This is a genomic window from Paenibacillus vulneris (assembly GCF_039543185.1).
GTDB classification, from domain to species: Bacteria; Bacillota; Bacilli; order Paenibacillales; family NBRC-103111; genus Paenibacillus_S; species Paenibacillus_S vulneris.
Window position 1 is genome coordinate 57,672 of the sequence record NZ_BAABJG010000010.1, and the last position, 57,671, is coordinate 115,342.

General features: G+C 50.9%; 46 protein-coding genes and 1 riboswitch (2 of these 47 cut by a window edge). Of the genes, 9 read left to right on the forward strand and 37 right to left on the reverse strand.

What is annotated here, in order from left to right; all coding sequences use genetic code 11:
• From ABEA66_RS10470 to ABEA66_RS10480, 3 genes are all read right to left on the reverse strand, one after another.
• Positions 1-109, reverse strand: partial view of an aminoglycoside 3'-phosphotransferase gene (locus tag ABEA66_RS10470; RefSeq protein WP_345587509.1) — the 5' portion only. 623 nt of this gene lie to the left of the window's left edge; the window shows 109 of its 732 coding nt (coding positions 1-109); its start codon is at positions 107-109; the stop codon falls past the left edge of the window.
• 63 nt (positions 110-172) lie between these two features.
• A complete protein-coding gene (locus ABEA66_RS10475; protein ID WP_345587510.1) occupies positions 173-1,294 on the reverse strand; it encodes a nucleotidyltransferase domain-containing protein in 1,122 nt (373 codons plus the stop codon).
• A gap of 256 nt (positions 1,295-1,550) precedes the next feature.
• The gene (locus ABEA66_RS10480) at positions 1,551-1,910 is read right to left on the reverse strand and encodes a winged helix-turn-helix transcriptional regulator (RefSeq protein WP_079912338.1); all 360 of its coding nucleotides are present in this window, start codon (positions 1,908-1,910) and stop codon (positions 1,551-1,553) included.
• Between the two features lie 134 nt (positions 1,911-2,044).
• Between ABEA66_RS10480 and ABEA66_RS10485 the strand changes: the two genes are divergently transcribed.
• Complete coding sequence (locus tag ABEA66_RS10485; RefSeq protein WP_079912337.1) at positions 2,045-2,677, forward strand: NAD(P)H-dependent oxidoreductase; 633 nt, start codon at positions 2,045-2,047, stop codon at positions 2,675-2,677.
• A gap of 116 nt (positions 2,678-2,793) precedes the next feature.
• Here the strand turns inward: ABEA66_RS10485 and ABEA66_RS10490 are convergent, their stop codons facing one another.
• From ABEA66_RS10490 to ABEA66_RS10500, 3 genes are all read right to left on the reverse strand, one after another.
• Positions 2,794-3,120, reverse strand: a complete 327-nt coding sequence (locus ABEA66_RS10490) for an AzlD domain-containing protein (RefSeq protein WP_079912336.1) — start codon at positions 3,118-3,120, stop codon at positions 2,794-2,796.
• A complete protein-coding gene (locus ABEA66_RS10495; protein WP_345587511.1) occupies positions 3,111-3,845 on the reverse strand; it encodes an AzlC family ABC transporter permease in 735 nt (244 codons plus the stop codon). The genes ABEA66_RS10490 and ABEA66_RS10495 overlap by 10 nt, the downstream gene beginning before the upstream one ends.
• A gap of 113 nt (positions 3,846-3,958) precedes the next feature.
• On the reverse strand, positions 3,959-4,774 hold the full coding sequence (locus ABEA66_RS10500) for a TrmB family transcriptional regulator (protein ID WP_345587513.1): 816 nt from the start codon (positions 4,772-4,774) through the stop codon (positions 3,959-3,961).
• A 389-nt stretch (positions 4,775-5,163) separates the two neighbouring features.
• Between ABEA66_RS10500 and ABEA66_RS10505 the strand changes: the two genes are divergently transcribed.
• Positions 5,164-5,817, forward strand: coding sequence for a FusB/FusC family EF-G-binding protein (locus tag ABEA66_RS10505; RefSeq protein ID WP_345587515.1), 654 nt, complete (start codon positions 5,164-5,166; stop codon positions 5,815-5,817).
• Positions 5,818-5,980: 163 nt separating this feature from the next.
• Here ABEA66_RS10505 and ABEA66_RS10510 read toward each other — a convergent pair whose 3' ends face one another.
• The 11 genes from ABEA66_RS10510 to ABEA66_RS10560 all read right to left on the reverse strand — a co-directional run bounded on the left by ABEA66_RS10510 (position 5,981) and on the right by ABEA66_RS10560 (position 20,554).
• Positions 5,981-7,420: a 4-hydroxyphenylacetate 3-hydroxylase family protein gene (locus ABEA66_RS10510; protein ID WP_345587516.1), complete on the reverse strand. Its 1,440-nt coding sequence runs from the start codon at positions 7,418-7,420 to the stop codon at positions 5,981-5,983.
• 13 nt (positions 7,421-7,433) lie between these two features.
• Positions 7,434-8,015 (reverse strand): UbiX family flavin prenyltransferase, encoded by a 582-nt coding sequence (locus ABEA66_RS10515; protein WP_079912331.1) that lies wholly within the window; start codon positions 8,013-8,015, stop codon positions 7,434-7,436.
• 33 nt (positions 8,016-8,048) lie between these two features.
• Complete coding sequence (locus ABEA66_RS10520; protein WP_345587517.1) at positions 8,049-9,443, reverse strand: UbiD family decarboxylase; 1,395 nt, start codon at positions 9,441-9,443, stop codon at positions 8,049-8,051.
• A gap of 2 nt (positions 9,444-9,445) precedes the next feature.
• On the reverse strand, positions 9,446-11,329 hold the full coding sequence (locus ABEA66_RS10525) for a TRAP transporter permease (protein ID WP_345587518.1): 1,884 nt from the start codon (positions 11,327-11,329) through the stop codon (positions 9,446-9,448).
• A 25-nt stretch (positions 11,330-11,354) separates the two neighbouring features.
• On the reverse strand, positions 11,355-12,413 hold the full coding sequence (locus ABEA66_RS10530) for a TAXI family TRAP transporter solute-binding subunit (protein WP_192701944.1): 1,059 nt from the start codon (positions 12,411-12,413) through the stop codon (positions 11,355-11,357).
• 47 nt (positions 12,414-12,460) lie between these two features.
• Positions 12,461-12,805 carry a cupin domain-containing protein gene (locus ABEA66_RS10535; protein WP_079912327.1) on the reverse strand — a complete coding sequence of 115 codons (345 nt, stop codon included), beginning with the start codon at positions 12,803-12,805 and terminating at the stop codon, positions 12,461-12,463.
• A 162-nt stretch (positions 12,806-12,967) separates the two neighbouring features.
• Positions 12,968-13,618: a GntR family transcriptional regulator gene (locus tag ABEA66_RS10540; protein WP_345587519.1), complete on the reverse strand. Its 651-nt coding sequence runs from the start codon at positions 13,616-13,618 to the stop codon at positions 12,968-12,970.
• A 229-nt stretch (positions 13,619-13,847) separates the two neighbouring features.
• Positions 13,848-15,878 carry a methyl-accepting chemotaxis protein gene (locus ABEA66_RS10545; protein WP_345587520.1) on the reverse strand — a complete coding sequence of 677 codons (2,031 nt, stop codon included), beginning with the start codon at positions 15,876-15,878 and terminating at the stop codon, positions 13,848-13,850.
• 73 nt (positions 15,879-15,951) lie between these two features.
• Positions 15,952-16,050, reverse strand: a riboswitch (cyclic di-GMP riboswitch).
• A 409-nt stretch (positions 16,051-16,459) separates the two neighbouring features.
• Positions 16,460-16,966, reverse strand: a complete 507-nt coding sequence (locus tag ABEA66_RS10550) for an ADP-heptose synthase (RefSeq protein ID WP_345587521.1) — start codon at positions 16,964-16,966, stop codon at positions 16,460-16,462.
• Positions 16,967-17,167: 201 nt separating this feature from the next.
• Positions 17,168-19,207, reverse strand: a complete 2,040-nt coding sequence (locus ABEA66_RS10555; RefSeq protein ID WP_345587522.1) for a beta-galactosidase — start codon at positions 19,205-19,207, stop codon at positions 17,168-17,170.
• 441 nt (positions 19,208-19,648) lie between these two features.
• Positions 19,649-20,554: an AraC family transcriptional regulator gene (locus ABEA66_RS10560; protein WP_079912322.1), complete on the reverse strand. Its 906-nt coding sequence runs from the start codon at positions 20,552-20,554 to the stop codon at positions 19,649-19,651.
• A 211-nt stretch (positions 20,555-20,765) separates the two neighbouring features.
• Here ABEA66_RS10560 and ABEA66_RS10565 point away from each other — a divergent pair, with 211 nt between their 5' ends.
• On the forward strand, positions 20,766-22,085 hold the full coding sequence (locus ABEA66_RS10565; RefSeq protein WP_079912321.1) for an ABC transporter substrate-binding protein: 1,320 nt from the start codon (positions 20,766-20,768) through the stop codon (positions 22,083-22,085).
• 145 nt (positions 22,086-22,230) lie between these two features.
• Positions 22,231-22,686 carry a GNAT family N-acetyltransferase gene (locus tag ABEA66_RS10570; RefSeq protein ID WP_079912320.1) on the forward strand — a complete coding sequence of 152 codons (456 nt, stop codon included), beginning with the start codon at positions 22,231-22,233 and terminating at the stop codon, positions 22,684-22,686.
• A 127-nt stretch (positions 22,687-22,813) separates the two neighbouring features.
• Here the strand turns inward: ABEA66_RS10570 and ABEA66_RS10575 are convergent, their stop codons facing one another.
• The 7 genes from ABEA66_RS10575 to iolD form a co-directional block, all read right to left on the reverse strand.
• On the reverse strand, positions 22,814-24,283 hold the full coding sequence (locus ABEA66_RS10575) for a CoA-acylating methylmalonate-semialdehyde dehydrogenase (protein ID WP_345587523.1): 1,470 nt from the start codon (positions 24,281-24,283) through the stop codon (positions 22,814-22,816).
• 17 nt (positions 24,284-24,300) lie between these two features.
• On the reverse strand, positions 24,301-25,131 hold the full coding sequence (locus ABEA66_RS10580) for a class II fructose-bisphosphate aldolase (RefSeq protein ID WP_079912318.1): 831 nt from the start codon (positions 25,129-25,131) through the stop codon (positions 24,301-24,303).
• Positions 25,132-25,165: 34 nt separating this feature from the next.
• Complete coding sequence (iolC, locus tag ABEA66_RS10585) at positions 25,166-26,161, reverse strand: 5-dehydro-2-deoxygluconokinase (protein WP_345587524.1); 996 nt, start codon at positions 26,159-26,161, stop codon at positions 25,166-25,168.
• Positions 26,162-26,185: 24 nt separating this feature from the next.
• On the reverse strand, positions 26,186-27,007 hold the full coding sequence (iolB, locus tag ABEA66_RS10590) for a 5-deoxy-glucuronate isomerase (protein ID WP_345587525.1): 822 nt from the start codon (positions 27,005-27,007) through the stop codon (positions 26,186-26,188).
• Positions 27,008-27,023: 16 nt separating this feature from the next.
• On the reverse strand, positions 27,024-28,049 hold the full coding sequence (gene iolG, locus ABEA66_RS10595) for an inositol 2-dehydrogenase (RefSeq protein WP_345587526.1): 1,026 nt from the start codon (positions 28,047-28,049) through the stop codon (positions 27,024-27,026).
• A 124-nt stretch (positions 28,050-28,173) separates the two neighbouring features.
• A complete protein-coding gene (iolE, locus tag ABEA66_RS10600) occupies positions 28,174-29,055 on the reverse strand; it encodes a myo-inosose-2 dehydratase (RefSeq protein ID WP_345587527.1) in 882 nt (293 codons plus the stop codon).
• A 39-nt stretch (positions 29,056-29,094) separates the two neighbouring features.
• Positions 29,095-30,960 (reverse strand): 3D-(3,5/4)-trihydroxycyclohexane-1,2-dione acylhydrolase (decyclizing), encoded by a 1,866-nt coding sequence (iolD, locus tag ABEA66_RS10605; protein WP_345587528.1) that lies wholly within the window; start codon positions 30,958-30,960, stop codon positions 29,095-29,097.
• Between the two features lie 535 nt (positions 30,961-31,495).
• Here iolD and ABEA66_RS10610 point away from each other — a divergent pair.
• Positions 31,496-32,860, forward strand: coding sequence for a glycoside-pentoside-hexuronide (GPH):cation symporter (locus ABEA66_RS10610; protein WP_079912312.1), 1,365 nt, complete (start codon positions 31,496-31,498; stop codon positions 32,858-32,860).
• Positions 32,861-32,884: 24 nt separating this feature from the next.
• On the opposite strand, the gene ABEA66_RS10615 is transcribed toward ABEA66_RS10610, so the two are convergent.
• Complete coding sequence (locus ABEA66_RS10615; protein WP_179136117.1) at positions 32,885-34,102, reverse strand: helix-turn-helix domain-containing protein; 1,218 nt, start codon at positions 34,100-34,102, stop codon at positions 32,885-32,887.
• A gap of 125 nt (positions 34,103-34,227) precedes the next feature.
• Between ABEA66_RS10615 and ABEA66_RS10620 the strand changes: the two genes are divergently transcribed.
• Together ABEA66_RS10620 and ABEA66_RS10625 are read left to right on the forward strand one after the other, a co-directional pair.
• A complete protein-coding gene (locus tag ABEA66_RS10620; RefSeq protein WP_345587529.1) occupies positions 34,228-36,444 on the forward strand; it encodes a glycoside hydrolase family 3 C-terminal domain-containing protein in 2,217 nt (738 codons plus the stop codon).
• A gap of 29 nt (positions 36,445-36,473) precedes the next feature.
• Entirely contained in the window at positions 36,474-38,126 is a 1,653-nt protein-coding gene (locus tag ABEA66_RS10625; protein WP_345587530.1) for a sulfatase family protein, read from the forward strand.
• 69 nt (positions 38,127-38,195) lie between these two features.
• Here the strand turns inward: ABEA66_RS10625 and thrS are convergent, their stop codons facing one another.
• Both thrS and ABEA66_RS10635 read right to left on the reverse strand, forming a co-directional pair.
• Positions 38,196-40,118 carry a threonine--tRNA ligase gene (gene thrS / locus ABEA66_RS10630; protein WP_345587532.1) on the reverse strand — a complete coding sequence of 641 codons (1,923 nt, stop codon included), beginning with the start codon at positions 40,116-40,118 and terminating at the stop codon, positions 38,196-38,198.
• Positions 40,119-40,663: 545 nt separating this feature from the next.
• A complete protein-coding gene (locus ABEA66_RS10635) occupies positions 40,664-41,668 on the reverse strand; it encodes a LacI family DNA-binding transcriptional regulator (RefSeq protein ID WP_345587533.1) in 1,005 nt (334 codons plus the stop codon).
• A 296-nt stretch (positions 41,669-41,964) separates the two neighbouring features.
• Here ABEA66_RS10635 and ABEA66_RS10640 point away from each other — a divergent pair, with 296 nt between their 5' ends.
• The gene (locus ABEA66_RS10640; protein ID WP_345587534.1) at positions 41,965-43,440 is read left to right on the forward strand and encodes a protein adenylyltransferase SelO; all 1,476 of its coding nucleotides are present in this window, start codon (positions 41,965-41,967) and stop codon (positions 43,438-43,440) included.
• A gap of 64 nt (positions 43,441-43,504) precedes the next feature.
• Here the strand turns inward: ABEA66_RS10640 and ABEA66_RS10645 are convergent, their stop codons facing one another.
• The 7 genes from ABEA66_RS10645 to ABEA66_RS10675 all read right to left on the reverse strand — a co-directional run bounded on the left by ABEA66_RS10645 (position 43,505) and on the right by ABEA66_RS10675 (position 52,640).
• Complete coding sequence (locus ABEA66_RS10645; protein ID WP_345587535.1) at positions 43,505-44,815, reverse strand: CehA/McbA family metallohydrolase; 1,311 nt, start codon at positions 44,813-44,815, stop codon at positions 43,505-43,507.
• A gap of 25 nt (positions 44,816-44,840) precedes the next feature.
• Complete coding sequence (locus tag ABEA66_RS10650; protein WP_345587536.1) at positions 44,841-45,632, reverse strand: endonuclease/exonuclease/phosphatase family protein; 792 nt, start codon at positions 45,630-45,632, stop codon at positions 44,841-44,843.
• 350 nt (positions 45,633-45,982) lie between these two features.
• Positions 45,983-46,867, reverse strand: coding sequence for a carbohydrate ABC transporter permease (locus tag ABEA66_RS10655; protein ID WP_345587537.1), 885 nt, complete (start codon positions 46,865-46,867; stop codon positions 45,983-45,985).
• Between the two features lie 22 nt (positions 46,868-46,889).
• A complete protein-coding gene (locus ABEA66_RS10660) occupies positions 46,890-47,780 on the reverse strand; it encodes an ABC transporter permease (RefSeq protein ID WP_079912303.1) in 891 nt (296 codons plus the stop codon).
• A gap of 61 nt (positions 47,781-47,841) precedes the next feature.
• The gene (locus ABEA66_RS10665; protein ID WP_345587538.1) at positions 47,842-49,494 is read right to left on the reverse strand and encodes an extracellular solute-binding protein; all 1,653 of its coding nucleotides are present in this window, start codon (positions 49,492-49,494) and stop codon (positions 47,842-47,844) included.
• A gap of 531 nt (positions 49,495-50,025) precedes the next feature.
• Positions 50,026-50,829 carry a response regulator transcription factor gene (locus tag ABEA66_RS10670; RefSeq protein WP_345587539.1) on the reverse strand — a complete coding sequence of 268 codons (804 nt, stop codon included), beginning with the start codon at positions 50,827-50,829 and terminating at the stop codon, positions 50,026-50,028.
• 74 nt (positions 50,830-50,903) lie between these two features.
• Positions 50,904-52,640 (reverse strand): sensor histidine kinase, encoded by a 1,737-nt coding sequence (locus ABEA66_RS10675; protein ID WP_345587540.1) that lies wholly within the window; start codon positions 52,638-52,640, stop codon positions 50,904-50,906.
• 401 nt (positions 52,641-53,041) lie between these two features.
• On the opposite strand from ABEA66_RS10675, the gene ABEA66_RS10680 reads away from it, so the two are divergent.
• Positions 53,042-53,452 carry a VOC family protein gene (locus ABEA66_RS10680; RefSeq protein WP_345587541.1) on the forward strand — a complete coding sequence of 137 codons (411 nt, stop codon included), beginning with the start codon at positions 53,042-53,044 and terminating at the stop codon, positions 53,450-53,452.
• 72 nt (positions 53,453-53,524) lie between these two features.
• On the opposite strand, the gene ABEA66_RS10685 is transcribed toward ABEA66_RS10680, so the two are convergent.
• From ABEA66_RS10685 to cysK, 3 genes are all read right to left on the reverse strand, one after another.
• Positions 53,525-56,020: an O-antigen ligase family protein gene (locus tag ABEA66_RS10685; protein ID WP_345587542.1), complete on the reverse strand. Its 2,496-nt coding sequence runs from the start codon at positions 56,018-56,020 to the stop codon at positions 53,525-53,527.
• 194 nt (positions 56,021-56,214) lie between these two features.
• Positions 56,215-57,216 carry an ABC transporter substrate-binding protein gene (locus tag ABEA66_RS10690; protein ID WP_345587543.1) on the reverse strand — a complete coding sequence of 334 codons (1,002 nt, stop codon included), beginning with the start codon at positions 57,214-57,216 and terminating at the stop codon, positions 56,215-56,217.
• 378 nt (positions 57,217-57,594) lie between these two features.
• A protein-coding gene (gene cysK / locus ABEA66_RS10695) for a cysteine synthase A (RefSeq protein WP_345587544.1) crosses the window boundary here: on the reverse strand, positions 57,595-57,671 show its 3' portion. The gene runs 853 nt beyond the window's last position; only the last 77 of its 930 coding nucleotides appear in the window; its start codon lies beyond the right edge, outside the window; it ends in the stop codon at positions 57,595-57,597.

The window sequence follows — 57,671 nt, forward strand, 5'->3', positions numbered from 1 at the left end:
TTCTGGCTTCTTCCGAGCAGCTGCTGTCATAAATCACTGCCTTGTCTAATAAAGGTCTAACGGAGGCAGGCACGGTTTCCTTATCGAAGTCCGTTATGGTTTTTCTCATCAATCATCCACTCCATCCCTATTCATTCATAGGACCAAACACGCACACCGCATTAGAAACGGGTTATGGATGCAGCCCATTTAAATAACATTCGAAATCAGCAACCGAATGGAATTGGCGTATAGTCACCTCTTCCGAGCGAAGATGCCGCTCCAGCCGTTCGTCCATCTCCAATACAGCTGTACGCAGCGGCTCAAAATCGTCGGGGTCCAGGAGCGCTATCATGTCCGGGTAGTCGAACCTTTGGTAATAACGGCGATAGTCACCCAGGTCAAGGAGCGGAGGTTTCTGCCCCTCTTCCGCCTCATAGAGAATTTGCGCCAGGCTGTCTTGAACATGGATCGCGGTAAAATAGGCCGTTTCATAGTGACCCTGCTCGCAGGCGGTCAGCATTTTGTTCAGCAGGCCCTTCGTTTCTTCGTAGTATCCCTTCATGCGTTCTTGATAAGAGCGGCTTCTGCTCCCGCGCCTGTTCTTCCTTTTGTTGGCAAGGAGATGCATCATATCCCTGGTCATTTGTTCACAGGCCTGCATGATTTCTGTCGTTGAACGGCTGAACATCACCGTATCGAGGCAGCTGTCCAACGATTCCGGCTGAATCGGCAGGCTTCGTACCTGCTCGCGAAAATGGCCCCACATGCGCGTATAATACGTTTGGTTTACCAAAGCGAGGCTTTCAAAAAGAGACACGATGACTTCGTGAGCCAGCATCCGGCAATAAGATAAGTCCAGGCTGCCGCCGGCAAGGCGCATTTTCGTCAAGTACAGCAGTCCATTGTGCAGTACGGCTTCCGCTTTATCAAGCAGGCCGTCAGCCTGATCCGGCTCCTTCATTGAAGCGATTTTATCTCGGAGGCCCAAAAATCTGGCGTAATCCTCCTCCGACCGGACATACAGCAGCTCGCAGTCCACAATAATGGTGGTGCTCCAATTCTCGAAGGCCGCCATCTTCTCGGCACGTTCCCAGCGGATTGGCCAAAAATCGAAGCCGATTCCATCTATAATAAACTGAAGCTCTACTTCCTGCCCTCTGTCCGTGGCGGGGATGAAGAAAAAATCAAGATCCGACCGTTCAGTGGCCCTTCCCTGCAAATAAGAGCCGTAGTAACCGGCAATGGCTATATCCTGCGGATAATGCTTCCTGATCCGTTGGACCAATAGCTCCGCTACAGCAAAAACATCCACCGTGTTATCCCCCTATATCCCATCATACGAATCCGATATTGGATCCCGCTGGAATAACTATATAGGATTTTTTTCCAATAATGTAGTACTATAATCATTTTTTACCTGCCCATTGATGGCCCCACAAAGTGAAGCCTTAGCTTCGGAGCCTATTCAGGTACTTTGCGGGGAGCCCCGAAATATATAAGAAAACCCCACAAAGTGGACCCATGGCTGATTCGATGCAGAATGAAACGGACCAGCGTCGTGTCGAACGCTAGTCCGTTTCTGCTTGTTCATTTTTCGCTTTTTTGAGCTGCTTTCGCTCGACATGGGCCACTCCCCATTGATGTAAGGCTTCCAAAATGGGAGACAGGCTCATGCCGTATTCCGTGATGGAGTATTCCACTTTCGGCGGGACTTGCGGATAAATGACTCGTTTAATGATCTCTTCCTCCTCCAATTCGCGCAGATGGAGCGTAAGCATCCTTTGAGTGATATCAGGCAGCAATCTTCTTAGCTCATTGAACCGCAAAGGTTTACCTTGAAGCAAATGATAAAGGATAATCGGCTTCCATTTGCCGACGATCGAATCCAGCGCCACAACGAATTGGCATTGGGCAGAGTTCTTTTGCATACGTTGACCTCCGTTACAGTACCTTTTTTAATACTATACCACATTTTTGTGCGTACTTAACAAACAAATATATATATTATATGATCAGTCCAGAAACTGTATTTACTCTTATTACAGAAGGGAAGTTTTAATTCATGGCAACAGTACTGTACATCACCGCACATCCTCTTGATCTTCAGGAATCCTTTAGTCTTACGGTCGGCAACGCATTTATTGAAGCGTATCGAGAAGCAAACCCGACAGATGAAGTTGTTCATTTGGATCTGTACAAAGAGAATATTCCGCAATTTGATGCCGATGTTTTACGTGGTTGGGGAAAGCTGCGGTCGGGTTCATCCTTCGATCAACTGTCTGATACCGAGAAATCAAAAGTAGCTCGTCTTGAGGCGATTGTTGATCAATACGTGGCTGCTGATAAGTACGTGTATGTTTCCCCCATGTGGAATTTCTCGATCCCGCCGGTAATGAAAGCATACACGGATGCGACTTCCATTCCGGGCAAGACTTTCAAATATACCAAAAATGGTCCTGTAGGTCTGTTGCCCGGCAAGAAAGCCTTACACATTCAAGCCAGCGGTTCCGTTTATTCGGAAGGTCCCCTTGCTTCAATTGAAATGGGCTACAGCTATCTGAAAAAGATTTTACAGTTCTATGGGATTCCATCTATGGAGGCCATTTTTGTGGAAGGAACGGCATCATTAGAGCGAGCTCCAGCTATTAAGGAAAAAGCAATCGCTCATGCGAAGGAAGCTGCCCAACGTTTCTAACCAGGCGTTGGCATCGTTCTCGAGCCGAAATCCGCAAAGACAAAAAAGCCTGCTAAAGTTTTTCAACAGGCTGAGGAGCTTACAAAAAAGACACCTTGCCGGTGTCTTTTTCCGATCTAAAAAAAATGACGCAAAACCATCAGGACGACAACGCCCGATAATACAGTCCCCAAGATGCTGCGGGTCAAGATGGCTACCATAAAGCTCGGGATGGCCGCCCAAAGCTCCAGATTTCGGGAAATCGGAGGCACCGTTCCATCATGAACAAACAGCTCCTGACCTACTAACGCAGCCATGACTGCAACCGGCACGTAGTTGAGCCAGCGCATGGCCCACGCCGGGAGCTCAAAGCGGCTTAGCACCATCAACGGTACGACCCGGGGAATCAGCGTGACGACAGCGGCCGCGATAATGACTAACAAGACGTACCCTCTTACTTCCACTTTTCCATCCCCATTCCTACCGTAGCCGCAACAACAGTTGCAATGATGATGCCAAAGCTGCCGGAGACGATGAAGGTGCTGCCTATCCCGACCACAACCGCTACGATACCGACAACGAGATCGCGTCTCATATTTTTTCTGCCGGCAAGAGACAGCACCAGTAGGCCGATAAACATGCCCACCAAGGCAAAATCAAGCCCCCATTGCTCGGGATTCGTGATCCATTGTCCCAGGTAGGCGCCTGCCAAATTAGCCAGCCACCATCCTAGATAGGCGGTAATGTTCAGCCCATGCATCCATTTCTCGTTGATTTCCTTCGTCTTCACCGCCTTGTTCATGGCGACTCCGAAGGTCTCGTCTGACAGCAGGGTGCCGACCAGAAAATTCTTAAATGAAGAAAGATGCTTGAAATAGGGCGAAATGGACGCACTTAGCAAAATGTAACGGGCATTCACGAAAAAAGTCGTGATAGCAATAGCCGTAACAGAGCTGCTGGAAGCCATCATACCAACGGCAATGAACTGTGCCGAACCGGCGTAGAGCAGCAGGCAAAACAAAGTAATCTCGGAGATGCTCAAGCCCGCTGTCGTCATCACGACCCCCGCGGCAATCCCTATGCTTACGTATCCAAGCAGGGTCGGCAGGCAGTCTTTGACTCCTTGAAGAAAGCTTTCCTCATCCTTTTGCGACAATACGGTCTGTGCGTGAATTGGTTTTGTACTCATAGCAGTCCCTTCTTCATCGTTCATCTTGCGAATAACAGAGGTTATTCAGCTAACTACTACCAAAATTTCAAAGAAAATACGGTTCAACGAATTGAACCGCTTAGATAAACAAATCACTTAAATCGTTTCCCGGTTACTACCTGGTACAAATCCGGCCGATTCGTCCAAAAATCCTTGATTTTGTCCGGACCAAAATGAGTCGCAACCTCCGCAAACATGATGTCATGCCTTATGTATTCGATGGCAACTAACACGAGCGCAGGGTCCTCCGTTTTGACCGCCCAAGCCGTCGCGGCGGCACTCGGATTGAAGTTGGCGATCAGCACCTCTTCATGGTCTCTTGTAATCACCGTCAGATGCCCGTTCGCCCTCTGTTCGGGAACTTCGGGAGCCATGTAGTTATGATGGGTCGTGGTACCGAGCTTGATGTCCGGAGCCCCGAACACACAGGAGAACACATCCAGCCCATCCTTCACGCGGCGGTCGACAGCCTCCTTCACCGTTCCGACCTGAGGCTCCCAAATCGACAGCCACAGCTCCTTACCGGCCTTCTCTATCATTTCGATCATCTCTGCGTTCACGAGCTCATCGCTGCTGATACGCCGGATGACGTCGATTTCCTGCTCGCTTTCCAGCGCGGAGAGGCTTTTCTCCAGGTAATCGAACGATTGCTCGAAGGTGCTTCTCAGGCGGCTTATCAGCTCCTTGGCCGGCAATGGGGCATAGGTCACCGGCTCGGAAGGTACCGTATAGACAGCACCTTTATCCAACAGCTTGCCTAACACCTCATAAATCATGGAACGAGGAACTCCTGAACGCTTGCTGATCTCATAACCGGTAATCGGGGAGTTCTTCAACAAGCCTACGTAAGCTTTGCATTCATATTGGGAAAACCCTAATTTTTGCAGCTCTTTATAGATGTCGTCCATAAGACTCCTTATAGTAGTTAGTGTTATACTTACTATAAAAACAATCAATTTATTCGTCAATGAGGAAATTCGCCGTATTTCGTCCATCTGTCTGTGCTGCCAAGCCGTATTTTTTGCCCTATGCTGACGAAAAAATGACTAAAACAGAAGTTACCTGTTGAATGCGGAGTGCAAGCATTATATAATTTCTTATGGAGGTGATAACCAGTGGCAAAACACTTTGCCGGGGCTCGCTTCACTCATGCAAAGCCTAGTATTGGAGGCGATACTTTGCATGGGGCGGGACATCAGATAAACATTATATCGCCCATTTGAGCTTAATATCGTTTCTAATAATTGGTTTTGCGCCTTATAACTTTTCATTTTCAAACTATAAGGAGCTGAAACTCATGTCTCAACCTTTTATTAGAAACCACCAGTATAACCTTATTCTCAAACAAATGGACATTCTGCAGCATACGTACAGAACGGTGGCGGACCCCAAGATCATAGAATCCGTCCGGTTCAGCGCAGAGTCCAAAATCATAGAAGTCTTTGAATCACTCACGGAAGAACAGCGGCAATTGCTGTCCGCGATTTCCAGCTTGAAAACCGCCGAGGACTTTCATGCCTATGGACGTTCCTTGGAGCCGTACTTGATCGAATTTCCGCAAGTAACGGAGAAGCAGATCAAGAAGCTGTTTCATAAAAACAAAAAATTGGCGATGCCGGATTGGAGCTCCATCCGCAATGACCGCATCACCTATCTTGGCTGGCTGGATATCTCCACCAACAAGATGTTTATTGTGTATCAGCTGAATGGCCAAATTATCGGTCTGGAAGGAAAATTTACGCCGACCCATAAGAAAGGCGTCTGCTTCATATGCAACAGGCACGAAGAGGTCGCTCTATTCTCCGCCATATCCAAATCCCGGCCTGCAAATGCTTCTTCCGATTATTACAAAGCGGTCGGCAACTATATGTGCATCCATAGCGATGCATGCAACAAAAACATTACGGATCTGACTTCCTTAGAGAAGTTTATCCATCATGTCATAGGCTAACAAACTAGGGCGGCTGTCAGCCGCCCTTTTCACGTTCAAGAGGGGATAAATACGATCTGCGTATTATCCCCTCTTGATTTATTTTCCCGTCCATTTGAAGCTCAACCGGCCATGATGTACCAGAAAAAAGAGTACCCCAGTTCATAGCTTAGCTCATGAAGTATTAGGAGGACGGCAAGCCATAGCTGTCCAAAAAGGAATTGACCAGCGCAAGCGGCTCCTCATAGCCGTAATGGCGGAAGGAATATCCTTTGGCCACATACGGCGCTCCGTTGTAGAACATTTCGTACTGCTGGTGCCGCCCGCCGAATTCGGAGCCGATAATATCCCACGCCAGCTTGAACAGTTGGACCTTCTGCTCCGCCTTCACGCCGGTCGAGCGGATATAACGCTCCATATCTCCCCGGGTCTCCGGATTCACAAGCTCTCTATATGAAGACGGCACCTGAAGGACGCCGCCGCCTACCAGCTCGCGCAGAATGTTGATGACCGAAGAATAGATCTTATCCTGCATGCCGACAATCCCGTACAAGAACCGTCCGTGCGGCCTGGCTACCCCGTTGCCGTCGATGATGCATTCGTACTCGGAGGCCAGCAGCATCCCTTCTACCGAAGCAGCTAACGAAGCCAGTTCCCCGAGCCGTTCCTGCACCTGAGGAAATTTGTCCGTTCCGTTCATTTCCGTTATCTTCCTCGCCACTCCGATCAGGAACTTCATCTTCACGGCCAGACGGGTCTGTGCCTGGTTGTTGCCCAGCGCATGAGCTGGCGTCACCATAAACTGCGCGCGAGTCGCTTCAATATTTTTGTATACAAAAACATGCTTCCACGGAATGAACACATCATCAAAGACCACGAGTGAGTCACTTTCATCGAACTGGGTCGATAACGGATAATCATAAGTACTCGGCTTATCCGCGGCAAAGCTTTGCCGTGCGTACAGCTTCAGCCCCGGCGCATCCATCGGCACGACAAACGATATCGCATAATCCTCGTCCCCAGGACGCAGAGGGGTAATGCTGCTGCAAAACAAGTAATTGGACACAGCCGAGCTGGTCCCTAGCATTTGCGATCCTCGTACGATGATCCCGTCTTCTCGTTCCTCATACACTCCGACAGGGAGGAATTTCTCCTCCTGCTCATGTGCCGTTTTAGTACGGTCGATTTGCGGAGGGATGATGACATAAGTAACGAATTGATCATGATCCCTTGCGTATTGATAGAAATCGAGAACGTTTTGCGCCCTATCACCGAACACTTCCGGGTGGCTCGCAAAGCCTGACAAAAAACTGGCAACGTGATCAGGGCTCCTCCCGGCAAAACCGCAGGTCGCCTCTGCCCAACGGGTTATCGCTTGACGGCGGTTCGCCAAGTCTTCCCTGCTTCTCGGTATCATAAAGATTCGATTCGCAATGGTACCATCCACTGTGGTGTAGGTCATTCGGTTCGCCGGATCGGCGGCAATATCGTACAGCTTGGAGAATGATTCGACAATACCTGAGAAGGCGGGATGGGTCGTCACATCTTTAACGCGCTCGCCGTTAATATAGATGCAGCGATGATCCTTCAAAGATTCCTTGTACTGCTTGCCGTTCCTTACCATCCTTTTCTTCCTTTCACCTGGCTTCCGGCCCCCGCTCGATGGAGCCCCACCGTTTGACCCAATCCGGATCATAGCCAAACTGGTCGAGAACCCGGCCTACCGTATGATTTACGATATCATCAATCGTCTGCGGTTTATTGTAAAAAGCAGGCATCGGAGGAAAGACCATCGCACCCGCCAAAATGACTGTTTCCATATTCCGCACATGAATCAGGTTTAATGGGGATTCTCTTGTCAGCAAAATCAGCTTCTTGCCTTCCTTCAGCATGACGTCCGCTGCCCGGGTTACCAGATCGGAGGCTAATCCGGAGGCAACCCCTGCCAGCGTCTTCATGCTGCACGGAGCAATGACCATACCGTCGACGCGGAAAGAGCCGGAGGATACGCTTGCAGCCTGATTTTTCACGCTATGATAGACGGAAGCCATCTTCTTCACCTGATTGAGGGAATAGGACGTTTCCATCTGAATCGTCTTCTCTCCCCATTCGCTAATAATCAGATGGGTCTCAGCCCCCAGCTCATTCAAGGCTTCCAATAATCGCACGCCATAGATGGCACCTGAACCTCCGGTAATACCAACGATGATTCTTTTCATTCAGGAGTCCTCCGTCGTTTGTCGTTTCGTTACTTAGTTATTTCCAAAATAACGGTCGACGATCTGCTGCGGCAGCCGGTCCGTCACGACCGCGTTTTGCACGTATTCCGCAAAGTTCGGAATCCGGGTGACCTCATAGTCATTCGGGGCCGCGCTTAACGGCACCGTACAATCGAAGCCCATCTTGGAGCCGACCCCATTGTCCGTCGACGGATCAAGCTTCGAGCCTAACGCCCGATGAACGACGACCAAATCGTGCTCCGCCTGAAAACGCGTTGCTAAACACCAGTCGACCTGATCCATATCAAAAATATCGATTTCTTCATCCACGACAATCACTTTTTTCACATCGTAATGGCCGGCAAAGGCGGCCAGAATCACGTTTTTCGCTTCGCCCTCGTTCCGCTTCTTCATGGAAACAACCATGTGGAAGCGGCATTTGCCGCCTTTGGTCAGATGAACGTTGCGAACAGTCGGTACCGTATTTTTCAAGGATCTTAACAGCGACGCTTCGCGAGGAATTCCTCCCAGCAGCAGGTTCTCGTCCGAGCCGGCCAGGCACGTCTGATAAATCGGGTCCTTGCGGTGCGTAACGCAATGGATCTCTATGACTTCTTTATTGCTCTTGGCTCCGTAATAAGCCGGGAACTCTCCGAATGGACCTTCCGGTTCACGCACCTTCGGCAATATTTTGCCCTCCAATACGATCTCCGCATGTGCGGGAACATCGATATTGACGGTTTTGCAGCGGACTACCGGAATCGGGGCGTTCTTCAAGGCGCCTGCGATTTCCAGCTCATCCTGACCCAGCGGCGCAATGGCCTGCGAGGCCAGCATCAGAATCGGATCGACGCCGATGACGATGGCGATTTCCAATGGAAGCCCCTTCTCTTCCATCTTTTTATAAAAGTTAAACGTATGCCTCGGCAAAATCAGCGCCCCGAGACGATTGGGCCCCGAAACCTGAAGCCGGTGAATGGAGACGTTCTGATTGCCGGTTTCCGGGTCCCGGACAATGGCAAGCCCCGCGCTGATATACGGACCGGAATCCTTCTCTTGATGAATCGGGATCGGGAACAGCTTCAACAGATCGATGTCCGTATCGATAACGACCTCATGGACAGGAGCCTCTTCACTTGACACCGGCTCGGTCGGCAGCGGATGATCAATGGCTTCGAGAAATTTCGGAATCATCTCCTCTTCCCTGCACCCGAGCGCCTGTGCAAAATGGGAACGGGTGCTGGCGATCCCCGCTACAGCCGAAGTGGTGTAGCCGGAAACCTTCGGGAAGAACACCGGCTTGACGCCGTCATATTGCTTGGTCAACGCCGCGATCTCAAATTCCGTCGATACATGCTTGTCTACTACCGCCAATTGACCGGATTCGTTCATATGCTGCAGCCAGGATCTCAAACTATTTGCTATCATCTTTATACTCCGCCTCCATCATGAGATAGTACTTGCTTGACCTGCGGTTTGGTGTACTTTTGATAAATGCACAGCACAATCAATCCGGCCAGACCGACGATGCTCGATATAATCTCGGGAACGATCATGCAGATCGATACAATATAGAAGCCCAATCGGATCAAGATATTCATGTCACGGAACATGTAGCCGACCACGGCTGCACACAGAGCGAATATGCCTGCGCAGGTAAAGAAGACCGCTAACACAATGTGCTGCCAATCTCCGATTAATAGCAATTCCGGACTCATGATGAACGCAAACGGAATGAGCAGTACCGGAATACCATAGTAGAATGCGACAAACCCTGTCTGGAAAGGCTTCGTACCTGCGATCCCCGCAGCACTGTAACTGGCCAGGGCGACAGGCGGTGTAATCATGGACAAGCAAGCCAGGTAAAATACGAACATGTGAGCCGTCATTTTCTCAACGCCGAACTGCTGCAGCGCCGGCGCCATCAACACGGCGGCCATAATATAAGCCGAGGTCGTCGGCATTCCCATGCCAAGAATAATGCAGGCCAGGCATACGAGCAGCAAGCTGATCACATAATTGCCCATGGAAAATTCGATGATCAAGCTTGTAAATTTCAGACCAAGGCCGGAATATACAATAACGCCGACGATGATGCCCGCTACCGCACACGGTATAGCGACCTGAATCGATTGCTTGGCGCCGCTTTCGAGCGCTTCAAATATTTTCACGAGCGTAAACCTCGTATTTTTGCGGATAAAGCTGGTAATAACAATAACGACGATAGACCAGAACGCCGCTTTTTGAAGGGTGAAGCCGGCGAAGATCAGGACAACCAGCAGAGCCAAAGGAATGAGCAGATGCAGCCTGTTCAATATTTCCTTTTTCTCTACGGCGTGCTCATCCTCGACCTCGCTGCGGCCCATGCCTTCTTTTCTAGCCTTCAGGTCGACCATGACATAGACGGAAAGATAATACAGGATGGCCGGAATCAAGGCCGCCAAACAAACCGCGCTGTACTTAACCCCCAGCATATCCGCCATAATGAACGCAGCGGCGCCCATAATAGGAGGCAGGATTTGCCCCCCTGTGGAGGCCAGCGCTTCAACCGATGCGGCAAACATGCCGGTATAGCCTGATTTTCTCATCAAAGGAATGGTGAAAATCCCGACGCTCGCAACGTTGGCGGCGGCGCTGCCGCTGATCGTTCCCATCAAGCTGCTGGCGACGACGGCCGCTTTGGCCGGACCGCCTACGGTTCTGCGGGTAATCGTGTGAGCAATATCGATAAACAGCTTGCCACCCCCCGATATTTCCAGAAAGGCGCCGAACAATATAAAGTAAAATACGAAATCAACGGATACTCCGACAGGAGAACCAAAAATACCGTCAACGGAAAGAAATTGAAGGTCTACCATTTCCGTGAAATTCATTCCGCGGTGCTGAAGAAGACCGGACAAGCTCGGGCCAATGAAGCCGTACAAGAGGAACATGACGGCCAATAGAGTCATGGCGTAGCCAACCGTCCGTCTGGACGCTTCCAGAAGCAGGAGTACGGTCAGTACGCCAATGATCCAGTCTAATGCAGTTATATCGTCGACATACGGAATACGGGAATTTAACCGTTCGCTGGAAAAAGCGATGTAAAATCCGGGAATCAAGCCCAGTACGGCAAGCGCATAATTGTACACCTTGGACAATGTACTGGTGTGTTCTTTCTTCGCATTGAACAAGCTAAAGGTTAAAGCAAGAGCGAATCCGACATGGATCGCTCTTTGGGTGACGCTGGGAAAGCTGCCGAAACTGGCTGTGTATAACTGGAATACGGACCATGCAATAGCAATAAGCGAGGGTAAGCTCAGAAATTTTTTCATACGGCATTGTCCTTCCTTCCAAACATTATTTTAACAGTCCCTTTTCCTTATAGTATTTTTCAGCTCCTGGGTGAAGCGGAACGTTGATGCTGGCAGGGTCCATCGCCTTCGTCGTATCAAAGTCCTTTAACGCGTCATGGGCGTTAACCAGCTTATCTTTGTTTTCCATAATGGTTTTGGTAATGTTGTAGGCGAGCTCCTCATTCAAGCCGAGTGTCGTCAGGATCATGCTTGAGAAGCCGATCGTCGGTACATCAGCCGTTTGGCCCTTGTAGGAATCCTTAGGCAAGGTTGCTGCCTGGTAACCCATTTTCTTGAATTTGTCTACGACGTCATTCTCCATCGGAATGAAAGCGATAGGAGTATGTACGGCAATTTCGCTGATCGTCGGATGGCCTTTAGGCATAACCAGAATGTGCAAATCGGCTTCACCGTTCTGGAACGCGGTTTGGATTACGTCATTGGAGGTCAGCTCCACTTTACCGCCGAATTTCTTCACATTGTCATAAGTCAAGCCATAAGCTTCCAATACTTGTCTGGTGGCGAATTCCGCCAAGCTTCCCTTGGTATTCGTGTATACGCGAACCGGCAGCTTTTTGTCGGCGATGTCCTTGATCGATTTCACGCTGTTTTTATCTACGAACGATTTGGAGGCAACCAGCCCCACATAATATTGGTCCATCGAGCCTACAAGTGCGCGCAGGTCCTGTTGTTTATCCGTGTAGGCGTTGGTACCCTCATAAGCCCATTTGCTTGTAATACTGAAGGATAACGCAATGTCCGCCTTTTTATCCTTCAGCATGGTCGCGTTGCCGACTCCGCCCGAGAACGGAAGCACGTCCAGGGTGGAATTTTTGAGCACCGGACGCATCATTTCCGCAATGGAAGCGCCATACACATACCATGCGCTGCCCTGCGTATTCGTCGCGAATTTAATATTGGCCGGAATCGTGCTGCTTGGCGCGTTGGAAGCCGGCTGCGCCGCCGGAGTTTTGGCTCCTCCACTGGTGCCGCATCCTGCCGTTGCAACTAACGCGAGACTCAACAAGCCTGCGGTCATAAACTTTTTGCTGAATAATTTCATTACTGCCCCTCCATCAAATGTATTGGTTTAGGCACTACATGCCTTCCCTACTTGGAATAATAACGAACTTCAAACGTTTTGCAGCCGTTAGGCGAAATCCATGGGCCATGCTTCATACCGGGAGGTCTGCATGCCACCATGCCTGCCGTAAACTCTTGATTCAAGCTCAAATCAATGATAGAGCCTTCAATAATGTAGAGCTCTTCCCAGAAATCGTGAACCTGAACGCCGTTCGGGGTCGTGTCCGTATTCGGTGCAAAAATAAGGATGCGCGTGGCCACTCCCGAATCCGGATCCTTGGCAATCACTCTTTCTGTCAGCCCTTCCACAGCACTAAAGGGCTTCTCTTCAAATTGTCGGTAATCCGTAAATTCCAGTTCCGGCTTTGCCATCTGCCATACCTCCTCTCATCAAGCTCATTAGCGTTCCACATCAAGTTCTAGCTGTTTCACCCCCAGCCCATAATAAGTCGGAATTTTCCAAATATTCGGTATTCTGTGTGGTGTATACATGAATTTTTTGGAGGTCCTGACTGATCATGCCACCGTACCCGTTTATCCGATCGATTGTTTCGTTCTTTGAAGATGCTCAACCATGGTTTGAACGGCCGCCTCGGCGTTTCGCTGCTCCAATGTGGACAGGATCTTCCGATGCTCCTGAAGCACTTCTTGCATGCGGTTATTTCTTTTTATCGCCTTAAGACCGATCAATTGCGATAAGTTATGGAAGCTCAGCAGAATCTGTTCTATAAGCTCGAAGCCTGCCAAATGAATCAAAGTGCTGTGAAACTGCTGATCCAAGTGGATAAATGTAACCTCATCATTGTCTCTCATCGCCTTTTCCTGCTGATCGCAGCTGATTTTCAATTGCTTGAGCTGCTGCTCCGTAATTGTCTCGGCGAGCTTCTTCATGACTTCGCTTTCAATAGATGCCCTGACGATAAAAATTTGCTCGATTTCTTTGTCGGTTACTTTCCGAATGGACATCCCTTTTCGCGGAACGGAGGTGATAAGCCCCTCCTTCATTAAATCCAGAAGCGCCTCGCGAACCGGGGTTCTCGATGTGTTCAAAGAGTCGGCCAGCTGTACCTCGGTGAAAACCTCTTTGGAGGAAATATATCCGTTGAGAATCACCTTTTTGATCTCGTTATAGACTCTTTCCTTCGTTGTCGTAGGTTTAACAATCGGGTTCATGTTAAATTTCAACTCAACAACTCCTCACACATCTGGTTGTTTCATCCAAATTTATCAATTACTGCATGTACACATCATACGTTAATGCCTAAAGGACGGTCAACCAGTTTTGCGTGGTTTTTTCCTATAAAACGACAAAGCAGGGAAGGGGACTACCGGTACAGATAGTCCGCACTCTTCCTCTTATGCTTGCCTTTCAGCAAAGCTGTCGACCGGCGCCAATTTATGTTTCTTCTTGCTGCTATACCTTGAACCGGCCGATCAGCTCCTGAAGCTCCTGCGCCATTTTGCTCAAATCGCCTGCGCTTGCCGTAATTTCTTCCATGGACGCCATTTGCTTCTGGGCAGCTGAGGAAACCTCCTGCGCCAGCCCGGTAGATTCCTTCGCTATGTTCGCGGACTCATCGAGGGAAGCAGATACCTCCTCCGTACCGGCTGCTATTTCCTGCGCGACGGCGGAAATTTCCTGCACCTGATCCGCCACCTCTTGGGCAGCCTTGTAGATCAGGTTGAAGGTTTCTCCCGCATCGGCCACGACCTGAATGCCGGTTTCCACTTCCTTGGCATTTTCATTCATAGCTTCAACCGCAAGAACCGTATCGTTGCGAACTTCCCGGATCAATTCGGTAATTTCGTTCGCGGATTGAGCCGATTGCTCGGCGAGCTTTCTGACTTCCTGTGCGACTACCGCAAAGCCCCGGCCCTGTTCCCCGGCACGCGCAGCTTCAATAGCAGCATTGAGGGCCAACAGGTTCGTTTGGGCGGAGATTTCCGTTATCAGCTTGATAATGTCGCCAATCTCCTGCGATTTCGCGTCCAGACGGTTAATAACCGCAGTACATTCCGTAACCTTGTCGTGGATATTGTCCATCTGGTAGGAGATTTTCTCCACTTGTTCCTTCCCTTTTTCCGACTCCTCCGAGGTCTTTAACGCACTTTCGGCCATGACGGAAGTGCCTTGAGCGATACGCTGTACACCGGTAGCCATTTCTTCCATCGCACTGGCGCTTTGCATGGCTCCATGGGCCTGCACGTCCGCTCCCTCCGCTACCCTCTGTATCGATTGGGCTATCTGCTGGGAAGCGACGGAGTTCTGATCCGCACTGGCGGACAGCTCCTCGAAGGTGGCTGCAAGCTGCTCGGAATTCAGCGAGACTTGCCCGATCAAATTCCTCAAGTTCTCGGTCATGGTGTTAAAGTCCTCAGCCAGCTGTCCTACTTCATTACGCGAACGGACCTGCAAATGCTGCTTCAGATCTCCCTGCGCCAGTTGGTTCATCGCTTGTCCTACTCTAACAATGCCTTGAGACATCGTTTGTCCCAGCAGCAAGGCGATGGCGATGCCAATAACCATGATGACGAAGGCAATCAGCAGCGTCCGGAGCCACATGCTGTCCAGAGACTCGGTAAATTCAGAATAAGGCGCCGTGACCACCAGCTTCCAGACGCTGTCCGGGATTTGACGTGCACCCACCAGATGCTTGGAGCCATCCTCTTGGATATAGCCGATAAACGGCTCCTGCATTTGCAAAAATTGCTCATAGCCGGCTTTCTGCTCGGGGGTCGCTGCCGTTTCCAGAATGTTCTCCGTCAGCACCTTGCTCGCATCCGGATGAGCCAAAATATCGCCTTTATCGTTAACCATGTAGGCATAACCGGTTTTGCCGAACTGAATGCGCTGAACGATGGCTGCGATTTGCTCGCGTCCGATGGCGCCCGTAATGACGCCGGTTACGGTACCATTAGCGTCACGGAGAGGAGCAGCGACGTTCATGATCATGCTGTTATCGGCCTTGGAAATCATCGGCTCGCTGATCAGCGTTTTCCCCGTTAACGCCTCCTTATAATAATCACGGGAGCTGATATCGAACTTGGCGCCGAGAGCCTTCTTCTCAATCTGCTGCCCCTGCCCCTGCGTATCAAAAAGCGAGAAGCGCAGGAAATCGGAGTTTCTCGATAAGTAACCCTGCAGCACGCCGACACGCTCGTCAAAGGAATTGCCTTTCACAAAAGCCGGCAGGCCGGTAATTCCATTCGCCTCCGCCGTCACTCTGTCGCGCCATTGTGTAATGAGCTGCGCGTTTAGCTCCAGCTGCTGGCTGACGTTCAATTCAATGTCCTGCTTGAGCATATCTGCAGACGACTTGTACATAAAGCCGCCGACGACGGCTACCGTTACAAAAATAATGGCAATAACGGCAAGCATGAGCTGCAGTTTGAAGCTTCTCCAGGTTTGACTCTGGAAAATGACTGACATTCGTTTGGTTTTCATAGTCCTCTCCCCAACTTTTAATAAAAAATGGCTATTCAAAATTGAATAGCCAAAATATACAAACATCCTCTGTTTTGGCAACCCGGCTATCATAGTTTCCTTATTCAGCATCGAAACCTTAGACCCGTGGCTTTGTGTCTCCATCTTTCGAATGGGTTTACCTTTTTGCTTATGAAATTGTCAAATACAGGAACGCAGTCTTGTCTCAACATCACCTCTAGCTGCCGTTGTACTAATACGATTGCGAGCTTATGTAGGTCTTTGGATGCACGTAGGAGCAATGAAATATTTTACTTTTGTATACATAGTACATAATACTCAATACTACAGTCAATACATTTTTTGACAATCCATTTGTTCTTTCGACAAGAATGCCAGTAAATGTTTGGAAACTTGTCAAAAAAACGTATGTGATTCCGTTCCTATAAATCCGTGCTAAAGAAGAAGCTGTCCTTGAAAAATCAGCTGACTATCGCTCTGAAGAACTGGATATACCTTCCTAATGAAACAAAAAAAACCGCTTGTTCAGCGGCTTTTAGTCATAAAAATAAGTTTATTTTCAATATTGTTCCAGAATAGGACTATATTGTCCCATCCTCCTCGACCGCAAACTCAAAATCATCCAAATCATAAACCTGGACCTGAATCGCCGCCTCGATTACCTTTTCAATAAAATCCGGCTGATCCGTCAAAATCGGCACCTGCTCTTTTATGGATGTCAAAATCAGCTCCGTTTCGATCGGATCGAACGATTCGCCAAACTCTTCGTTGTCGTAAGAGTTTACCATTGTTAACGTTACCACATCATTGATCGGCATCGGTGGACTTTTGGCCCAAGGAACATTCACGGCGCGCTCCATTCTTTTCCGGTTCAACGGCTCCTCCAGCAGCCCGATCAGCTCGGCAATTTTCCCTCTTACATGCGCTTCATCTCTTGGATCCGGCATGATCGGTTCCTTGCTGTCCTTCAGCTCATACAGCTCCCGAATCGTGGTGTAAGGAACGAGGTATTCTACCGGTTGGCTCGGAACGAGCATTTCTCCATACACAGCAAGCATCACAGCCTCTATGACAAAGCTTTTGGGCATCGCTCCGTCCCCCTCTCTATCTGTAATGACTTTTCTTAGATTGTAACGCTCTAATATCCCATTATAGCATTAATGCAGCCTTAACACATCCGAACAAGGCCCTTCCATGCAAATAGGCCCGGCAATCCGGGCCATTGGCCTTCATTGCCGGGCTTTGCGTATACCGTCTTAAGTCAATACACGAGCAACGGACGGAAGCCATCAGCGGGCTTCGTTCTGCAGGATCCAGACCCCTTTGGACGGAAGCTCCGATAGGCCCGTATGCTCCTTTCCTTCCAACAGCTCCCAATATACCGCTTCGCCCAGATCAATTGCCGTTGAACGGTCGTTATGATTAAGCACGAAGGTAAACTGCCGGCCTTCTTTGCTTCGGCGGGTCACCTCAACGCCCTCCGGAGCCACAAGAAGCGGCTCAATTCCGTTCTCCTTGCAAAGACTGAACAGCAGATGGTCCATAAATTCGGCGTCCGGACTCGTTGCGACGTACCATGCCTCTCCCTGCCCGAACCGGTTACGGGTTAAAGCAGGCATGCCTTGATAAAAGTCCGAGCCATACACGGCGAGCACCTCGGCCCCTTCGGCATGAATCAAATCGCACAGCAGCCTGCAGCTGTAAGAGCTTCCAGCTCCTAATTCCCCATAGGAAGCCTCCATCACGATAGAGTTGGATGCTTCCGGCGGCAGCGCATCGATTTCCTCCGCCCATAGGCCAAGCAACGAACGCAGCTCACCGGGATAACCGCCAAGCGTAACTAAGTCGTTCTCGTTCACAATGCCGCTGAAGAACGTCGTGACGAGCTTGCCGCCCTGCCGGACAAACTGCTCCAGCTTCCCGGCGATCCCCGGCTTCACCATATAGAGAAGCGGTGCCAGGACGATCTTGTACGAATCCAGCGGCGTATCCTCGCCGATCAAATCGACCTGGATGTTCCGGTCGAACAGAGCCTTGTAGTACTTCGAGAGCTCATCCAGATACTTGAGCTCCTTGCTCGGCCCTGAGGACATCTCCACCGCCCACCAATTGTCCCAATCGAACAGGATTGCGACCTTGGATTCGATGCGCGAATCCAGCAGCGTGTCTCCTAACCGCTGCAGCTCCTCGCCAAGCTGCGCGCATTCGCGGAAAACGCGGGTATGCTCATGGCCCGCGTGCTCGATGACCGCGCCGTGATATTTCTCGCAGGCGCCGATCGAACGCCGCAGCTGGAAGAACATGACGGTGTCCGCACCGCGGGCCACCGCCTGGTAGCTCCACAAGCGCATGACGCCGGGACGCTTCAGGCTGTTGTAGGCCTGCCAGTTCTGCTGGCTCGGCGTCTGCTCCATCAGCATGAACGGGTCCCCGTTCTTCAGGCCCCGCATCAGATCATGCCTCATGGCCGTTACGCTGACCGGGGTGTCATAACGGGGATAATTGTCCCAGGATACGATATCCATCGATTTGGCCCATTTGAAATAGTCGAGCGTCTTGAAGGTGCCCATCAGGTTCGTCGTTACCTTGATATCGGGGGTAACGGCTTTAAGCTCCTCGTATTCCGCCCGGTAGCACTCCAGCAGCGCATCGCTGTTAAATCGGTTGTAATCGAGAGAGATTCCCTGGAATGTCGTCTTCCCGTCTCCTAGCTGCTCTGTCAGCACGCTGGGCAGCACAATCTCATCCCAGTCATGGAACGTATGCCCCCAGAAGCGCGTGTTCCATGCCTTATTGACCGCTTCCAGCGTACCGTAGCGCTTCTTCAGCCAGACGCGGAACGCCTTCTCGCATTGCTCGCAGTAGCAGCTGCCGCCGTACTCGTTGTTGACATGCCATACGGCTAGCGCCGGATGATGTCCGTACCGCTCCGCCATTTTACGCGCCATGAGGCGGGAAAAATGGCGGTAGGTCGGGCTGCTCGGACAAAAATTATGCCGCCCGCCAAATTTGCGCTTCTTGCCGTCCGACGTGACCCGCAGCACATCAGGGTACCGCTTCGCCATCCATGCCGGCACTGCAGCGGTGGATGTGGCAAGGCAAGCGTAGACGCCGTTCTGCGCCAGCTTGTCCATCACTTCATCTAACCAGCCGAAGTCATAGGTGACTTCGTCGGGCTGCAGCAGAGCCCATGAGAACACAGCTACCGTCGCCACATCAATCCCTGCCAGCTTGAACAAACGCATGTCTTCATCCCAGATTTCCTTGGGCCATTGGTCCGGGTTATAATCCCCGCCATAAAATATTTTGGGCAGCTTCGAATGAATCATGATGAACTCTCCTTTTCTTTCATCCTGGGTGTATCTGGTGCTTCCCACCCTGCATCCGGAATCGATCCAGGCAGGATGTGTCGCGGATCAAGCATGGTCTTATCCCCTTGTTTCCATGCGGCTTCGCTCCCTCAGGTTCATTTGCCAGGCAAATAGATAACGCTTTCAAAAGGAGGAAACAACCGTTCGGATGACCCGGAAGGTTTAGCGCATGAAGCTTGGGAAAGGCTCACAGAAAAAACAGACCCGGCTCAAGCATCTCCTTGGTCCCCGAACTGCGGGGAGCTCCGTGATATCATGATATGAAACTAGTCGACCGGTCATCCCGTGGACGTATAAGACAGGTCCCTGCGATCATTTTTTATCATACCCAGTACGTTCGGACCTCAGCAATCGCAACATCTTAATCTGATAATACGATTTGAAACTAACCGCTTCCCCTTATACCGGACTTCCCTCTCCGCTCCCCTCTTTAAGCCTCGAACGGAACTCTTTGGGCGAGCAGGGATTATAGCGCTTGAACATTTTATAAAATTGCGCCACATTCGGAATCCCGACCCTGCAGCCCACCTCTATAATGCTTAAATCCTGGGTCAGCAGCATGCATTCAGCCATCTTGATCCGTTTGAAATTCACGTAATCGAGGAAGGTTATGCCCATCACTTTCTTAAAATATTTCACGAAATAATGATAGCTCAGATTCAGCAGACTGCAGACATCATGCACCGTGATTTTCTCTCCGATGTGCGTATCGACGTAGTTCAGCACCGGCTTCAAGCGGATGATCTCGACATCCTCCGAGCCCTTGAGTGCGCCTTGTTTGTCGTAACGGACGAGCAGCAGCATGAGACTTCTGACCGCTATCGCAATCGCCATTTCATACCCCCGGCGCTTCTCCTGCATTTCCTCAAAAATATGCACAATCAGCCGATGCGCCTCCCTCCGGGCATCCGGATTGCTTGCGAAGATATAATTCAAATCGTCCAGCGGATTCGTAAGCTCGGAGAAGCCATGCAGGAAAGGAAGCGTGCTTTGATCTAAGTATTGGGTCAAATTCACTTGCAGCACCACATAGCGAAGCGGATCCGCACTTCTCTCGGACCTGTGCAGCTGGGATGCCCCGAGCAGAAAGACATCTCCTTCTTGTAAAGTCATTGCCGTATTCTTGGTATAAATATCCAGCTGCCCCTGCCTTACGGCCAAAAATTCGACCTCCTTATGATAATGCCAATCCCCGATATGTACGTTGCTGCGCTCCAGCTCCCATACCTTCAGGAACAGCAGCGGATTTTGATAAATCACCAGCTCATTTCTTGCCTCTGCCATCGCCCCGACAGGCTTAGCCATCCCTCTTCGCCTCCCGCACTTCTACCCTTAATAGAGCAAATTTGAATGTTATTCAACCCTTGCTCCTTAACATTTTATTAATATTAAAAAATCGTAAATGACAATTTTGAATAAAGAATGATTAAAAATTAGAATATCATTTTTCTTCCGCTGTTTCTATAATTTTACGTAATGGAATCGTTTTCAAATCAACCTAGGAGGTTTTCGAGCCATGATACAATGGAGTGGAAAACAAGGAGCTGCTGTACTCAGCCTCGTCTTATTGGCAGGAATGCTTTCCGCATGCGGAGGGAAGGAGACGGCAACCGGCAAAGACCAGCCGGCGGTGAAGGAGGAAAACAAAGATCCTGTAACGGTAACCTTCGGCATCCGTCCGAGCTACATGACCGATAATGAAATTCAGCGCTACATCATCGATCCCGTGAAAAAGAAATATCCGTACATCACCGTTGACATTGTCAAACTGGACGACAAGAACAATTCCTTCGAGAAGCTGCTCGTCGCCGGGGCTCTGCCCGATATTAACGTCACCAATTCGTTAACGCTGCAAGGAACGAAGCTGCTCGGCATTCAAGAGGATATGACCGCCATCATCAAGGAAAACAACTACGATCTGAGCCGCTTCCAATCCGAGCTGCTCGATACGGTCAAGGCGAACAACCAGACGGATTATCTTGTCGGAATTCCTTACTATGTTCAATTCAATGCGCTTTATTATAACAAGGATATTTTCGATAAATTCGGGGTCCCCTATCCGAAGGACGGGATGACCTGGTACGAGGTTACGGAGCTGGCCAAGCAAATGACCCGAATGGATAACGGCGTGCAGTACCGGGGCTTGGAGCCGGATTCGGTCTACCGGCCTGCGTCCCAGCTGTCCCTGCCTCTTATCGATCCCAAATCCTATAAGTCGATTGTAAATACCGATCAATGGAAGACCGTGCTGGAAATGGTCAAGAACGTCTACAGCATCCCCGGCAACAACAAAGTGCAGCCGTTCAGCCCAGGGGTGAATGCGTTCGTCAAGGACCGCACCATCGCCATGCTGGCCGGCTTGAACAACCTTGGGAATTTGGCGGAGGTCAAGGACGTATGGAATAACTGGGACCTTGCTTCCTATCCGGTCTTTGCGGAAAGACCCGGCATCGGTACGCAGGCGGATATGCATATCATGCTCATGTCTCCTTCATCCAAGGTGAAGGATGCCGCCTTCAAGGTTATGACGACGGTCGTTTCCGACGAGGTTCAGCTGGATATGTCCCATATGGGCAAGGGCTCCGTGCTGAAGGATAAGAAGTTCCAGGAGGAGTTCGGTAAGGATCTCGATTTCCTCAAAGGGAAAAATATTCAGGCGGTATTCAAAACAAAGCCTGCCCCGGCCTTCCCGCCGACAGAATTTGCCAGCGAGGCGTTCAATCAGATTACCAATCTGATGAAGACGATCATGAAGGAGAATATGGATGTGAATACCGCTATGCGGCAGTACAACGAACAGATGGATAAATTTATCGAGCAGAACCGTAAGCCTTAGCTGAAGATAGAGAGATCCAGGCATCTCCTGCCGATCCCAAGTGAGCTATGACGGAAACTATCCGTATGAACGATACTATCCCATGAAGATGTCATCCCCGTCTGCTATGATGAAGATATCATAGAACGGGAGGAGGGCGTATCTTTTGAGGATTCAGCTAAAAGCCATAACGTCTGACAATTGGGAGCAGTGCGTCCGTCTGTCTGTACACCAAGACCAGGAGCGGTTCGTCGCTCCCAATGTGTACTCGATTCTTCAATCCAAATTCGAACCGGATAAAGAGCCTTTGGCCATTTATAACGAGAATACGATGGTGGGTTTGGTTATGTACGGCTGCGATCCTGAGGATGATTGCTACTGGATTGTTCGGCTGATGATCGATAAGAAGCATCAGGGAAAAGGGTACGGGAGAGCGGCTCTCCTTCGTGCCATCGAGCTTATTCGTTCCCTGCCTGACTGCAGTCCGGACATTAAAATATCCTATAACCCGGATAATACGGCGGCGGAGAAATTATACGAAAGCTTGGGCTTCCGCAAAACCGGTGAAGTGATCAGCCACGGTACGCATAAGGAGGTCGTCGCCAAGCTGGCGCTTGGTTGATCGAAGCCTTGTCTTAATGCAGTTATGCCCCGATTGGGTCAACAAGATGACCGCAATGTCAAAAACCAGCTTATGCTCCCATATGTGATGTTCGGGCATAGGCTGGTTTTTATGTTCAGCTTAGATCCTAGTAACGCGCAACGATCATTTTTTTGCGCGTGTAGAACTCGACTCCGTCCTTGCCGTTGGCATGCAGATCGCCGTAGAACGACTTCTTGTAGCCCGAGAACGGGAAGAAGGCCATAGGCGCCGGTACGCCTACATTGACACCCAGCATACCTGCGTCAATATTCTCGCGGTAATGGCGAATCGCTTTGGCGCTGTCCGTATAGATGCAGCCGCCGTTGGCGAATTCCGAGGCGTTGGCAAGCTCGATCGCCTCATCCAGTGTATCCACCCGTACGATGGATAGCACCGGTGCAAAAATCTCATCGGTCCAAATTTTCATTCCCTGCTTCACATGATCGAATATCGTCGGTCCGACGAAGTAGCCGCTGCCGCTTGCCTCCGGCACCTCGCGGCCGTCGAGAATCAGCTGCGCTCCTTCGCTGGCACCGGCTTCGATGTACTGAAGCGTACGGGCTTTGTGGGAATCGCGGATCACCGGTCCCAGGAACACCCCGTCCTTCGAGCCATCGCCTATCGTGATGGCTTGAGCCGCTTCCGCGAGCCGCTTCACAAGCTCGTCAGCGACGCTGCCCACCGCTACGACGACGGAAGTCGCCATGCAGCGCTCGCCGGCGGAGCCGAAGGACGCGTTGATGATCTCTTTCACCGCGAGATCCAGATTGGCGTCCGGCATCACGATGGAATGGTTCTTGGCGCCGGCCAGAGCCTGTACCCGTTTGCCGTGAGCCGCCGCCGTCTTGTACACATACTCGGCGACAGGCTGGGAGCCGACGAAGGAGATGGCGCTGATGCTCTTGTGCTCGAGCAGGCCGTTCACCACATCGTGCGCTCCGTGCACGATGTTGAACACGCCGTCCGGCAGCCCGGCTTCGGTCAGCAGCTCGGCCAACCGGTTGGCCAAGAGCGGCGTCCGCTCCGACGGCTTCAGCACGAAGGTGTTGCCGCATGCAATAGCCAGCGGGAACATCCAGCAAGGGACCATCATCGGGAAGTTGAACGGCGTGATGCCGCCTACGACTCCGATCGGATAACGGTGCATATTCGATTCGAGACCGGTCGCAATATCAGGCAAGGTGCTGCCCATCATCAAGGTCGGAGCGCCTGCGGCGAACTCGACGCATTCAATGCCGCGCTGTACTTCGCCATACGCTTCGCTGTAGCTTTTGCCATTTTCCTTGGTAACCAGCTCAGCGAGGGATTTCCAGTTTTCTACCAGCAGCTGCTGGTACTTGAACAAAATGCGTGCGCGTCTCGGAACGGCCACATGCCGCCATTCCTTGAAGGCTTCGGCTGCAGCAGCGACCGCCGCATCGACATCCTGCCGGGTCGACAAAGGAACCGTCGCCAGCACCTCGCCTGTAGCCGGATTCGGCACCGCCTCGTATTGGGAGGAGGCCGATTCGACCCACCGGCCGCCGATAAAATTTTTCAGAGCGGGAACCGCTGCTGTTTGTGTTGGTTGTGTCATCGCGTATCGTCTCCTTATTAGAACCCCAGAATGGAAAATTTGTGGGCCGCCGCTTCCTGAACGGCTGCCATAGGTCGTCCGAACAAGCTGATCCGGTCAAACGCCTTCGGCTTCTGCTCCATCTCATCGCGCAAGGTGTTGCCGAAAGCCATCCGCAGCGCCGTGCCGATATTGATCTTGGCTACTCGGGTCGATGCCAGTCTGCGCAGCTGATCGTCGGGGACTCCGCTGGAGCCGTGAATGACGAGCGGAATGCTGACCCTGCTCTGAATGCGTCCCAGCAGATCGAAGTCGATGCTGGCGCCCTGTGTCTCCATCCGATGGACAGTCCCCACGGAGACCGCCACCGCGTCGATCCCGGTTTCGCGAACGAATTGTTCGACTTCGTCCGGATCGGACAGCTGGTGCTTCATCGCGATGGACGGATCGCTATAGCCGACGGAGCCGATCTCCGCTTCGACGGAAATGCCCCTCTCATGGGCGTAATCCGCGATTTCCTTCGTCCGGCGTATGTTCTCCTCGAGCGGCAGCTGGGAGCCGTCGTACATCACGGAGCTGAAGCCGTGCTCGATCGCACCGGAGCAAGCCTGCAAATCTTTGCCGTGGTCCAGATGCACGCACACCGGTACCGATGCACTCTTGGCCGCCTGCAGCATAAGCGGAGCCAGATATGCGAGCGGCATATGCTGAATGGCCGGAATGTTGGCCGCCAGAATGACCGGGGCTTTCTTCTCCTCGGCGGCTCTGATGACCGGAATGATGTCCTCGTATCCGAATATATTGAATGCCGGAACCGCGTAATCCCGCTCCGCGGCTTCATCGGCGATTTGTTTCAAGGTGACTAGCATGAATGGGTCTCTCCCTTCCTATCCCTGGCACGTTTTATGAATTCGTATGTTTATCGATGACGGCTTGAATTTCCTCTGCCGTCGGCATCGCATCCGAGCAGCTGTGGCTCGAAACGACGATGGAAGCGGAGGCCGCGCCGAACTGCTGGCTGCGTGCAATGTCCCATCCGTTCATAAGCCCGTAGATAAACGCTCCCGCGAACGAATCTCCTGCGCCGAAGGTCTTGACGACATTGGCCGGGAAGGTCGTTCCCGTGAAGCTTTGCCCGTCCTTGGTGAACGCGACCGAACCGTCTCCGCCGTGCTTGACCAGCACGATCTTCGCATGATGGGCAAACCAGCGGTTCGCCGTCGCGGTATCGTCCTTTTGCAGCGGACCGTACGGAGCCTCCAGCAGATCGAATTCTTCTCTGCCACCCAGGATCACATCACTCTTTTCTGCGACGAGACTGCAATAGATGCCCGTTTCCTCGCGGGATTTCCATGTATAAGGGCGGTAATCGATATCGAAGAAGACGACGACATTATGCTTGCGGGCGAGCTCAACCGCCTTGAACACCGCTTCCCGTGAAGGGCTTGCAGCAAGCGCCGTTCCGGAAATCATGATCGCCTTTGCGTTCTTAATATACTCCTCCCGTACATCGTTCGGCTCCAGCTTCAAATCTGCCACGTTATCGCGATACATCAGGATGCTGCATTCGGTCGGCGATTTGATTTCTGTGAAGGCAAGACCTGTAACAGTCCCGGACTTATCCGTAATGACGCTGGAGGTGTCAATTCCCCGCTGCTCCAGATAGCTCGTAATGAAACGACCATGCTGATCATCCGATACTCTGCCGATGAACCCTGCCTTCTTACCCAGACGAGCGATAGCAATCGTGATGTTAGCAGGCGAACCTCCGACATATTTGGTAAAGGTGCGCGTCTCTTCCATCGGACGGTGAATTTCATTCGCGTTCAAATCAATGCACAGACGGCCCAGGCCGATAAAATCCATCGGACGGCTCTCATCAAATGTAATCAAGCTCATATTGGTCCTCCTCGGTAGGGTTTGTTATTTCGTCCATTCCTTAAAGATCCATTCGTGATCAGGATCGTTCTTGAACTTCCACGTCCGGACCGGACCGGCCATAACGTTCAAATAATACAAGTCGTACCCGGGCGGAGCCGATACCGGATGGTACCCCCGCGGAACGAGCACCGCATCCCCATTGCTTACGGCCAGCGTCTCATTAAGCGATCGGTCGTCCGTATAGACCCTTTGGATGGCAAAGCCATGCTCCGGCTGGATTTTATGATAATAGGTCTCTTCCAAATAGGATTGCTCAGGCAGGCGCTCTTCGTCATGCTTATGCGGCGGATAGCTCGACCAATGGCCGTTAGGCGTAAGCACCTCGACGACGAGCAGGCTGTCCGCCGGTTCGTTCTCCGGTAAAATCTGATGAATTCGCCGCTCGGCATTCCCTTTGCCGCGAATCTCCACCTCGATCTGTGACGGGGTGATCAAGCGCGCCTCGTACGTTCCTTTGCCCGGGGCACGGCATACCGCCAATTCCAGACCCGTCAGCGCTTCTACCTCATAACGGTCACCGGACGGAACATAGACCGCATAGGGCGGAATTTGCTCGAACACGCTCATCCTTTCCCCTATCTGCTCCCAGCTCTGCTCTGCCGTAACCACATTGGCCTTGCCTCCGATCAGCACAAGGCATACTTCCTCTTCCCCTGTCTCGTGCTGCAGCCGCTGTCCCGCCTCCAGATGGTATACCTCAAAGCCGACGAATTTCCATCCTGCCGAATGAGGCGTTATGCTTAATACGCACCCGTCTTCGCGTGGCGCTGCAGCGCTGCTGACAATCAGCTCGCTTTTGGACATTTCCGCTCCTCCTTTTTCAGCCGACTCCAACTTCGATCTCGCTCAGCTTCACGGGGCGTCCCTCAAGCAGGGACACTTTGGCCGCGTAGGCGATTTTCTCCGCCTGGAATGCGTCGTTGCCGTCTACCGGCACCGGATTTCCATTCAGAATGCAATCGATGAACTGGCGCGTTTCTTCGATATAGGCATCGTGGTACCGCTCCAGGAAAAAATATTTCGGGTTATCCCGAATCACTCCGTTAGCCGTACTGATCTCCGCCGTGTTCGGATGATCATTCTGCACTCCGACGCTGCCTTCCGAGCCGAATACCTCTACGCGCTGATCGTATCCATAGACCGCTTTGCGGCTGTTATCGATAACGCCGAGCGCTCCGTTCGCGAATTTCAGGCTGATGATTGCCGTATCGATATCACCTAATTCACCAATTACCGGGTCTACGAGAACCGCCCCTTGGGCGTATACCTCCGTCACCTCGCTGCCGGACAAGTATCTGGCCATATCAAAATCATGAATTGCCATATCCATGAACAGCCCGCCTGATACTTTGATATATTCATGGTTTGGCGGCGCCGGGTCACGGGACGTAATTTTGATCAGATGCGGCTCTCCAATACGTCCTGCCTTCACCAGCTCGCGCACTCTTTTGAAGTTGTGATCAAAGCGGCGGTTGAAGCCCGTTTGGAGAACGACTCCCGCCGACTTTACCTCCTCTAATGCAGCGGCCGTTTGGCGATAATCCAGGCTGATGGGCTTTTCGCAAAAAATATGCTTGCCCGCCCTCGCCGCCTCTGTAATAAAAGGAACATGCGTATTGGTAGAGGAGCAAATGAACACGGCATCGATATCCGGGTCCTCTATAATATCCTTGTAATTGTCCGTTACGTTAGGTATGCCTAACCCGGCGGCCCACTCTTTAAGCTCGTCGGTTAAGTACACGTCTGATATGGTACGAATGTCGGCGCGACCGTTGCGTGTCAGATGCTCCGCATGCAGCCTTCCGATTCTCCCCGCTCCGATAATGCCGATTGATAATTTATCCATAGTATGACCTCACTGTCGCTCATATGGGTTAAGCGCTTTATCTTAGTATAAGTGCGTGCTGACCGCCTACTGGAATCGTCTGTACGGTCTTCTTTTTGAAATCTGAACTTGATCTCTCGACAGGCTAGCTGCCGGTAATTTCACTTAAGTAAGCCTTTGCTTTTTGCGCATACTCCACCGGATCGGCGATGGACGGGTCCTGCTCCGCTTCAATGATCATCCAGCCCTCATACCCGCGGGCCTTCAGCTCGTTAAAGATCGGCTGGAAGTCGATGCAGCCGTCTCCAGGGACGGTGAAGATGCCTTTGCGCACCGCTTCTCTGAACCGAATCCCCTCTTGGCGCTTCCATTCCAGCACCTCCTGCCGGATGTCCTTCAGATGAATATATCGGATACGGTCATAATAGGTTTGCAAAATGTGCAGCGGATCGCTGCCTCCGAAGTAGGCGTGCCCGGTATCATAGAGCATGTGCACCAGCTCAGGATCGGTGGACTCCATCAATCGGGCGATTTCATCCCCGCTCTCAACCACAGTCTCTCCATGGTAATGATAGACCAGCTGCATGCCGTTGTCCCTGCAGTAGCGGCCGGCTTCATTCAAGCCTTCCGCCATATGCTTCCACTGCTCGTCGGTTAAAGGCTCGATGTGCACCGAATTGTTCTCCAGATTCTCGAACGCATTGCCTGTTTCGCAGGTCACCACATAGCGGCAGCCCATCGCTTTCAAAAAGTCGGCATGCTCGCGAAACGCCTGGAGCTCCTCCTCCCTGCGCTCCGGCTGGCTGAAGTGGACGCTTTTCCACTGCGAGGTCAATACCATGCCGTGGCGGTCCAGCAGCTGCTTCAGCTGTTCCGTATCGCGAGGGAATTTACGGCAAAATTCCGTTCCTTCAAAGCCCAGACGGGACATATCCCCGAGCACCTGCTCGGCGGTATAATGATCGCCCAGCTCCATAATGTCCTCATTGACCCAATTGATCGCCGAGATTCCATACTTTACTTTCATGGGGAGTCTCCTCTCTTCATTTAGACGATGGATTACGAGTTACCATTTGGGCGCCGTGCTTAATTTAGCCTGAAGCTCCTTATAGGATTGTTTCACGCTATCCAGCTCGGAAACCTCAGCAACGCCTACATGCCACCAGGATTCGTAGCCGTCCGTATTCGTTCCCGGAAGCACCTTCATGTCGATCAAGGTTGTGACTTGCTCTGCCTTTGCCTGCTGAAGGGCTGCTCTCAGCTCCTCTATCGTGCGGACGGAGTAAGCCTTGGCTCCCAAGCTGCGGGCATGAGCTGCAAAGTCGATAGGCATATACTCCCCAGTGAGCTGGCTGGTCAACTCAGACCGTTCGCGGAACTCGTTGCCGAAGCTGCCGCTGCCATGGCCTCTTTGCAAATTGTGAATGCATTGGAAGCCATGGTTATCGAACAGGAGGACGGTGATTTTTCTTCCCTCCTGTAAGCTCGTAACCAGCTCGGAGTGAAGCATCAGGTAGCTGCCGTCGCCGACCAAGGCATAAACCTCGCGATCCGGCTCCGCAAGCTTGATCCCGAATGCGCCGGACACCTCATAGCCCATGCAGGAGAACCCATATTCCATGTGGTACGTCTTGGGCTGTGTCGTTCTCCAGACGCGGTGCAGGTCACCCGGCAAGCTTCCCGCCGCGCAAACGATGACGTCCTCCTCGCCGATGAAGCCGTTAATCTCGCCCAGAACCTGTGTCTGCGTCAAGCCGTCAGGGCGCTCGAGATGATATAAGCGGTCCACTTCGTCATCCCACTGCCGCTTCAGCTCCCCCAATTCCTCGGAAGAGTATTCGGATTGATAGCCATGGGTCTTCAGTTCCCCAGCGATAGCCCAGAGAGCTTCCCGTGCATCGGCCGTAACATAAGTGCCTTCCATCTTGTAAGCGTCCAGGGTGCTGACGTTCAGATTCAGAAACTCGACGCCTTCCCGGGAGAACGCGGTCTTGGAGGCCGTGGAGAAGTCGGACATTCTCGTACCGACGCCGATGATAAGATCCGCTTGTGCCGCCAGCCGGTTCGCTCCAAGCGTTCCCGTGACCCCTACACCGCCGAAGCTGAGCGGATGCTGCCAGGAGATGGCGCTTTTTCCCGCCTGTGTCTCGGTGACCGGGATGTTGAACGCTTCCGCGAACTGTCTGAGCTCATCGACGGCAAGCGAATAATGGACGCCGCCTCCCGCTACGATCAGCGGACGCTTCTTGCCGCGGATCAGCTCCACCGCACGGGATACGGCGCTTGGAGCCGCCGGCTTCCTGTCGATGTGATGCACGCGTTTGGCCAAGAATGACTCCGGATAGTCGTACGCTTCACACTGCACGTCCTGCGGCAGGCACAGTGTTACGGCTCCTGTCTCAGCCGGGTCGGTAAGCACTCGCATCGCGTTGATCGCCGCCGTCATCAGCTGCTCGGGACGATTGATGCGGTCCCAGTATTTGCTGACCGGCTTGAACGCGTCGTTCGCCGTCATCGTGTAATCCAGCGGATATTCGATCTGCTGCAGCACGGGATCAGGCTGCCTGCTGGCAAACACGTCCCCGGGCAGCAGCAAGAGCGGAATCCGGTTGACCGTAGCCACCCCGGCTGCCGTCACCATATTCAGCGCGCCCGGACCGATAGATGAGGTGCAGGCGAACATCTCCAGCCGGTTCTTCTGCTTCGCGTAAGCGATGGCGGCGTGAGCCATGCCCTGCTCGTTCTTGCCTTGGATGAACAGAATCTCATCCTTGTACTGCTCCAGCGCTTGACCGAGCCCCGTTACATTGCCGTGGCCGAAGATGCCCATGACGCCCTTGAAGCACTTGTGCTCAACGCCGTCGATCTCGATGTACTGGTTGTTCAAAAAACGAAGCAAGGCTTGCGCCATCGTTAATGATACCGTTTTCATAAATCGCTCCCCCACCCATTAGATTTAAGCGCTTCACCTAAAACAATATATTGCATAAGCAAGCTAATAATACATTCAGAGTGTTCAACTATTTCAAATATTGGTTAAGCGCTTTCCCTTACCTCAAATTTAACTCATCTTTCCAATGTTGTCAATGAGCAAAAAGAAACTTTCTCTAGAGCCTATCGATCCGTTTAGCAACACGATGGATTGCTGAGAACCCTCAGGCAAGGGTTCCCCGCCGGCTGCTGGAGCTTCGATTTTATGAACCTCTATACGTTTGAAAAAGTTTAGATTTTCATCCAAAAATCTTTGAAAAGTACCATAACGATAAAAATGAATCTCTTATGATGTTAAAGCAGTACAACCACTGCTGCAAGATGAATTGGTGTAAAAACAACAACCCGTAATAAGGGAGGAAGATCATCACAGAGGAAAATAATCAATCCTGCGAAATGGATTCAAACCCTAAATGAATGCGCATTCAATGGAATTGCACGGTTGTGGATATAATTTGTAACAAGGAGGATAGACGATGTCCAACAAATTCAAAGCATCACAGGTCTTTAGTTATGCCACGGGAAACTTCGGATTGAATTTATTTTATATTTCTATTTCAACGTACCTTTTGTATTTTTACACGGATAACATGGGGATTTCGGCCACGGCGGCAGGAACGCTGATGTTTACCGCGCAGCTTGTCAATTTGATCGCCAATCCGTTAATGGGTATCTTTGTTGACCGTACGAAGAGCCGGTGGGGGAAATTCCGCCCGTACTTTTTATTCGGATGTTTTCCGTTAGCCATTATCGGGTTTCTGTTATTTACCGTTCCCGGTTTTGATTCGTCAGGGAAGCTCGTTTACGCTTATGTGACCTATATTTTGTTCAACGTTTTTTACTCCCTTATCAACGTTCCTTACAGCTCGGCGCTCGCCGCCATGTCCGATGATTATCAAGCGAGATCGCGAATTTCCTCCATCAAGGTGTTTTTCGGCCAGTTTGGGGGGCTGATTGTCAGCAGCGCTACGCTGCCTATGGTTCACTCCTTCCAATCGGAGTCGAACGGGTTTCATATGGTTTATATGCTGTACGGTCTCATTCTGGTCCTTACCATGCTGGTTACTTTCCTTGGAACTAAAGGCGTGGGGCACGCCTCCGCTCCAGCTTCATCAACAAGCCAAATGGCCGAACGCGTTACCGTTACTAATCAATTGAAGACGGTGTTCCTAAATAAGTATCTGCTATGGCTGCTGTTGTTTATTTTGGTCAACATGCTGTCGCTTTCTACGAAAAATGCCGCGTCGTTATATTTCTTTAAGTATAACGTCGGCCAAGCCAATCTGTTTTCCGTCTATTCGCTGGTAGGCTTTTCGATTCAAATCGTAGGGATCCTTCTGAATCCTATGCTCGTGAAGAAATTCGGCAAAAGAAATGTGGGGATTATCAGCCAAAGTATTGTCATTCTAGGCTTGCTCGGATTTTATTTCCTTCATTCCAGCATGGAAATGATATTTTTATTTGGCGGAATCAGCTATCTGGGGTTTGGTTTAACGACACCGCTCCTATGGGCGATGGTTCCCGATACGATCGAGTACGGTGTCTGGCGTACCGGATTAAGATCGGAAGGAACGATTTATTCAGCATTCATCTTCATCCAGCTGCTGGCTCAGGCGATCGGCTCCAAGATGTCGGCGACCATCCTGACCGCCATCGGCTATGTGCCTAATGCCGTTCAAACAGCCGGTGCGCTCCATGGAATATTGGTGATGGTGACGATAATCCCGATTATCGGCTCTTTCGTGGGCATCGCTATCCTGGCCTTCTACAAACTGGACGAGAACACCTTTAAACGCTACGTGAAAGAGATTAAAGAGCGCGAAGCGCTGCAACCGAATTGATGCTTAAGGGGCCTTCGGGCCCCTTTATTCGTTTTGAAATTGCTTCGGGGTCTTGCCTGTAAACTTCTTGAATACTTTTGTAAAGTAACTCTGGTCATTAAAGTTTAAGCGGAAGCAAATTTCCGACAGGGAAAGCTCGTTTAATTTCAGCAAGCTTTTCGCTTCCTCCACCTTGACCTGCTGTATATATTCCTTCAGGGAGCAACCGACTTCTTTTTTAAATACCTGGGACAAGTAGTTCGGATGCAGGTGGGTCAGCTCGGATAATTTGGTAACGGTAATGTCCTCATACAGATGATTAAATATATAGTTTTTGCATGTCAGAACGGTTTTAGAGAACGTTTGCTCCCTAAGCTTCGCGACACGATGGGCGAACTCCAGCATAAATTCGTTCTGCTTTATTTTCACGTCGCTGTATGAGGTTACCTCTTCTATCTGTTGAATATAAATATCGCTCATCGTTCGCGCGATTTCATCGTTAAGCCCACCGTCAATGGCGGCTCTGGTTGCCAGCGTAATAGCGCAAATGGCGTAGTTTTTCCCGTTTCTCAGCTGGCTCTTTTTGGCAAGCTTACCAGGCTGATTCGGAAATGAATTCAGAAGCTTTTTCAGCTCCTCCTTCTGCCCTTCTTTAATCATCCGCAGCATTTGCCGCTCAAAATTATAATCCGGATGAAAAACAAAATTATCCCTTTGGTCCATTAATGCTTTGACGACATCTTCATTTCGGATAGGCTCGGAGCCCGGTTGAGCGTATTCTGAAATCTCCTCAGGCCGAAGTTCTTGGCGGAACAGCAGGTAATACAACATCCGGCAGGCATGCTGCATTTGGCTCCTGCTCATAATGGGAATCCGTTCGAAATAATCGATCAGCTCTCCATGATGCTTGAAGTTCAATCCATAGTCGTTCAGAAGTCCCGAAATCGTGTCACCCGTTACTTCCAACAACGTTGCCGGACCAATAACAAAGGTTTCCATGTCTGACCCTCGACGCGCGTGTATAACAGCATAATATTCTACACCTGTGACTGTAATAAGGATCGGCTTGATGGATTTTTGCTTCGACGCCTGAATAGGACGGTACCAGTCTTGCCGATTCATGTAGAACGGTATGGTTTGCTCGCCAAGCTTCCATAGCGTATCTCCCAAATCATCGAGATAATGAACGGATAGTCCGAAATTATCATGAAACAAGCGGCTGATGACTTGAATTTCTGTCATGGTCAGTGGAGTATTCGTCATCCTTCTCCTCCCGTCACGTTTAAAATTTACAAAATTTCTTCGAATCATACCATAAATAATTACGAATAGGGAGTACATTGGATTGTAAGAACTGTACCGAGTGTAAGTCCCAAGGAGGTAAACCTATGAATATTGAAGAACTTATCGGCCAAATGACCGTCGAGGAGAAAATCCGTTTGTTAGCCGGGGCGACATTTTGGAGCACGGAAGCGATAGAGCGTCTGAGCATTCCATCCATTGTCCTTACCGATGGTCCGCATGGAGTCAGACTATCAACGGGTACGGAGCCTGGCGAGATGCTTTCTCATACGAAATCTGCCACTGCTTTTCCCATCGAGGCGGCTATGGCGGCGACATGGAATGAACAGCTGATCCGGGAGATGGCCGGTGTAATGGCGGAGGAATGTCAGTACTATGACGTCGGGGTTCTGCTGGGTCCCGGATTGAACGGAAAACGTTCTCCGCTCGGCGGACGCAACTTCGAATATTTCTCCGAGGACCCCTACTTGACGGGGAAAATGGGAGCCGCTTTTGTCCGCGGGGTGCAAGAAGGCGGAATCGGAACATCCATTAAGCATTTTGTTGCCAATGAGCAGGAAACCAATCGAATGGTGGTCAGCTCGGAGGTAGATGAACGAACGCTGCGGGAATTGTACATGCTCCCTTTTGAAATGGTGGTAAAGGAAGCCAAGCCGTGGACCGTCATGTGCTCCTACAATAAGGTCAATGGAACCCATATGGCGAATTACGACGAATATTTAAATGGAGTTTTGAAGCAAGAGTGGGGCTTTGACGGCTTGGTCATGTCCGACTGGGGGGCTGTGATAGATAAAATAAAGTCCGTACAGTACGGCCTTGATCTGGAGATGCCCGGTCCGGGAACAAGAAACGTAGAAGTCCTGCAGGCATACAAGCAAAGCCTGGTCACAGACGAACAGCTTGACGACCATGTACGCCGAATTTTGAAGGTGATCCAAAAGGTGCTTGAGCATAAGCGGGAAGTAAAATCGATTGATATGCTGCGGCATCATGAAATGGCACGCCAAGTGGCGGAAGAAGGCATTGTGCTTCTGAAAAATGAGAATGCCCTCCTGCCGCTTGCCAAGCAAGTGAAGGTTGCTGTGCTCGGAGAATTTGCAGTGAAGCCCCGTTTTCAGGGCGGCGGCAGCTCCCATATGAATCCTGCGAAGCTGGACATTCCGCTGCATGAAATCTCCAAGTTCGCAAACACCGTGTACGGCAGAGGGTATGAAGGTGATTCGGATTCAGAAGAGTACATCAAAGAAGCTTGTGAGCTGGCCGCAGGACAAGATGCGGTGATCCTCTTCGTCGGTACGACTGAAAAAATCGAAAGCGAAGGCTATGACCGAACGGATCTAAACATCCCTCACAGCCATACTCAGCTCATTAAACGAGTATCCCGGGTCAATCCGAACGTCATTGTCGTTGTGAACAGCGGTTCCGCCACGCAGATCGGAGCGTACGAGCCGATGGCTAAGGCAATCGTGCAGGCTTGGCTTCCAGGTCAGGCGGGCGGCGCGGCCATTGCGAACATCTTATTCGGCGAAGTCAATCCTTCCGGTAAGCTTACGGAGACGTTTCCAATAGCCTTGGAGCATAACCCGTCCTATCTTTCGTTTCCCGGAAATGTCCAGCAGGTCAAGTACTCGGAAGGCATTTTTGCAGGCTATCGGTATTACGACACGAAAAAGCTGGATGTACTCTACCCGTTCGGGTTCGGCCTTTCCTATACCGAGTTCGAGTATTCCAACCTGTGCCTTTCCAGACAAACCTTAACCAACGGAGATGTGTTAACAGTAACGGTTGATGTGAAAAACGCCGGCGGCCGTACGGGTAAAGAAACCGTCCAGGTGTACGTGCGCGATCTGAAATCCTCGGTTATAAAAGCCGACAAGGAGCTGAAAGGCTTTGCCAAGGTCGAGCTGGCTCCGGGGGAAACGAAGTCCGTGCAAATCGAACTGAATGAACGAGCCTTCGCTCATTACGTGGAGCATCTTTCAAGGTTTGAGGTTGAATCCGGCGAGTTCCAAATTCTTGTCGGGGCCTCTTCTAGAGATATTCGTCTAACGGAAACGGTTGAATTTATTAATGCCCGGGAGGTTCGAGAGCCATTAACGACGCTTCACTCCCTTCAAGCTTGGCTAAGTGATGAACGCTATAAGGATAAGGCTCAAACCCTGATGGATCAAATGAAGATCACAGAAGATAACCCGATGTATGCTCTTTATCTGGGCATGCCGATCCGTACCATTCTGAACTTCCTGCCTTCGTTCGGCTATCCGCAGGAGCTGACGGATCAAATTCGAAGCGTTTTTGAATAGCCCTCGAGGCGCAAGAAAGGAACCGAGCTATGAACAAGAAACCAGACAGACCTAACATCCTATGGATTTCGCTGGAGGATACAAGTCCGAGATTCGGTTGTTACGGAGATCCGTTAGCGCGGACTCCTAACATAGATAAGCTGGCTGAAGAAGGCGTAACGTATCGCAATGCTTTCGCAACGGCAGCTGTGTGCGCGCCAAGCCGGTCGGCTGTTATCACGGGTATGTACCAAACCTCGATAGGAACGCACCATATGCGTACGGAACATACCAATGTGAATACGCCGGAGCTGCCTACGCCGTATTTTGCCGTTCCGCCGGCCCACGTCAAGACATTTACCGAATATTTACGGGCGGAAGGATATTATTGTACGAATAATTTTAAAACCGACTACCAATTCGCTTCGCCTTTAACCGCCTGGGACGAAGATGGAATGGAGGCCCATTGGCGCCATCGGGAGCCCGGACAGCCGTTCTTCGCCGTATTCAATCATATACTGACTCATGAAAGCTCCATGTGGGGAGATATGGTTCGAAAAGCGTATTATCCGAATGAGACGGCAGAGAAGCCGCTCGTAACCGATCCCGATAAAGTCACCATTCCTCCTTATTTGCCGGATACGCCGAAATCCCGTCAGGCGCTGGCCAAATATTATGATCTTATTGAGGAAGCGGACCAATTTGTCGGGAAGCTCCTGAACCAGCTGGAGGAGGACGGACTCGCCGATAATACCATCGTGTTCCTGTGGAGCGACCATGGTGAAGGTCTCCCCCGAGCGAAGCGGTGGCCCTATGATGCGGGAATCCGCGTGCCGCTTATCGTTCGTTGGCCAGGCGCAATAGAACCGGGACAAAAGAGTGACCAGCTCGTGAGCCTGATCGATCTGGGTCCGACGGTGTTATCCGCTGCGGGAGCGGCAATGCCGTATCATCTGGAAGGACAGCCGTTCTTAGGTAAGAACATGCAAGCACGGGATTACGTCTATGCTACACGCGACCGGTATGATGAGGCGTATGACAAGGTACGCGCTGTACGCGACAAAAAGTTCAAATATATAAGAAATTACTATCCGGAAAAACCTTATTTGCAATGGATTCCATTCAGTCACCAGCATCCGATGTTCCAAGAGCTGTGGCGCTTGCAATTAGCCGGACAGCTTGAGGGAGATCAGCAAATCCTGATGCAGAACCATCGTCCTGCAGAGGAATTATATGACTGCGAGAAGGATCCGTATGAAATTCGCAACTTAGCGGATCATCCCGAATACAAGGACGTTTTGGAAAGAATGCGCACGGCGTTGGATGTTTGGCAGGACAAATATGATGTCTGGGGCGGAATCCCGGAAGAGCAGATGGTCAATCAGATGTGGCCGGGAGGGGTTCAGCCTGCTGCTGCAGCCCCTATTTACATCCCGATCAATAACGGATTGTCCGGCGTAGAGCCTTCTCCGAACGGAGTCTTCCATGAGCCCACTGCCGTCATGCTGCATTCCGCAACTCAGGGCGCATCGCTCGCCTACACAACAGATGAGGGACCAGAGCCGCGCTGGAAGCTGTATACCGGCCCGATTATTCTGACTGAAGGGGCAACCCGGATTCGCGCAAAGGCCGTGCGAATCGGGTATAAAGACAGTGAGGAAGCCGTTGCGACTTACGTTATCAAGGAAGAAAAGGAAGCGTAGCTGCCTTTCGTAATCGATGGAATGAGGAAAGACCGCCCGAGGCGGTCTTTTTGCTTTGTAAGCCAGAGCTTATTGTTTGTTCCGTATCTCTGCCGAGATTTGTTCAACAAACTGCGCAATGCTCATTACGCCCTGATCCCCTTCTCCGCGGCTGCGGACGGCTGCCTGGCCGGAGTTCTTCTCGCTCTCGCCCAGCACCAGCATATAAGGGACCTTCTCCAGCTGCGCTTCCCGGATTTTATAGCCGAGCTTCTCGCTGCGAATGTCGACTTCCACGCGGATGCCTGCATCCTCCAGCTGCTTCTTCACTTGAAGCGCATAGTCGATATAGTTGTCGGACACCGGAAGCAGCTTCGCTTGTACCGGAGCGAGCCATACAGGGAAAGCACCGCTGTAGTGCTCCGTCAATATCCCGATGAAGCGGTCAATCGATCCGTAAATCGCACGATGGATGACAACTGGTCTATGCTTCTGGTTATCCTCGCCGATGTAGCTTAGGTCGAATTTCTCCGGCATCTGGAAGTCCAGCTGAATCGTGCCGCACTGCCAGCTCCGGCCGAGCGCGTCGAGAATATGGAAGTCGATTTTCGGTCCATAGAATGCCCCGTCCCCTTCATTCAGGCGGTACTCGATACCGCGATGCTCCAGCACGTTCTGCAACGATGCTTCCGCCTGCTGCCACAGCTCCTCCGAACCCATCGAATCCTCCGGACGAGTGGACAGTTCGATCTTGTATTCGAAGCCGAACACTTGGTACATCTGATCAATAAGCGCAATAACCCGGCCGATCTCCTCTTCGATCTGATCCGGCCGCACGAAGATGTGCGCATCATCCTGGCAAAATGTCCGGACCCGCATCATCCCGTTCAAGGCTCCCGAGAATTCGTGGCGATGCACCTGGCCGAATTCGGAGAGTCGGATTGGCAGTTCCCTGTAGGAGTGCAGGCTATTTTTGAAAATCAGCATATGCCCCGGGCAGTTCATCGGCTTCAGCGCAAAGCTCGTATCATCCACTTCCGTAAAGTACATATTCTCATGATAGTGATCCCAGTGCCCCGACTGTTCCCACATCCGCTGATTCATCATGAACGGTGTACGAACTTCGTCGTAATCCTTCTTCAGCTGAAGCTCTCTGGAATAATTCTCAAGCTGTGTACGGATCGCCATTCCCTTAGGCAGATAGAACGGCATACCCGGCGCTTCCTCCGAGAACATGAACAAGCCCAGCTCTTTACCCAGCTTCCGGTGATCCCGCTTCCTTGCTTCTTCGAGGAGATGCAGATGCTTCTCCAGATCAGCCCGCTTCGGAAAAGCCGTTCCGTAAATCCGCTGCAGCATTTTGTTCTTGGAGTCTCCGCGCCAGTAGGCTCCGGCTACATTAAGTAGCTTGAACGCTTTGATCCGTCCTGTCGAAGGCAAATGAGGCCCACGGCACAAATCGAAAAACTCGCCCTGGTCATACATCGAGATCACCGCATCCTCCGGCAGATCACGGATCAGCTCCAGCTTCAGAGGATCCTCCAGCTTTTCGAACGTCTGGATCGCTTCTTCGCGGCTGACTTCCCTGCGCACAATGGGAAGATTCTCCTGCACGATCTTCTCCATTTCTTGCTCAATCTTAGCGAGATCGTCTGTAGACAGCGGCTTCTCGATATCGATATCGTAGTAGAAGCCGTCGGCAATGACCGGTCCGATGCCGAGCTTCACCGCCTTCTGTCCGTAGATGCGCTTGATCGCCTGCGCCATCAAATGCGCCGTGCTGTGCCGGTATACCTCCAAGCCTTCCTGACTATCGAGCGTTACGATTTCGACCAGACTATCCTCCTCGATAGGCCGGTTCAGGTCAACCAGCTTGCCGTTCAGCTTGCCCGCTACGGCATTCTTTCTCAAGCTCGGGCTAATGGACTCCGCCACTTGCTCGATCGTGGTTCCCCGTCCAACCTCCTTAACTGCTCCATTCGGCAAAGTGACTTTCATCTCATTACTACCCATGGTGACGCCTCCGTTCTTCCCAATTTTGATTTATTTGAACGCAAAAAAACACACTCTCCCAAGGGACGAGTGCGTTCAGCTCGTGGTTCCACCCTGATTCAAACCTGCACCAAATAAGCCAAGCAGCGGGCAAGCTGCTTTAAGCATACCGCATGCAAGTTCCTCAAGCATCCATTAACGCGGATGAGACGGTGCTGTCTACTTCTGCAGCTCTACAATCCGCAGGTTCGACTTCACGGCTGCAAAGGGGTAATTCCGCTTCCGGTCGCTGAAGGAGCTCTCACCTAACCTCCTCTCTCTGACAGTCCTTGAAGGAAATCATGTCTTTGGTCATTGCCTGAAATATGTTATTGGTTCCCCATTATAATCATCGTATTGCAAAAGGTCAAGCGGCGTTTTCAATCCCCTTGCAAAGTTGTGATTTGGCCGGGAGGCCGATTCAGGCGCTTTGCAGAGCGCACCGAACACTCCCATCCGATGCGGGCTTGGTCTGTCGTCATGCAGACTGTATCTCTAGTTCTGCCGCTTAAATCACGCAAATTTTCCTAGTTCAGCTCTGCCGTAGAACCGCGAACGACCAGCTCCGGCATCAGGACGACCCGCTGCTTCATGGACTTTTCGCCTTTAATTTCCTGAACAAGCAGATCCATCGCCTGTCTTCCGATCTCCTGAATCGGCTGGGCGACCGTTGTCAACGGCGGATCGATTATCGTGGCCAAGATCGTATTGTCGAAGCCGACGACAGACAGCTGCTGCGGCAGCTGTAGCCCCCGCTCGCGTGCTCCTTGAATGGCACCGATGGCGAGCAAATCATTGCACGCGAATACCGCGGTTGGCGGTTCTTCCATATCGAGAAGACGAAGCATCGCTTCCTTCCCTCCGCTAACCGTGAAATCGCCTGAGGTCACAAGACGCTCGTCCACCTCGAGCCCTGCCGAAGTCATCGCCTGCTTGCAGCCGCGAATCCGCTCCCGGTTGCTCATCGTGTTCACATCCTCAGCCAGGATGGCGATTCTCCGATGCCCCTGCTCGACCAAGTGGGTTCCTGCCTGATAGCCCCCCAGGAAATCGTCCACCATCACCGTATCTACGGCCAATGTCGGCATTTCCCCGGTAATAAGCGCTATCGGCACATTTTGCTGGATGAGCTTTTTGAGGAATAAATCCTTTTGCGTACGAGTCGCGACAATAACGCCGTCTACCCTTTTTTGTGTGAGCAGCGAAAAATATTTGATCTCCCGGTCGGGATCGTTATCGGTGCTGCATATAAACACGTTAAATCCGTACTCATGCCCCCGATCCTCTACCGCACGAGCGATTTCGGCAAAAAACGGGTTCGCCAAATCCGGTAACGTCAACCCGACGGTGAAGGTGCTTTTGCCGGTCAAAGCGGAGGCTACCATGCTCGGCTGGTATTTTAACTCCTCCATGACGTTGGTGACATGCTTTCTCGTTTTATCGCTAATGCGGCCCGTACCGTTGATCACCTTGGATACCGTGGCAATGGATACGCCGGCGGCCTCGGCCACATCATAAATTGTCGGCTTCATTTCCTGCTCCTTTCGAGCTTTTCCTGTCTTTTACTGTTAATCATACGACATCCACCCGATGACTGTAAACTCAAAAGGATTAGCGCTTACCCCAAAAGCGAAAACGAAGAGCAGAAGCACCGGAACCACAGCCTCTTTTTCCCATGGAAAAAGCTAAAGCTAGGCGAGACATCAAGGAATTGATGGTGCAGCAGGAAAAAAAGGCGATCTTTACAGAAACGGGGTATAATAATGGCAGAAGTACGCTTAGATGGAGCGGCTATTCCAATAGCTCGCAAGAAGGAAGGAGCAATTTAATGACAGAACCAGTTACTGCAGCAGAAGCAGGATGGCATTTCGACAACAGCTATGCGTGCCTGCCGGAATTGATGTTTACCAGGCTCAAGCCGACTCCGGTCAGATCGCCTAAGCTGATCGTCCTTAATCATGCCTTGGCCTCCTCTTTGGGGCTGAACATCCAGGCGCTGCAAGGTCAGGATGGGGTCGACGTGTTTGCAGGCAATCGGATTCCGGAGGGAGCTTCACCTCTCGCTCAGGCCTATGCAGGGCATCAATTCGGGCATTTTACCATGCTCGGGGACGGCCGGGCTCTCCTTCTCGGCGAGCAGATCACTCCCGGGGGAAGGCGGGTGGACATTCAGTTAAAGGGCTCCGGGATTACGCCTTATTCGCGGCGCGGCGATGGCCGGGCCGCACTGGGGCCGATGCTGAGGGAGTACATTATCAGTGAAGCGATGCATGGACTCGGTATCCCTACAACCCGCAGTCTGGCGGTAGTGACCACCGGAGAAACCATCATCCGCGAAACCGGGCTGCCCGGGGCTGTTCTGACCCGTGTGGCGTCCAGCCACCTGCGCGTCGGAACGTTTCAATACGCCGCCAATTGGGGCTCCGTTGAAGATCTCCAAGCTTTGGCCGACTACACATTGCAAAGGCATTTCCCCGAGGCCGATACACAGGATCATCGTTATCTTGTCCTGCTTCAAGAGGTTATCAAACGGCAGGCCAAGCTGATTACCCAATGGCAGCTGGTCGGCTTTATTCATGGTGTGATGAATACCGATAATATGGCTCTGAGCGGAGAAACCATCGATTACGGTCCATGCGCCTTCATGGATGCTTATGATCCGGCGACCGTATTTAGCTCCATCGATGTCCAAGGACGCTACGCCTATGGGAATCAGCCGAGTATTGCCGCCTGGAATCTCGTCAGGTTTGCCGAGTCTTTGCTGCCGCTGCTGCATCCGGATGAGGATCAGGCTGTCAAGATGGCAGAGGAGGCTCTGGCTGATTTTGTCAAGCAATTTCAGGCCCATTGGCTCTCCGGGATGAGAGCGAAGCTCGGTATCTTTAACGAAGAGCCGCAGGACGAAGCCTTAGCGGATGACCTGCTCCAAATGATGCAGAAGCATCATGCGGATTTTACCAATACGTTCCGCGCATTGACCTTGGAGAAGCCGGAGGAAACGGTCTTCTTCGGCACGACGGGATTTGCGGAGTGGCATGAGCGTTGGTTGGCGAGACTTGGCAGACAGCAAGAGCCCAAGGCATCCTCCCTGCAGCTGATGCGGAGCAGCAATCCGGCGGTTATTCCTCGTAACCATCGCGTGGAAGAAGCCTTGGAGGCTGCAGTTAACCAAGAGGATTACAGTGTGATGGAACGGTTAGTCGATATTGTTTCAAATCCCTACGCTTATAGTCCCGAACAGGAGGAGTATGCGGGGCTGCCCCCGGAATCAGCCTGCCGGTACCGGACATACTGCGGGACTTGATAAGCAAGCTGGACATCATGAAGGCTGCCGGTTGGTTAGTTACCCGACCGACAGCCTTTTTCACTTACAGAACTTCAAAATATATGGGGTTACAAAGGGCGGCCATGAGCATTGGATCACCCTCGGCAGCATACCGCCGCCAAATCTCCGCTCGGACCAACCTGAGCCCTTCCCATGCAGAGCCTTGTATATTCAAGCTAATGGCGTCACCCGGTTCCGAAGCCAGTACCTCTTCCTTCACAAGCCCTTTCTCCGTGAACCACCTGACCTGATCCCCCGGCAGCAGCCCTGTACCCGTCATTGTTACGGAATCGTGCAGCTCCCGTTCTTCCTGTGGAACCGAATCTCCGGTTCGGCAGCTTCCGAATCGCAGCTCTATGAACGGGCCTTCCGGCGCATACGATATACAAACATGCCCGCGGTCAATGCCTTTCAGAATCCCTTCCCCTGTTTTCGTCTCTGCATAGACCCAAGTGCAGGGCATCGCATGCTTGACATACTTATCGGGCCGATGTACGTCGCTGCCTCCAACAGCAGTTATACGCCGGCCGTCTGCCAACTGCTTCTGCCACCACTGCAGCGCCCGGGCGTTACGATCAGTCCAGGGACCGTTCCATACCTCGAACCAATCAAAATCGATGTGGAACCCCCATTCCCACGGACAAAATTCGCAATGAGGATGATTCAGCACTATCCGTGCTCCCCGCTCCCGCGCCATCCGAATCCGATCGTCGACATCCGCTCGGTCCCTTACGCGAAAGTCGTCCAGAGGATCAGTGATGCCCAGAAAATTGCTGTGCCCATGATTGGTTGTAAATTCCATTCCGGGAATCATCACCACCGATGTATGGCGGGGATAAGCCTGATTTTGGCTTACCGTATTATGATCCGTCATTGCGATGAAGTCACAGCCGAGCCGCTCCATGATTGCGGCATTTTCCTCTAGAGAATAGGAGCCGTCGCTATGTACGCTGTGCGTATGCAAATCGCCTTTGAGCCAGCGAGGCGCCGATAAAAGGACTTCCACAGTAACCGTGACCTGACAGCCCTCCTCAGGCACCCGGTAAGCATTATGCAATACCGCCCAAGAGCCTGGCGATAGCTTGCCGGGCATATAGCCGGGTGTCGCTTTCTCCAGGCCGATCCGGAATTCTCTCCGGGCTCCACCGCTCCATCCCCGCACCCGTTCCGTATCCCTCACGCCCAGATCAATGACGGCTCTTGTTTCACCGAATGAATCTACCGAGTACGCAACCGATAGTTCCTCCGCATGCTCAGGCACATCAAAGGGAATTTCAATATACATCCCCTGCTCGCCTGGAGTGATGCTCCGTTGGAATATCTTTGTTACCGATGGTCTCGACGCACTCTCCATATCTCTATTCTCCCATCCGTTTTAATTACTCTATCTCAATTAATGCGATGACAGGATAATGATCGGAGGGGTAGGCCCCTCGAATCTGTCTTCGATCCACTTTCGTTTCCAATATTTTCACGCCGGGCGAAGCAAAAATATAATCGATCGGCTCCCCGTCCCCGCCGCCTTGAAAGCTGTGAGCTGTCCGACCTACGTCCCCTTCATAAACCGAGTAAGCGTCGGTAAGCCAGCCTTGCGGCCCTTCTTCACCCGTTTGTCCCCTTAAGTAACGGATCGGCTGGTCCGTAGGCGCACTGTTCATATCCCCCATTACGATAACAGGAATGTCTTGATTCCTATGTCGTGATACATAGTCCCATATGACTTTTACCCCGTTATCCCGGGCCTCTTGGCTGTAGTGATCCAGGTGCGTGTTAAATACCGTAAATGATTTGCCGCTGTTTCCAGCGCGAAAAGCAGCCCAAGTACACATTCTCGGGAAATAGCTGCCCCAGCTTTTCGTTGCTGCCTCATCAGGCGTTTCCGACAGCCAGAAGTGTCCCTGATCTACGACTTCCAACTGATCCTTTTTATAAAAAATAGCGTTATGCTCATTTTCAAATCCGCCGAAGCGGCCCATGCCAATCCACGTATATTCCTCCAGCTGCTCCTGCAGCTCCGTCAGCATGGAAAAATAGCCCTCCTGCGTTCCGACAACAATGGGATCATGCTTCTTAATGATTTCCGCCGCTCGCTCTATGCGGTTCGGCCATGCGTTGTCTCCGTCGTTTGGCGTGTTGCACCGCAAGTTAAAGGTCATCATCGTGTAGTTCATTTTTTTATCCTCCTTAGAGTTTTGACGAAGTCAAAACTTGCTTCGTAAGCTTGTGCTTTGAGTTTTGCCGTAGGCAAAACTTGCTTCGTAAGCTTATGCTTGTTACTCGGCTGTTAAGAAGCCCATTTCTTCGAGAAATAGGCCATACGTGAGGTGGGGTATACCTCGGAAGAGCGCTAGCGTCCGCCTTTGTTATCAGGAAATACCCTCTGTAAAACCATTAAATTAAATATTTCCTGATAACAACAGTGGCTGGAGGGGTATACCGCACCGGAAGTAACATAGCATATTTCGAGTTATTTGGGTTTCTCAACAGCCCTATCGGAATCCCAATTTGCCTTCGGCAAAACTCACTCCTTCACCGATCCGAGCATAATCCCATGAATAAAATACTTTTGTAAAAACGGATAAACGAGCAGAATCGGCACCATAGAGACGACGATTTTGGCAGCATTGAGCGTTTTATCCGATACCTTCATCAGCAATTCGGCTTGCGACGAATCCAGCTCCACGATGTTCAGGTTCACGACAAGCTGCTGAATATAGGTTTGCAGCGGGTAATTTTCCGCACTGCGCATGAAGATCAGCCCGTCAAAGAAGGAGTTCCAGTGACCTACGATACTGAACAGCGTAACAGTGGCGAGTGACGGCAGAGAAAGAGGTACGAACACCATAACCATCATGTACCATGGTCCCGCTCCATCCATGTATCCTGCCTCGCTCAGCTCTTTAGGCATACTGCGAAAAAAATTCATAAGCAGGATCACGTTAAACACCGGAACCGCTCCCGGCAGCACGAGAGCCCATATCGTGTTAAAAAGACCCAGCGCCTTAACCGTCAAGTAAAGCGGAATGATGCCGCCGCTGAACAGCATGGTGAACAGCATGAACCACATATACAGGTTCCGTTGAGGAAACTCCCTGGTGCTTCTTGACAGCGGATAAGCCATCAGAACCGTTAACAGGAAGTTAATGGCTCCTCCCAGGAGCACCCTTTTAACCGATACGAAAAATGAATTAAGAAAATGCGGCTCCTCCATAATCCGTTTGTACGATTCCATGTTAAAGCCCACCGGCCAAAATTTGACGAAGCCTCCCGATGCTGCCGCATTATCGCTGAACGATACGGAGAACGTATGCAAAACCGGTGCAAGCGATACGATCGAGATCAAGAGCATTATGAGCAGCAAGGCTGCCTCAGCCAGCCGGGCTGAGACGGTTTTATTCCGTACCATGAGTTGTCATCACCTGCTTTATCTAGAAAATACGGTAGTTTGCATATTTATAAGCTATCCGGTAAGAAATGATAATCAGAACGAAGCCGATAATGGATTTCAACAAACTGACCGCGGTAGCGAACCCGTACTGCGATTGAACGAGCCCGACCCGGTATACATAGGTGTCGATGATATCCCCGGATTCATAGACCAGCGGATTATACAGGTTAAATATTTGATCGAAGCCGGCGTTCAGCACGTTTCCGATACTGAGTGTTGCGAGCAGCACAACGGTAGGAACCAGGCTCGGCATCGTAATGTAATACAGCTGCTGCAAGCGGCTCGCGCCGTCCATCTCGGCCGCCTCGTACAGCGAGGGGTTGATCCCCGCAAGTGCGGCCAAATAAATAATGGCGGCAAAGCCGAACTCTTTCCAAATATCACTGCTGATGACAATGGCCGGAAACCATTTGTTGCTGGCCAGAAACAAGATCGGCTCGTGTCCCATCGCCTTGACGATTTGATTAAAGATGCCGTCAAGCGACAGCATATCGATGACAACCCCAGCCAAGATGACCCAGGACAAAAAATGCGGCAAATAGACGATCGTCTGCACCCAGCGCTTGAATACCATGAAGCGGACTTCGTTAAGCAGGATTGCAAAAATAAGCGGGACCACCAGATGAGCGATAATTTTACAGACGGCAATGAAAACGGTGTTATAAAAGATCAGCCCGCTGTCCTTGATTTGGAACATGTAAGTGAAATTTTCCAAGCCGATCCAAGGGGAATCCCAAATGCCGAGCCCGATCTTGAAGTTCTGAAAAGCAATGACGATGCCGAACATCGGCACGATATGAAACATAATCAAAAACAATATGCCTGGAAGCAGCATCAGGTGATAATGCTTGTGGTACGATTTAATGTTCATAGGCCCACCACCAAGGTTAGATGAAGAAAGCACCGCCTTTCACGGGAGGTGCTCCTTATGTTTATTTTTTCGCCTTATTAATTTCGTCGATCACTTCTTTGGTGATCTCATCTCCGCCTTGCGACTTCCAATCGGTGACGAATTGATCGAACGCATCGAGCGGCTGCTCGCCCATGACAATTTTGAAGAACGTCTCCTTTTCGAGCTTTTGCAGGTTTGCCCATTTTCGTTCCATCGTCTTCGTAACGGCGGTATACTCGCTGTAAATTTTGTTCATATTCGTTCTGAGCAAATCGGCAGGCACCGTGTATCCGTAATATCCGGACCAATCCTTCAGATCGGCCTTCGGATTTTTCTGATCCCGCATCGCCTTGTCGTACAGCTCCTTCATCTCTGGGCTAAGCTCTTCAGGCTTCGTTTGGCCGCTCAGCGCTTTTTTGAGAACATCCGCCTTACGCTCCACAGCGTCGCTGTAATCATAGGTTGCGTTCCCTACCGGCCAGTACTCGGCACTGACGGAGAAGTCCAGCTTCAATGCATCCGGATCGACCTTGCGTTGAGCTGCAATGAAGGTATTCGCATAAATCATCGCCGCTTCGGGATGCTTCATCCCTTTCTTGACGACAAGGAACGTGTTGCTGACCGGAATCATCAGGGTGTTAACGACCCCTTTGGCATCGGGAATCAGATAAGGGGCGAAATCTACCTTCGGATCATTTTTGATCGCATCGGCGATCAAGCCTCCCGACCACCATGGGCCGAAGAAAATGCCTGCTTTGCCGCCAACAACGACCTGGTTCGGATCCTTGCGCAGTGCAAACTCCTTATCGATCAAGCCGGCCGAGTACATCTCCCGCAGCTTGCCGAGCGCCTGCTTCGTCTCGGGCAGAATGGAAGCATACACAATATTGCCCTTGCTGTCTTTAATCCAGTTGCCGGGATAGGCATTGTACGCCTGGAAGAAGCCTTTAAAGTCGATGCGCTGGGCTTTTCCCGGCACGCTGAGCGAGCCTTCGGAGCCCGCCAGGCCTATAGTATCCGCTTTGCCGTTGCCATCGGGATCCTTTTCTACGAAGGCTTTGGCAATGGAGATCACATCGTCGATCGTTTTGGGCGGCTGCAGCCCCAATTTGTCCATCCAGTCCTTGCGAAGCCACACCATACTGGCCGCATCCGCCTGAACGCTAATGTTCGGTATGCCCATGAGCTTGCCCTTATAGGTCGCTTTCTCCAACGCTTTATTGTTGGTGGACGCATACAGCTCTTTCGTTAAGGGAGAAGCATACTGCTCGTAAACCTTGCTCAGATCCTCTATCTGGCCTGCATCGGCCAATGCCAGAAACATCTGCTCGTTGACGAGCATCATATCCGGCAAATCATTGCTCGCTACAGCCAGCTTCATCTTCTGGTCGTAATCCTGACCGGAGGCGTACCACAAGATTTTAAAATTGATATTCGTTTTATCGGCGATATATTTCATATACTGATTGCTTTCCACCGTATCACCCGCAGGCAGCTTGGCTCCCGCACTGACGCTCTTGAAGGTCGTTACCTCGATGGGACTCGGCATTTTGAAAGGGTCGATTTTGGCGTTAGGCTGTCCTGACGGGCTTGGAGTGTCCGCCGTCTTGCCGCTTTCGGGAGTGTTGCTGGAACAGGCCGTCATCAAGACGGTGATTGCCGCTAACATCAGCCATGCTTTTTTCTTTTTCATACTTCCCCTCCTAAAAGTTTTCGATAGAAAACTTACTTCGTAAGCATCATCCTTGTGTTTTCGGTAGAAAACTGTCTTCGTAAGCATCGTCCTAAAAGTTTTCGTTAGAAAACTTACTTCGTAAGCATCATCCTTGAGTTTTCGGTAGAAAACTTACTTCGTAAGCATCGTCCTCAAAGTTTTCGGTAGAAAACTTGAGTCTGTTGAAAAACCCGAAAATCTGAAAATTCGCTTCGGTGCCCCAGTGGGGTATCCCCCTCCGGTCGCTGTTGTTCTCGGGAAACATTGATTATATTCACTTTATAGAGGGTATTTCCCGAGAACAAAGGCGAACGCTCACGCTCCTATAAGGGATACCCCACCTATCACCTTTCGCATTTTCCGTATGATGGGGTTTTTCAAAACCCGAAGATTTTGAAAACTTGCTCATCTCCATTTTAAGAAAAAAGAAAGACGACCAGGTCAGTTTGCGTCCTGAAGTAGGGCACAAATCATCCTTTGATCGTCTGGCTTTGTGGACGAAATTGCACTTCATGGAAGACGATTTGAGACCTCGTGTTCCATTCTTCGAAACTCGCTCGGCAGCACACCTGCAATATCACGAAATACTTTGCCAAAATATTTTTCATTCGGATACCCCGATTGGGTAGCGACCCAGCTGATAGTTCTCTCTGTACGGCTGAGCAGCTCCTTCGCATGATTGACCCGCACCTCCCTAACATAGTCGTTGAACGTCTTGCCTACGATATCCCGGAAGCAGCGGCTGAAATAGCTTCGGCTCATGTTCACCCTCCTGGCAATATCCGGCAGATGAAGGTCCTCCTGCAGCTCCTCGTGGATGATATGAACTGCCTTAGCGACGCTAGCCTTTACTTCAGGGGAATAAGGCCCTTCATCTCCTGCCGGCTCTTGCAAAGAATCCACTAACCCGGCTCGCCAATTCGCTTCCGGTGCATTCGCCTTCATCTTGTCCACGATCCGCTTCAGCACTTCTCCCATATGCTCATGCTCAAGCTCCACCTTCGTAATGTAATCTAACGCCCCGAGACGCAGCGCTTCCTGAATAAATTCAAAATCCTGATGAAAGGTAAGCACCACCATCGCAACATGCCGGTGCCGTTCCTTGACAGAACGCATCAGATCAATTCCGGACATGACCGGCATGGCCAAATCCGTGATCAGCAAATCGACCTCATGATGTTCGAGAAATTCCAAAGCCTTGCGTCCATTTCCCGCTTCCCCTACCACCTTCAAGCCGTAATTGTCCCACGGCATCATGGAAATAAAGCCTTTGCGTACCAAATGGTCATCATCTACCACCAGTACTTTTATCATCGCTGACACCTCCAATGGTTCCTGTTATCGTGAAGAGGGATGCACATTCCAATGCGGGGTACATCTCTTTAAGGTCAGCTTGCATGCTCAGACTCTGCGACGGGCAGTCGGAGACGAACCGTTGTACCTTCCCCCTTCGTACTCTCGATATGAAAGCTTGCATCCGGGCCAAACTGAAACTTAACCATACGGTATACATACTGAAGCCCTATGCCAAGTCCCACCAATCGTCTCTCCGGGTTATCGTCGAGCATAAGGCGGTCGATCTCCTCCTGAGACATGCCTTCCCCGTTATCCTTCACTTCGATAAGGACATGCGCCGGCCCATCCTCCTTCACAACGACCTCGATGGCCCCTTGATCCTCCATGCCATGGTACAAAGCATTCTCTACCAAAGGCTGCAGGATGAATCTCGGGATCGGCAATTCCAATGCCCTCGGGTTCGCATGAATATGGACCTCAAATTGAAAATGATAACGAATGCCCTGCAGCTCGACATAATGCCGCAGCGCTTCGATTTCGTCCCTGATACGGGCAGGTCCCCCTTTTCCGAGATTGTAGTACAGTACTTTATTCAGCATCGATACAAGGCGGTCAATTTCTTTTTGCCCATGGGCCCTGGCCAGCCAGCGAACCGTATCCAGCGTATTATGTATAAAATGAGGGTTAATCTGCGTCATCAGCTTTTCTACCTCAAGCAGCGCCTTGCCCTTTTCCTTTTGCTCGACCTCTTCAATCAGCTCGAAAATGCGCCTCCTCATATCAGCGAACTCGCGATAAATGACGGCAAACTCCGATATCTGCGATTGCCTCACGGGAAAATGCTCGTAATTATGCTTCACGCTGCGAATGTCTGCATTCAATACATTCAGCGGGCGGTACACGGCACGCCATATGAGCCAGGCGAGACAGCCGCTCACGGCAAGGGTCAGTACGGCAAACATGGCGAACTGCTTGATCCACCGGTTAATCTCAAGCTTGTAGACCCATTCGGGGACGGCAGCCATCACCTTCCAGGACTGATTGCTCGTTTCCTCGAACATATAATAGCCCCCGGACGGCGCCTGCTTCTTTCTGGCCGCAGCGGCACTGGAACCGACGGGAAAATCGGCGGTGTTCTCGCTGTATACCACCTTGCCGTTATTGTCCACAATAAGATGGACCAAATGACCGCCGAACTGATCGTTATCCTTGATGATGCTCTCCGCCAATTTAAAATTGGTTTCTATATAGACATACACATCGTCCCGATCGGGAAGCTCCACCTTGCGCAGAATGGACAGCACTTCGTTACCGTCAATCGGGTTTAACGAACGATGCGGACCGTAATACGTAATTTTATCAAACCGTATCAGTACGGGGAGCTTCAGGATGTCATCGTCCCGGACGTTGAAGTTCTCAAACAGCTTCTGATTGTCGTTGGCGAAGTAATAAAACATCAAACCCAGCGTCGGATTCGTAAAATGGATCAGGCTGAGCTCGCTGCGAATATCGTCATTCAATCTTTTCTTCTCGTACAAGTCGGCGGACAAATAGCTTTCCAGATTTTTACCGACTCTTCCGTCAAAAGCAAGCTGCTGCGAGGTATGGTTCAGCTGGCCTATCGTATCCTCCAGTGAAATCCGTACCTGATGCAGATTGCTCTGTACTCCGCCTTCCGCTTTGTTCTGCAAAATGGCATACATCGAAACATACGAAATGCTTCCGATCAATATCAGCGGGGTAAGCGAGCTTATGAATAGAATAATGATCAGCTGGTATTTTAACGAATAGGGCTTCGAATAATTTCTTCGCAGCATCGATAGGTTCAATAAACACACCCCGCTTTACGAAACATTAATAAAGCGCTTTCAAATCCATTTCTTTGTCCGCGCACGATCTGGATGATCCATTTATGTAAACCGGTTTCCCCTTCTTTATTGCCTATTATATAGAGCAAAAAATCGGCTTACAACCGATTTTTGTTGAATCCAGGTTAAGTTTCAATTAAGCGCTTAATCTTCGATCTTAAAAGTTCGGTTTCTCCTATAGATCCTGATTGGCTTAGTTTCTCTTGCTTCCGGATTATTGGATTTGGCCACGGCACAATTCTTTTTTCACCCAAATAACTATGACAATAGTTGTCACTATTATGGTCTATACTGATAATCAAGTCCAGCTGAAGTTGATATTCCGGATGGACGAACTATAGAAGCTAAAGGAGCTGCCCAAAATGATTTTGCAAATGACCCCTTTTATTATGCTGGATGGAAAAGCCAAGGAAGCGATCCGCTTCTATGAGCAGGTATTGGATGCCAAAATCCTGTTTACGCAAACCTTCGGGGAGGCGCCGGATTCATCTTTACCCGCAGAAGCGAAGGACCGTCTGGCCCATTCCGTGTTAAAAATCGGGGAAGCCGATTTGTTCGTAGCCGATACATCACCCGGTCAAGCCCATCAAGCGGGAAATACCGTCAACATCTGCGTTACTACCAACAGCAAGGAGGAAGCGAAGCAACTATTTGATGCTCTGCTTGAGGAAGGTCAAGTGATTTTCCCTCTGCAAGAAGTTCATTTCAGCCCCGCTTACGGTATGGTAACGGATAAGTTCGGCGTTACTTTCCAAATTTTCACCAAAAGATGAGGTTCCAGCCCTTCACCATGTCCAAAAAGACCGTCACGATGGATGTGACGGTCCTGTTTGGCGTCAAGTCGCTTAATAGGAGGCTTGCTGAAGCTGCTCAATAAACATCTTCTCCTCCGGATTTACCTGAATCAGCTTCTCGTAAAGCTCCTTGTCCTCTTTTCCGGTTTTGGCTAGAGCCGCCAAATACCAGCGGGCAATAATTTGCTGAATTTGCTGCTGCATCTGCCCGTTGATTCCCTGCTTCAGGACGGAGGCCGCTTCATCATATTGTTTTTCTATATACATCATTTGACCTACCGCAATGGCCATTTCCGGCGTAACGGAGAACGGAGCCCCCACATTGATCGTTTTGGGCACTGCCTCTAGCTGCTTTCTCTTCTCAACAAATTGACGGAATAATTGAATGCCTTCGCCGCGATGCATAGCAGCTGTTTTGGTGTCTTGAGCCAGTTGTGCCTGCTCGCTTACCTGAAAGCGGACAGATAGCGCCCGCTCATAAAGCGTCTGATCCCATGGAAACTTGTTTAATGCGTCCAACGTTAAGGTTAGTGCAGACTCATAGTCCCTCTTTCTTATCGCTCTCATCCATCTTTCTTCCACAAGCTCCCTCGACCAAGGCTCTACCTTCTGCAGCCGTTCCTCCAGCTTCAGCGCTTCCTGATCGAAGCGTTCATCCTTCGTCTGGTTATAGCCAGAACGCCAAAGATTGATTAACAGCAGCATATAGCCGGGATTGTCCGGCTGCTTATTCAAGGCTTCCTTCATTAAGTCGGTGGTTTGATGCAGATCGACCTCCTGCTGCCCGTACATCGCCTTCATCGCATGCTGCATCGTTCTCCCGCCGGATACATACAATGCCCCGGTTATCATCAGAAAAATAGCCGCGGCTAAAAGCAAGCCTCCATACAGGAAGGCAGGCTTCGTCTTCGTCAGGCTCCACGTTGTATACCGGCTTGTCTCCGCGACAGCGGGCTGCGCCGTACGCTCTCCGCCGACCGCCGCCATTCCGCCCAAGCACAGGTAAACCAGCGAGGACAAATACACAAAGCTTAAATCAAAATCCATCAGGCTGTGCATCAGCAATGCGCCAGCAACGATGAGATACATCACATGCGGTTCAAAGCTGCTTTTGGACCGAACCAGAGAACGGATATACCGGAAGCCCGCATAGCCGAGCAGAGTCATAAACGACAGAAGACCGACAGTTCCCTGCTCGATCCATAGCTGCAAAATAAAGTTGTGCGCCTGCCGGCTTGTGTAAGGGTAGCTTTGATACGTCGGATATAAGGACGACCATGCTCCCCCTCCCGCTCCGATCACAGGATAATCTTTGATGATTTTCAAGGAGTCCAGATAAAACACACCGCGTTCCAGCACGCTGTGCTGCTCCAAATTAATGCTTCGTACCCTCTGCTCCAAGGTTTGCGGCAGCAAGGTTAACAGCGGGCTGTCCATGATCACGATCCCTACGGCAACCAGACCGATTAGCACAAGACCGGATGGCAGTACCCAGCGCCGCGTCCACGGCTTCACCGGCCGGCTGTCTTGTCCCTGCTTCTCTTCTTTTCGTCCACGCAGCAGCACGAAATGCTGGAGTGCCCAGCCGATCAGCGCCGCCCCGAAAGAAACGGCGAGCAGCAGCCCCCAGCCCTGCCCTATTGAAGCAGCCGTATGGTTGTTCTGTACTAACAAGGCGGTTTCCGTCATGGGAGTCAGTATCGCCAGCGTCCCTAACCCGGCCAGCAGCAGGTGAAGCAGCATCATCCATTGTCTGGACATGGTTAACAGGAACAGAAGGAGAAGCACGATAACAGGCAGCATTAACAAAGCTCCGCGCGATAAAGTCAATAAGAGCGATAGCAGCGCGGGAACCAGCATCCATGCGTGAAGCAAAGACATGGCCTTGCTTCTCGACGTGACTGCGCCATAAGCAGCACAAGCGATCACAACCAGCAAAAAGCCGGCATTGGCATTCGGGTATTGGAAGATGTTATTTAACCGCAAGCCATAGGCTTCTACCACGACAGCCGCTTGATAATGCGCGTTCCCGAATAAATTAAGAAGTCCGTATATCGTTACGATATAAGTACTTGCGACAAGGATCTGCGGCAGCCATCTGCGGCCTGAAGCATGCAGCGTGATGACCAGGCCTAGCAAGAACATCATGGCATAAAATACTTGAACCTGAATCAGCAAAAATGCATAATGGACCGACACGGCTTGTATGTACGACAAAACGGCACTGATCGGCATCAGCCATGCCAGCGCAAGCGATAGACTGTGGTCCCTCCACTGTACCCGATATTTGACCGCATAGATGGCGATGAGTAATAAAATAAAGGACGCCAGCAGTAAGGTGCCCTGGATCGGCACTTCATAGGCGATATTCGATTTCGGGTCTCCCTCGATTCTTGCGGATAAGAACAATCCCGTTAAGTAGGGAACGAACAGCAAATAGGCCGTTAAAAAACTAAAAAACAGCCCGTACATCACCGTGCTTCTTTCTTCCCCCCTTGCGGACTTCAAGCCCGCTCCTCTACTGCGGTACTTCGTTTGCGTTTGCATGTAAATGACCCTCCATCGGTTTCGCTCAACTCCTTGGTTCTCTATTACATAGACGGTAATTTTATGGTAAAAGTTCCTAAAATCATGAAAAATATTGTCAATTTTTGTTGCCATCCGGAATCATCACATTGCTTATAAATAAAATAAGCCGAAAGCTCTCCTTTACGGGGCTTTCGGCTTTCATGTTTAATATCTTATGGCTTTACGTCGTAGATTTTGTACAGGTCATCCAGCATGAGGTTAGCGGCCTTCACGCCACCGGCTGTATTCCAGGTCGTATCGTCGACTTTAATTAATTTGTTGTTTTTAACGACCTTCAGGTTTTTCCACAATGGATCATTCATCCATTCCTTCTCCTGCTGAGTTCCTTTGCCATCGCCGGTTTCATACGTGAAGTAGAAGACGCGGTCAGCAGCATCCAGCTCAGGCAGACGCTCCTTCGTAATGTCCTCGAACGATTTCTCGTCGCTCTTAGGGTCGGAACGCGGAATTCCGATTTGCTGGAAAATGACGCCGGAGAACATGTTGCCATAGTAGAATCTTGTCTTGCCGCCCATGAAACGCACCACGGCTACCTTCTCTTTCAGCTTGTCGCCCGCTTTGCTCTTGAAGTCCTCAATGCGCTTGTCGAAAGCGGCAATGACCTGCTCTCCTTCTTTCTTCTTGTTCAAAGTATCCGCATATAAGGAGAAGTTGCTTTTCCATTCGCCGCGCAACGTCTCGGAATAGACGGTTGGAGCGATAGCTTTCAGCTGATCATAGATTTTCTCATGACGCATTTTGTTACCGATAATCAAGTCAGGCTTCAAGGAAGCGATAATTTCCAGGTTAGGCTGGGATTCGGTACCTACGGTCGTAACACCGGCCATATCCGCTTTTATATGATCGAACCAAGGCTTGCCTGTATACGATTCTACCGCGCCGACAGGCTTAACACCCAGTGCAAGCAAGGCCTCCGTTCCTTCGTTGGTCAAAATGATCACCTTTTGCGGGTGCGCAGGAACCTCTGTCTCGCCCATGGCATGCGTGATTTTGCGAGGAGCATCCGCAGTCGTCGCTGCACCTGCTTTGTTATCCCCAGCATTAGGCTGCGCCTCTTGTTTTCCGCCGCAAGCAGCCAAAAATACAGACAGCATTAAAATGACAGCGACCAGTGCCGCCGATCTCATTCGAAAGGATTGATTCTTGTAAAACATTTCTGTCTAGACCCCCCAGGCTCGTTCATATGATAATGATTCTCATTCACATCGATAATACTACTGGAACTGGGCGGAGTTGTCAATGTCTTTTTGTTTGAATGATTTCGGCCGCAAAAAAACACTCCTTGTGGAGTGAGTCTGTTGAGAAACCTGAAAATCTGAAAAATTGCGTCGGTACCCCGGTGGGATATCCCCATCCGGTCGCTGTTGTTCTCGGGAAATTTTGATTATATTCGCTTATTAGCGGGGATCTCCCGAGAACAAAGGCGAACGCTATCGCTCCTACAGGGAATACCCCACCTAACACCTTTTACATTTTTCTACAAAACAGGATTTCTCAACAACCAGACTCTATTCGGAGTGTTTATGGCCTCTTCAATCAAACAAAGGAGTGGATAAATATCTTTCACCGTTATCCGGCATGATGACAACGATGTTCTTGCCCTTATTCT

Coding starts and splice junctions, on each gene's coding strand:
- ABEA66_RS10625 (WP_345587530.1), top strand. CDS start 36,474: ATGAACAAGAAACCAGACAGACCTAACATCCTATGGATTTCGCTGGAG.
- ABEA66_RS10655 (WP_345587537.1), bottom strand. CDS start 46,867: ATGGTACGGAATAAAACCGTCTCAGCCCGGCTGGCTGAGGCAGCCTTG.
- ABEA66_RS10635 (WP_345587533.1), bottom strand. CDS start 41,668: ATGAAGCCGACAATTTATGATGTGGCCGAGGCCGCCGGCGTATCCATT.
- ABEA66_RS10495 (WP_345587511.1), bottom strand. CDS start 3,845: ATGAGTACAAAACCAATTCACGCACAGACCGTATTGTCGCAAAAGGAT.
- ABEA66_RS10575 (WP_345587523.1), bottom strand. CDS start 24,283: ATGACACAACCAACACAAACAGCAGCGGTTCCCGCTCTGAAAAATTTT.
- ABEA66_RS10515 (WP_079912331.1), bottom strand. CDS start 8,015: ATGAAAAGAATCATCGTTGGTATTACCGGAGGTTCAGGTGCCATCTAT.
- ABEA66_RS10505 (WP_345587515.1), top strand. CDS start 5,164: ATGTCTCAACCTTTTATTAGAAACCACCAGTATAACCTTATTCTCAAA.
- iolC (WP_345587524.1), bottom strand. CDS start 26,161: ATGAGCTTGATTACATTTGATGAGAGCCGTCCGATGGATTTTATCGGC.
- ABEA66_RS10480 (WP_079912338.1), bottom strand. CDS start 1,910: ATGCAAAAGAACTCTGCCCAATGCCAATTCGTTGTGGCGCTGGATTCG.
- ABEA66_RS10510 (WP_345587516.1), bottom strand. CDS start 7,420: ATGGTAAGGAACGGCAAGCAGTACAAGGAATCTTTGAAGGATCATCGC.
- ABEA66_RS10520 (WP_345587517.1), bottom strand. CDS start 9,443: ATGATAGCAAATAGTTTGAGATCCTGGCTGCAGCATATGAACGAATCC.
- ABEA66_RS10640 (WP_345587534.1), top strand. CDS start 41,965: ATGACAGAACCAGTTACTGCAGCAGAAGCAGGATGGCATTTCGACAAC.
- ABEA66_RS10615 (WP_179136117.1), bottom strand. CDS start 34,102: ATGACGAATACTCCACTGACCATGACAGAAATTCAAGTCATCAGCCGC.
- ABEA66_RS10535 (WP_079912327.1), bottom strand. CDS start 12,805: ATGGCAAAGCCGGAACTGGAATTTACGGATTACCGACAATTTGAAGAG.
- ABEA66_RS10500 (WP_345587513.1), bottom strand. CDS start 4,774: ATGGACGACATCTATAAAGAGCTGCAAAAATTAGGGTTTTCCCAATAT.
- ABEA66_RS10530 (WP_192701944.1), bottom strand. CDS start 12,413: ATGAAATTATTCAGCAAAAAGTTTATGACCGCAGGCTTGTTGAGTCTC.
- ABEA66_RS10550 (WP_345587521.1), bottom strand. CDS start 16,966: ATGCCCAAAAGCTTTGTCATAGAGGCTGTGATGCTTGCTGTGTATGGA.
- iolE (WP_345587527.1), bottom strand. CDS start 29,055: ATGAAAGTAAAGTATGGAATCTCGGCGATCAATTGGGTCAATGAGGAC.
- iolG (WP_345587526.1), bottom strand. CDS start 28,049: ATGGATAAATTATCAATCGGCATTATCGGAGCGGGGAGAATCGGAAGG.
- ABEA66_RS10685 (WP_345587542.1), bottom strand. CDS start 56,020: ATGCAAACGCAAACGAAGTACCGCAGTAGAGGAGCGGGCTTGAAGTCC.
- iolD (WP_345587528.1), bottom strand. CDS start 30,960: ATGAAAACGGTATCATTAACGATGGCGCAAGCCTTGCTTCGTTTTTTG.
- ABEA66_RS10545 (WP_345587520.1), bottom strand. CDS start 15,878: ATGAAAACCAAACGAATGTCAGTCATTTTCCAGAGTCAAACCTGGAGA.
- ABEA66_RS10660 (WP_079912303.1), bottom strand. CDS start 47,780: ATGAACATTAAATCGTACCACAAGCATTATCACCTGATGCTGCTTCCA.
- ABEA66_RS10690 (WP_345587543.1), bottom strand. CDS start 57,216: ATGTTTTACAAGAATCAATCCTTTCGAATGAGATCGGCGGCACTGGTC.
- ABEA66_RS10665 (WP_345587538.1), bottom strand. CDS start 49,494: ATGAAAAAGAAAAAAGCATGGCTGATGTTAGCGGCAATCACCGTCTTG.
- ABEA66_RS10645 (WP_345587535.1), bottom strand. CDS start 44,815: ATGGAGAGTGCGTCGAGACCATCGGTAACAAAGATATTCCAACGGAGC.
- ABEA66_RS10580 (WP_079912318.1), bottom strand. CDS start 25,131: ATGCTAGTCACCTTGAAACAAATCGCCGATGAAGCCGCGGAGCGGGAT.
- ABEA66_RS10555 (WP_345587522.1), bottom strand. CDS start 19,207: ATGATTCATTCGAAGCTGCCCAAAATATTTTATGGCGGGGATTATAAC.
- ABEA66_RS10560 (WP_079912322.1), bottom strand. CDS start 20,554: ATGGCTAAGCCTGTCGGGGCGATGGCAGAGGCAAGAAATGAGCTGGTG.
- ABEA66_RS10610 (WP_079912312.1), top strand. CDS start 31,496: ATGTCCAACAAATTCAAAGCATCACAGGTCTTTAGTTATGCCACGGGA.
- ABEA66_RS10565 (WP_079912321.1), top strand. CDS start 20,766: ATGATACAATGGAGTGGAAAACAAGGAGCTGCTGTACTCAGCCTCGTC.
- ABEA66_RS10680 (WP_345587541.1), top strand. CDS start 53,042: ATGATTTTGCAAATGACCCCTTTTATTATGCTGGATGGAAAAGCCAAG.
- ABEA66_RS10670 (WP_345587539.1), bottom strand. CDS start 50,829: ATGATAAAAGTACTGGTGGTAGATGATGACCATTTGGTACGCAAAGGC.
- ABEA66_RS10485 (WP_079912337.1), top strand. CDS start 2,045: ATGGCAACAGTACTGTACATCACCGCACATCCTCTTGATCTTCAGGAA.
- ABEA66_RS10620 (WP_345587529.1), top strand. CDS start 34,228: ATGAATATTGAAGAACTTATCGGCCAAATGACCGTCGAGGAGAAAATC.
- ABEA66_RS10525 (WP_345587518.1), bottom strand. CDS start 11,329: ATGAAAAAATTTCTGAGCTTACCCTCGCTTATTGCTATTGCATGGTCC.
- ABEA66_RS10650 (WP_345587536.1), bottom strand. CDS start 45,632: ATGAACTACACGATGATGACCTTTAACTTGCGGTGCAACACGCCAAAC.
- iolB (WP_345587525.1), bottom strand. CDS start 27,007: ATGTCCAAAAGCGAGCTGATTGTCAGCAGCGCTGCAGCGCCACGCGAA.
- thrS (WP_345587532.1), bottom strand. CDS start 40,118: ATGGGTAGTAATGAGATGAAAGTCACTTTGCCGAATGGAGCAGTTAAG.